The sequence below is a fragment of the Staphylococcus sp. EG-SA-10 genome, assembly GCF_017151945.1.
Taxonomy (GTDB): Bacteria; Bacillota; Bacilli; order Staphylococcales; family Staphylococcaceae; genus Staphylococcus; species Staphylococcus aureus.
In genome coordinates this window covers 57,672-115,342 of record NZ_JACVZJ010000005.1, presented here as the reverse complement: position 1 = coordinate 115,342, position 57,671 = coordinate 57,672, and the positions used below count along the sequence as shown (strand labels likewise).

Genomic DNA, 57,671 nt, shown 5'->3' with positions numbered 1-57,671 from the left:
TTATAACTTATATCATTTTTATTAAAATACAATTCAAAAAAAGTTATTGACATATTATTGTCTAAATAATGTATAACCTTTGAACAACAATAATGATTATTAAATAGTAACTAAATACAAAATTACATGGGGTGAATGATAATGAAACAATACTTAATTACTGGTGGAACTGGTATGGTTGGATCTCAATTAGTTAATGAAATCAAAAAATCAGATTCACATATCACGATATTAACGCGACACGACCAAATTTCAAATGATAAGAAAATTTCATATGTCAACTGGGCTAAATCTGGGTGGGAACACAAAGTTCCTCAAAATATCGATGTGGTCATCAACTTAGCAGGTGCTACATTGAATAAACGATGGACACCGGAATATAAACAAACGCTAATGCTAAGTAGAATTCAATCTACGCAAGCTTTATATGAATTGTTTAAGTCACGTAATAAAGCACCTAAAGTTTTATTTAATGCTAGTGCCACTGGTTACTATCCTCCTGATTTATTTATGAGTTACACAGAAGTTTATAAAACTTTACCATTTGATTTCTTATCAGATATTGTGTATCAATGGGAACGTTTCGCACAACAAATTGAACAATTAGGTACGCGAGTTGTCATCGGTCGTTTCGGTATAATTTTATCGAATGAAGGCGGTGCGTTACAAACAATGAAACTACCATACGAATATTACATTGGTGGTAAATTAGGTTCTGGTCAACAATGGTATTCATGGATCCATATCAATGATTTAATTCAAGCTATTTTATTTTTAATAAATAACGAGTCAGCTAGTGGTCCGTTTAATTTAACTGCACCTATACCTGAGCGTCAAAATTTATTTGGCTACACTTTAGCAAGAGCTATGCATAAGCCTCATGAAACTTGGGCACCAAGTCTTGCAATGCGTCTCATACTTGGTCAAATGTCAACAGTAGTATTGGATACTCAAAAAGTATTACCTAATAAAATTCAAGCATTGGGATTCCAATTTAAATATAGTAATTTAAAAATGGCACTTGAAGATTTAATTAGTAAGTGAGTGGGACATTGATCTCTCCTACTCCACTTCAAGCAAAAAGTCTAGGAGATAATTCGTTAAATCTCTCTAGACTTTTCTATTTGCTAATATTACATATAGATATAACTTTAAAGTCACTTATGAATATTGGTTGATTAATTTTAAAGTAAATACGAAAAGGCCACTTGAAATAAAATGTTCAAACGACCTTTTACTACTTTATAAAATTAAATATATGATTTGTATTCAGGATACCAAATTTCAGCTTCAATTGCTTTGTCAATATCATCAATAGTTTCAGCGTTTAATCCTTGATCAATGACACTTTGTGCAACCGCTTTGGCTATGGCACGAGAACATTGATGTATTTTCTCGACAGGTGGTAAGACTGCAGCACCTGGTTCATCTGGATTGACCATGCCACCAAGTGCATGACTCGCAGCTGATAGAATCTGTTGATTTACTTTCTTCGCTTTTGACGCAATAAGGCCCAAACCTAAACCAGGATACATCAATGCATTATTTGCTTGACCAATACTGTAATTCACACCATTGTATTCAATGTCATTATATGGGATACCAGTTCCAATTAATGCTTTTCCGTTAGTCCATTTTAATAAATCTTGTGCAGTTGCTTCTGCTAATTTTGTAGGATTAGACAATGGGAAAATCATTGGACGTTCTGTATGTTTTAACATCTCTTTTACTGCATCTTCTGTAAATGCACCTGTTTGAGTTGATGTACCGATTAAAACAGTAGGCTTAATATTTTCAATTACTTCTTTTAAATTTTTCCAGTTTACTGTATTTGAAAATTCATTCCTATTTTTAGCAAATACTTGTTGCGCTTCAGTTAAATCATCCATATCATCAAACAACAATCCTTGTTTATCCATAATATAGAAATGCTGATTTGCTTTTTCTTCTGAAACACCCTGTTTAATTAGTTCATCTTTTAAAATATTGGTAATACCCATACCAGCTGTACCACCACCATAAACTAAAAACGTCTGATTCGTATAATCTACTTTAGAAATATTTAATGCACCTAGTACGCCAGCTAATGTAACTATACCTGTACCTTGAATATCATCATTAAAAGTTGGTAACGTATCTTCATATTTATCTAAAATATTTTTGGCATGCCCTCTACCAAAATCTTCCCAATGTAATAGTGCATTAGGATATTCTTTACGCACTGCACTCACAAATTTATCTACAAATGCGTAATATGTCTCATCATCGACACGTTTATGACGATTTCCTAAATAAAGGTCATCCTTTAGTAATTGTTCATTATTAGTACCTACATCTAAAGATACAGGTAAGACTTGTGAAGGATTTATTCCAGCTGCTGCTGTATATACTATTAATTTTCCTATCGCAATATCTACACCATCAACACCCCAATCGCCGATACCTAATATACCTTCCGCATCTGTCACTACGATTAATCGAATATCTCTGCCATTTGCAACGTTGCGCAATTCTTGTTCAATTTGATCTTGTCTATCAACAGATAAAAATACTGCATCTTGGGGTCTGCTGAAATTCTCATTATATTGTTCAATCGATTGGGCAATAACAGGGTCATAAATAATTGGCATAAATTCAACTAAATGCTCTGAAGTCAATTTGTAAAACAATGTACGATTACGATTAAAAATTGCCATTAAAAATAAACGTTTCTCAAAATCGGTTTGTTTCGCCTTGAATTGTTCATAACATTGTTCTGCTTGTTGTTCTAAAGTTCGAACATTCACAGGTAATAAACCTTCAAGCCCTAACTGTTTTCTTTCTTCGTTAGTAAAAGCTGTACCTTTGTTTAAAAATGGATTGTTAAGTAATTCAATGCCTTTCATAAAATCATCCTTTATATTTGTTAGATTGTAGAACCGCAGACGCAACGTGTCTAATTAAATTCTCACAAATATTTTTACCCGTTATTTTTTGCTTTTACTCAAAATATTTCGAACAATTTATCTATACCTAGTTTTACTCATACAAAAAGAGCAGACTGCTTAGTCTACTCTTTACTTTGAATTATTTTGTTTCAGGTACCATCACTTCATCAATTAAGCCATATTCTTTAGCTTCTTCTGCAGTTAAGAAGTTATCACGATCTGTGTCTTTTTGTATTTTTTCAATACTTTGACCAGTACGCTCTGATAAAATGCGGTTTAATTTTTCACGTGTTTTTAAAATGTGATTTGCAGCAATTTCGATTTCAGTTGCTTGTCCTTGAGCACCACCTAATGGTTGGTGAATCATTACTTCTGCATTTGGTAACGCGAAGCGTTTACCTTTTGCACCAGCTGCTAATAAGAATGATCCCATTGATGCAGCCATACCGATACAAATTGTTTGAACATCAGGTTTAATGTGTTGAATTGTATCATAAATCGCAAAACCAGCTGTTACACTTCCACCTGGTGAATTAATGTATAAATAAATATCTTTCTCTGAGTCTTGTGCTTGTAAGAATAATAACTGTGATACGATTGAATTTGCTACGTTGTCATCAATTTGTGAACCTAACATAATAATACGGTCTTTTAATAAACGTGAGTATATATCGTATGCACGTTCACCACGATTTGTTGTTTCAATAACTGTAGGAATTAAATTCATCTATATTTCCTCCTTGTAATAACTGTTACTCATTATTTTACATATTAAGTCAAATTTGGTCAAACACTTTGACTTTATATAGCTACATTGTTTGACGCTTGTCTCTTTCCTTTGTAAACTGATAATATCTATTTTAGATTGTACTTATTTTACTTCTGATAGTACAGTGATTTGATTAACATATTTACTCCTTGTGGTGTAATGGATAACACGTAAGATTCCGGTTCTTAAGATAGGGGTTCGATTCCCTTCAAGGAGGCATTTAAATAAAATACAATACTTTTCAATACAGAGAATCCCGCAATGTCGGGATTCTTTTTATGCTGATTTTGTTTTGTCTATGATCAGGGACTTTCAGGGACTCAATTAATTATCACATTCACATTTTCTTATGACCAAATTGATATATATGATGCTACTTAATGAGAAAATTAGGTAACGCTTGGTTATTGAATTTCCTTCATTAAACTTTCCAGCTCAATTTAATAGTTAGTCGACTATTATTCATTACACACTTTTTAATCATAAAAAAGGTATTTTTGATAATTCAATACCAAAAACACCTTCTTACTTATAATTCTATTTGTTCACCATTTCTAATCTTGTCGGCTAAATCATTAAGTTTTCTTAATCGATGATTTACACCTGATTTTGAAATTGGACCAGTTGATACCATTTCTCCAAGCTCTTTCAACGAAATTTCTTGATGTTCTACTCGAATTCTAGCAATCTCTCTCAACCTGTCTGGTAAATTTTCAATACCAATTTCTTTATCAATCAATTTAATGCTCTCAACTTGTTTCATCGCAGCACTAACTGTTTTATTTAGATTTGCCGTTTCACAATTAACGAGTCGGTTAACAGAATTACGCATATCTCTTACAATACGTACGTCTTCAAATTTTAATAACGCTTGATAGCCACCTATCAAACTAAGAAAATCCGAAATCTTTTCCGCTTCTTTTAAATACGTAATACTTCCTTTTTTTCGCTCTAAATGTTTGGCATTCAACTCATAACTATTCATTAGTTTCGTTAAGCCTTCTGCATGACTCTCATTTTGAGAAAAAATTTCCAAATGGTACGAAGATGTTTCGGGGTTATTCACTGAGCCACCTGCCAGAAAAGCTCCTCTCAAGTAACTGCGTCTCATTTCGTCATCTTGAATCATTGAATGATCAATTTCATGCGTAAAAATGCCGTCTTTTAAAATTCCTAATTCATCAAGAATTTCTTTCGCTTTCATCTTTGTACGACAAATATAAATATTATTTTTTTTAAGTTTCATTTTTTTACGGACTAATATTTCAACTTCCACATTAAAGACACGTTTAATCAATGAATAAATACGTCTTGCCGTTGTTGCATTTTCCGTTTGAACATTTATAACAAATTGTTGATTTGAAAGACTAAGTGCACCATTCATTCGAATCAGTGCACTGAGCTCTGCTTTTGCATTCATTTCATCGACGTCTATTCTAGTTAATTCATTTTTCATTTCTGATGCAAAGCTCATCGTACAGTCATTCCTTTCTTATTTAAAACATGATTCACCTTAGAACCACTGTCTATTTTCATTTTTTTACACAGCTCTATTATCATATCATAATATGATTACGTTCTATATTATTTACGTTTATCACTTGGTACGAAAGGAATAGTACTAATTAATTCTAAAGCTATGTCATAAATCATTGTCGATAACACTTTAGTATTATGCCTTACTAAATGATTTTCAGAAATTTCAACTAAATTTGAAGATGTTTTTACATTTATGCTTTCTTTTTCAAGTTCAGCCTTATTAACTTCAACTGGTTTAGAATGTTTTTCTTCATATTTTTTCAAAACTTGAGCATTGAAAGTTTGAGTACTACAAATGACATAATCAATAAACGGTTGTCCAGCTTGTCTATGAATCGCGTCGATATGATCTTTCACGCTATAACCATCTGTTTCCCCAGGTTGCGTCATCACATTAGATACATATAGCTTAGGCGCATCAGAATGAATTAACGCATCTGAAATACCATTGACACATAAGTTAGAAATAACGCTCGTATATAATGACCCTGGTCCAAGAACGATTAAATCTGCTTCTCTTAAAGCATCGATTGCTTCTTCCATTGGTTGCACATCGTTAGGTTCTAAAAACACACGATCAATTTTTTTATGTTTTTTAGGAATATTTGTTTCTCCAAAAACAATTTCTCCATCTTCCATAACAGCATTTAATTGCACACTTGTATTTGTAGATGGAATGACTCTACCTTTAATATTTAAAATTTTACTTAATGCTTTAATGGCATGTCCGAAATCATTCGTAATATTAGTCATACCTGCGATTAATAAATTACCTAATGAGTGACCGCTAATTTGATTTTCTTCAAAACGATACTGAAAAAGTTGGCTTAAAACTGACTCAGAATCACTTAAAGCTGCAATCACATTTCTGATGTCTCCTGGTGCTGGTATATCCATTTCATCTCTGATTTTCCCTGTACTCCCACCATTATCAGCAACTGTTACAATCGCTGTAATATCAATTGGGAATTCTCTTAATCCCCTAGCCATGACTGATAAGCCAGTGCCACCACCGATAAGTACAACTTTTATTTGTCTCATTTTTTCTCGCCACTTTCAATATGTGCGTCCCTATGATGCACATAAACATTATATTCAAATACTTCATTTAGATAATTACCTAGTCGTTCTGCTAATGCTACAGATCTATGTTGTCCACCCGTACAACCGATGGCAATTACTAATTGAGATTTCCCTTCTTTTTTATACCCGGGTATCATAAAATCTAACAAATCAGTTAATTTTTCAAAGAAAATCTCTGTCTCTTTCCATTTCATAACATAATTATAAACGTCTTTATCTAATCCTGTTAAAGGTCTTAAATCTACTACATAATATGGATTTGGTAAAAATCGTACATCAAATACTAAATCTGCATCCATCTGAATCCCATGTTTAAAACCGAAACTTGTGACATTAATTGTAAAAGTTTCAAACTCTTCATCTTCATAGTATCGACGAATGCGTTCTTTTAATTCTTTAGGTGATAACTTTGTAGTATCTATAACAAAATTAGCTATACTTCTAATTTGAGACAAATGCTCTCGCTCTTCATTAATTGCATTGATTAACGATCTCTTACCTTGTTCCATCAAAGGATGTGCACGACGCGTTTCCTTATATCTTGAAATTAATTTTTCAGTACTAGCTTCTAAAAACATAACATCAATGATGACGTCACTTTCACTTTTGACTTTATCCACTACTGCAACTAATGAATTAAATAGTTCCTTACCTCTTAAATCAATTGCAATTGCCACTTTTCTTAAGGATGGATTTCCTTGTTCCATCAACTCTACAAATTTAGGCAATAACACTGGTGGTAGATTATCTACACAAAAATATCCCATGTCTTCTAAACATTGAATAACCAAAGATTTACCTGCACCAGATAAACCTGTGACAACTAATAGTTCACTTTTACTTTTTTCTTTTTCATTATTATCCATTATTTTTTCACCGCCAAAACGAATTTCATGATGTTAATTTAAATGTTCTATGACAAAATTAAGCAACGATGTTTTATATTTATTTTTAACTATGTCTAGATTAAATTTCTAAAAATATACATCATTTAAAAGGAGCTTAGGACATAAATCAATGTCCTAGGGTCTATAATATTATATTGCTAGTAGTTGACTGAATGAAAATGCGCTTGCAACAAGCTTTTTTCAACTCTAGTCAGGGGCCCCAACACAGAGAATTTCGAAAAGAAATTCTACAAGCAATGCGAGTTGGGGTGTGGGCCCCAACAAAGAGAAATTGGATTCCCAATTTCTACAGACAATGCAAGTTGGCGGGGCCCCAACACAGAAGCTGACGAAAAGTCAGCTTACGATAATGTGCAAGTTGGGGCGGGACAACGATAAAGAAATACTTTTTCTATAGAAATTAGTATTTCTTATGCATGAGTTTTACTCATGTATTCCTATTTTTAAGTACACATTAGCTGTGGCTAATGTGTAAGAACCACTACATAATAAATCATTAGTGGCTCTTTATCATTTCTGTCCCACTCCCATAAAGTTATAAGTTTAATATAACATATAAAAAAACTAGAACTCATTGAAACGCACAAATGATACGTGCTAAGTTCTAGTTTTCTATATAATTTGTTTTAATTTAAAAGAAAGACATTATTTTAACAATGTGATGACACTATTAAAATAAATATCCAAATAATTTACAACTCAACATCTTAATTCGACTTCGAATTAAGCTTAATCGTTTAAATGTTCAATATATTCCGCTGCACTTTGCGCTGCAATACTACCATCGCCAGTAGCAGTGACAATTTGGCGTAAACCTTTGTCGCGAACATCTCCTGCTGCAAAAATACCTGGTACTGATGTTGTCATATCATCTTTTGTCACAATATAACCAACATCATTTGTAATACCTAAGTCTTTAAATGGCGCTGTTAATGGTTTCATACCAATATAGATGAATACACCATCAGCCTCGTGTGTTTCTTCTGAACCATCTTTTGTAGACGTTAATGTCACAGAACCCACTTTGCCGTCTTTTTCATTAATTGATTTCAAAGTATGACTCCAAATAAAGTCGATTTTATCATTTTTGAATGCTCTATCTTGTAAAATACGCTGTGCACGTAACTCATCACGACGGTGAACGATTGTTACTTTGTCAGCAAATTTAGTTAAGAATGTTCCCTCTTCTACTGCTGAGTCACCACCACCGATAACGAATAGGCGTTTATTTTTAAAGAATGCACCATCACATACTGCACAATAACTTACACCGCGTCCACCAAGTTCTTGTTCACCCGGAACACCAATTTTCTTGTATTCTGCACCTGTAGCAATAATGACCGCTTTAGCTGTTAATTCTTTGTTACCAAAGTTAATCACTTTATATTCGCCTTTATCTTCTACAGATTTAATATCTCCATATTGATAAACTGCACCAAACTTTTTAGCGTGTTCAAACATTTTTGTAGATAAATCTGGACCTGTAATCATTTCGAAACCAGGGAAGTTCTCTACTTCTTCTGTATTAGCCATTTGACCGCCTGGAATACCTCTTTCAATCATAACTGTTTTTAAATTAGCACGTGATGCGTATACTGCAGCAGTCATACCAGCTGGACCTGCACCGATAATTGCTATATCAAAATCTATTTCAGTCATTTTATTAACGCCTCCTCATTATTAATCATTATGCGCATTATATAATAAATCTAACTTTTCATAAATCTATATGCTCAAGAGAAATTCAATCATTTTGTTCAGTTTATATTGTGTTATGCCTAACCATGTTGTAATTTGGTTCTTTGTAACGTTTCGAGGTTGATTTTTAAAATACAAATAAATAAACGCACCGATATATGGCTCAACATCAGTTAAATCTACTTTTTCAGCAATTATGAGTTCACCTTGATTAATCCATGCAACCATTAAATCATTTTCACTTACAAATAATTCATTATGGTAAAGGGTTAACAAGCCGCGATGAATGAAGTCTAATTTATTGAGCGTTAAACCTTGAACTAAATACGTTAAATACAATTTCTCATAATTATTTAGATTTTCCAGAACCTGCCAAATACTTTCCGTCATCACAATTTCTTTGCCATTTAATTGATCCAATAAAAAAATACCATATAAACGATAATGACTGTCATCACTTTGAAGTAATGGCAAAATATGTTGGTCAAAAACTTCTTTGCTATTTTCAATTACCCAAGGAGCATGTCCAATTTCCACTTTAGAAATTTGCTTCAATTTATCCCAGTAGTAATGACTTTCGTCTTCTTCACCTAAATAATAATAATTATATGCTAAAGCATTGTACATTTGAATTGATAAAAATTTCCCTTTTTTATATAAAGGGTACAACAATTGTTGTGATGCACGATACTGCTTTAAATAACTTAAAACAATGCCCAATTTAAAACTTTCATCATCATTCATAGGTACAACTTTATTTAATATTTTTAAATACTTTTGGTACTGTTCATTTTCCTTAGTGTTATAAAGTAGCAAAGTATAATGGCATAATGCATATATATCTGTACTATCCTCTTGTAATAGTGCTTCGTACAATGCTTTAGCCGTATCATATTCACCGAGATATAAATAACACATTGCCAGTAAATTACGTACGACACGATGATCTTGAACTTCTTGTGGTTGATGTAAGACATAATTCTTTGCATCTTTTAATCGACCTTGAGAAAAAAGATATTGGAATAGTATTTGAACTACAAACAATTGAGCTTCAAGTTCAATTTGTTCTTCACTTTGATATTTCACATCAAACATTTGATCTAATTCATCTCTATAATCTTGGTCGTCGCTAACAATAACATAATTAATACCAAACAAGAATGCCTTGTTTGGTTCGTTAACTTCAATGTTGAGCTGACTCAATTCATAAAAGCTATCTTCTAGATGCCTATTATAAATAATATTGTCATAAAATAAATGTTCTGCTTTTTTAGCAATACCAAGTTGCACTAGACATTGTGCATAATCAATTTGAATTTCCAGATCATCAGGTGACAATTCTAACACTTTTTCAAAGTATTCAGCAGCTCGTTTATATTCTCTTTGTTTAAACTTCTGATTAGCCATTTTACGATAAAATGCATCATCAAAAGTCATTGGAATTACATTATTATTCTTTTGCGCCATAAAATTGTCACCTCCTAATCATTTTTATATACATAGGGTTGCCATATGCAAATCCATTATCCGGTATATCTTTTGAAACAACCGTACCAGCTGCAACTTTTACATTGTCACCAATCGTTATACCGGGTAAAATGGTAGTATTTGCACCAATCAAAGTGTTAGATCCTATCGTCACTGGTCCATAACGAAATTCATCAACTAATGCTTCATGCGTCAAAATTGTTACATTGTAACCAATAACACTGTTACTACCAATCGTAATCAGTTCTGGATAAAAAATATCTAACATTACTTTATAAGCTATCGACGATTGATTACCGATATTAATATTTAAAAGTTGTTTATATATATGTCTTTTCAGTACCATACTTGGAATAAATTTCGAAAATTCAATGATGATTACATTCTTAAAAACTTTCGAAAATTTAACAAGACGGTATACATGCCATAAAGGGTTTGTATGATGATATGTTTTTGATAAAAATTTTCTCAAAATATCACTACTTCACTTTTTTTGTTGGCCATGGAAGCGCCCCAACTTTGCTAAACAACGGTGGATTATACTTAATCCTTCTATATACAATTAAACTTATACTTATTAAAATTAAAAGAATTGATACTAATTGTGCAACTCTAATATTACTTGTGAGCATTAAGCTATCTGTACGTAATCCTTCTATAAAGAATCGACCAATTGAATACCAAGTTAAATATAAAAAGAATGTTTCTCCTAATTTTAAATGTTTACGAATATTAACTAAGATAATAAATCCAGCGACATCCCAAATGGATTCATATAAGAATGTTGGATGATAATATTGGCCGTTAATATACATATTTTCTATTATAAAATTAGGCAAATGTAATTGTTCTAAAAAAGCGCGTGACACAGGTCCACCATGTGCCTCGTGATTCATAAAGTTACCCCAGCGACCAATTCCTTGCGCTAAAATTATACTTGGCGCAACGATATCACCAATTTGAAATGGGTTTAAATTTTTCACTTTACATACAATAACACCAGCAATAAAGCCACCTATTAAACCACCATGTATTGCTATACCACCATGCCATATTTTAATAATTTCACCTGGATTTTCCGCGTAATATGGCCATTGGAAAATCACGAAATAGATTCGTGCCGCGATAAATCCAAATAGTGCACTATAAAAAATAATATCTACTAAAGTATCTTTATGTAATCCTGCTTTAACTAGTGCACGTTGTGCAACAAAGTAACCAAGTAGTATTCCGACAGCAATGATAATTCCATACCATCGTACACTCAGTGGTCCTAAGTTAAATGCCACAGGATCTATATAGTTAAATACAATACCCATTCAACCTACTCCTCACTCTTATGACTGTTCTTGATAATTTCTTCATTTAATCTTTCACTAAATTCTTCGGCAGTGTTAATGCCCATGATATTTAATCGATAGTTCATTGCAGCGACCTCAATAATTACCGCAACATTTCTACCAGGTCTTACAGGTATTGTTTTTTTAGTGATTTCAGTATCTAAAATACTTAACGTCTCTTCGTTAAGACCTACGCGGTCATATAACTTTTGCTTGTTCCAGTTTTCCAAATTAATATTTAATCTAATTCGTTTTTCAGTTAATATTGAACCCGCGCCAAATAAAGTCATAACATTGATAATACCTAGTCCACGTATTTCTAATAGGTGTTCTATTAACTTTGGTGGTTTCCCTATTAGTTCATCTTTATTAATTTGACGTATTTCTACATTATCATCTGCTACTAATCTATGCCCACGTTTAACTAACTCCAACGCAGTCTCACTTTTACCTATTCCTGAATCACCGGTAATTAGTACACCAACACCGTAAACATCTACTAAAACACCATGTAAAGATGTCGTCTTTGCAAGTGCATGCTCTAAAAACGTTGTTAAGCGACTCATTAAACTTGTAGTCGCATCTTTAGCAACTATAAGTGGCGTATTTAATTCTTTTGCAGCTTCAACTAATTCTTCTGGTGGCTGCAATCCACGTGTTACAATAATTGCAGGCGTTTCTGGTCTGCATAGTTTACGCATACGACCTGCACGATCCTTATCTGGTAATAAATTGTAAAACGATAGTTCCGTTGTTCCTAATAGTTGTATTCTATCTGACGCATAATGTGAAAAATAACCTGCCATCTCTAAGCCCGGTCTTGATATATCAGCATTTTTAATTGGCTTCGATAATCCTTCTTCACCAGCGATTAAATCTAACTTTAATGTTTCAACTAGTTTTTCTGTCGTTAACATGGGTTCTCCTCAATTGTATTTATCCCTACTCTTACATCTCTTCTTATCATATCAAAAATATAACACCAATCTACATTGAAAAGCTAAAATAAATATTAATTGTTCATTATTGTTATTATTTTACAAGTCAATATCAATCATTAATTTATTGCTTGCTTAATTTACATGGTTCATATCGCCATAAAATTCCGAGCCATAAATCAATGACCTAAGCTCTACAATGATATATTGGAATTAATTGGCGGGGCCCCAACACAGAGAAATTGGATTCCCAATTTCTACAGACAATGCTAGTTGGGGTGGGACGACGAAATAAATTTTGCGAAAATATCATTTCTGTCCCACTCCCATTCCTACGATTAGTCAAGTCTTTATGTTTATCTACTCTAGATTGACCCTATCTTAACATAATTCTTTTTACGCATCTTTTCTTTCTACTATTCATTACTAAATTAATAAAAAGAAGTGAAGGATAAATTTACAACATCCTTCACTTCTTTTAATCTTATTTATCTTCAGTATTTTGTTTATCTCGTTCAAGTACTTCTTTTAAATACTTTCCTGTATATGATGACTTTGTCTGAGCAATATCTTCGGGTGTGCCAGTCGCAACAATAGTACCACCGCCACTACCACCTTCAGGACCTAAGTCTATAATATAGTCTGCTGTTTTGATAACATCTAGGTTATGTTCAATAATTACAACAGTGTCACCATTTTCAACTAATCGGTTTAATACTTTTAATAATCTGCTAATATCGTCAACATGTAACCCTGTTGTCGGTTCGTCTAGAATATAAATAGATTTACCAGTTGAACGTTTATGAAGTTCAGATGCAAGTTTCACACGTTGAGCCTCACCACCTGATAACGTTGTAGCTTGTTGACCTAATGTGACGTATCCAAGACCAACATCAACTAGTGTTTGTAACTTGCGATTAATCTTAGGAATATTTTCAAAAAATTGTGTTGCTTCTTCAACAGTCATTTCTAAAATGTCAGCAATATTTTTACCTTTGTAAGTAACCTCTAGTGTCTCACGATTATATCGTTTACCATCACACACTTCACAAGGAACATAAACATCAGGTAAAAAATGCATTTCAATTTTAATAATACCGTCACCTTTACAAGCTTCACAGCGTCCACCTTTTACATTAAAACTAAAACGGCCTTTTTGATATCCTCGAATTTTAGCTTCATTTGTTTGCGCAAACACATCACGTATATCATCAAACACACCAGTATACGTTGCTGGATTAGAGCGTGGCGTTCTACCTATCGGTGATTGATCAATATCAATAATTTTATCAAGTTGATCAATACCTTCAATCTTATCGTACAATCCTGTCTTTACTTTAGATTTATTGATTTTTTGAGCTAATGATTTGTATAATACTTCATTTACTAATGAGCTTTTACCTGAACCTGATACACCTGTAACGACCGTCATGATTGATAGTGGTATGTCCACATCAACCCCTTTAAGGTTGTTACTTCTAGCTCCACGTATAGAAATTTTACGATCTGAAGCCGGTCTGCGATATTCAGGTACTTCAATACGTTTCTTACCACTCAAGTATTGTCCTGTTAAAGATTTTTTATCTTTCATTACCTTTTGAGGTGTACCACTAGAAACAATCTGTCCTCCATGCTCACCAGCACCAGGCCCTATGTCCACTAAGTAATCAGCCGCACGCATTGTATCATCATCGTGTTCAACTACAATTAAAGTATTTCCTAAATCTCTCATTTCTTTAAGTGTATTAATTAATCGATCATTATCTCTTTGATGCAGTCCAATTGATGGCTCATCTAATACATATAAGACACCAGTCAAACGTGACCCAATTTGCGTTGCCAATCGAATACGTTGTGCTTCACCACCTGAAAGTGTACCTGAAGCTCTGTTTAGCGTTAAATATTCAAGTCCCACATTATTTAAAAAAGTGAGTCGGGAAATAATTTCTTTCAATATTTGATTTGCAATCGCTTGATCTTGTTCTGACAAATTAATGTTTTTATAATAGTTCAGCGCTTGACTGATTGAGTATTCGACTACTTCACCAATATTTAAACCACCTACATAAACAGATAACGCTTCACGACTCAATCGCTTTCCATGACAAGTTTCGCAAGGTAGTTCGGTCATATATTTACTCATCATTTCACGTGTATATTCTGAAGGAGATTCATGGAATCGTCTACTTATATTAGGAACTACACCCTCGAAAACCATTGTTCGTTTTCTAGTACCACCTTGACGTTGTGTAAATGTAAATTCAATTTCTTTGTCACCCGAACCATACAATAAAATATCACGTTGACGTTCTGTTAACTTTTTAAAAGGTTTATCCATATTGATTTTATAAACTTCACAAACACGTTTTAACAATGTTGGATAAAAATCAGAACTCGTCGGTATCCATGGTTCTATTGCACCTTCGTTTAGCGTCTTATCTTTGTCAGGAACAACCAAGTCTACATCGACTGTTAACTTTTGACCTAAGCCATCACATGTTGGACAAGCACCAAAAGGACTGTTAAAGCTAAACATTCTTGGTTCTAATTCTCCGATTGAAAATCCACATATAGGACAAGCGTGGCTTTCTGAAAACTTAAGGTCTTCTCCGTCAATGACATCGACTGTTAATTGTCCTTCTGAAAGCTCTAACGCAGTTTCTATAGAGTCAGCTAGTCGTGTTTCAATTCCATCTTTAACAACTAATCGGTCTACAACAACTTCTATTGTATGATTCTTGTTCTTATCTAATGTAGGTACATCATTTACATCAACAATTTCGCCATCGATTCTTAAACGTACATAACCTTTTTTACCAATATCTTCGATTAGCTTTTCATGACTACCTTTACGATGAGCGATGACAGGTGCTAATAATTGAATCTTTGTACGTGCCTCTAATTCCATAATCCGGTCAACCATTTGTTGTACTGTTTGCGATTCAATTTCTATATTGTGATTTGGACAGTAAGGTTTACCAACACGTGCATATAACAAACGTATATAATCATATATTTCTGTTACTGTTGCAACAGTTGACCTTGGATTTTTACTTGTTGTTTTTTGATCTATTGAAATTGCTGGCGATAATCCTTCAATAGTATCAACATCTGGTTTGTCCATTTGCCCTAAAAATTGACGCGCATAGGCACTTAATGATTCAACATAACGTCGTTGTCCTTCAGCATATATAGTATCGAATGCTAATGACGATTTACCTGACCCAGATAATCCTGTCATAACAATTAATTTATTTTTAGGTAGTTCGATATCAATATCTTTCAAGTTATGCGCACGAGCACCTTTTACTACTATGGATGGTTCTTTCATTTACTTGTCACCCTTCTGCTTTTAATTCAAATAACATATCTCTTAATTCTGTAGCTTTCTCGAAATCTAAATCTTTCGCTGCTTGTTTCATTGCTTTTTCTATATTGTCGATTGTCTTTTGACGTTCTTTTTTCGTCATCTTCTTAGGTATCACAGTTTGTGCTTTGTCATTATTTTCGTCATTTTCAACAGTAGCACTAATTAAATCATGTATTTTTTTATTAATTGTTTTAGGTGTAATACCATGTTTTTCATTATGTTTCATCTGTATTTCTCGACGACGTTGTGTCTCATCAATTGCATACTTCATCGAATCAGTCATTTTATCGGCATACATAATGACTTCACCTTTATCGTTACGCGCAGCTCTACCTATTGTTTGAATTAATGAGCGGTTAGAACGTAAAAATCCTTCTTTATCTGCATCTAATATGACAACTAGAGAAACTTCTGGTATATCAATACCCTCTCTTAATAAATTAATACCTACGATAACATCATATGTACCCATTCGTAAGTCTCTAATTATTTCGATTCGTTCTAATGTTTTAATTTCAGAATGTAGATAGTTAACTTTAATGCCTGCTTCTTTCATATATGTGGTTAAATCTTCACTCATCTTTTTAGTGAGCGTTGTAACAAGTACTCTTTCATTACGCTCAACCCTTGTTTGAATTTCACTTAATAAATCGTCAATTTGATTTTCAGTAGGTCTAACCTCAATCTTAGGGTCCAGTAAACCAGTAGGACGAATAATTTGTTCAACCATCTTATCCGTATGTTCAATTTCGTATGGACCAGGCGTTGCAGATACATACACAAGTTGTTTCGTCTTTTCTTCAAATTCTTCAAATTTAAGTGGGCGGTTATCTAACGCACTTGGTAATCTAAATCCATGATCAACTAAAACTTGTTTTCGTGCTCTGTCTCCGTTATACATGCCACGAACTTGCGGTAACGTCACATGTGATTCATCAATCATTATTAACCAATCATCGCCAAAGTAATCCAATAAAGTATATGGTGTCGAACCTAGTGGTCGCAACGTTAAATGTACTGAATAGTTTTCAATTCCTGAACAGAACCCCATTTCTCGCATCATTTCTAAATCATAGTTGGTACGCTGTTCTAACCTTTGCGCTTCTAGTAATTTATTCTCATCTCGTAATTCTTTCAATCGTTCTTCCAATTCTTTTTCAATACGTTCAATCGCAACTTTCAACTTTTCTTCACGTGTTACGAAGTGAGAAGCTGGGAATATCGCAAAATGTTCTCTTTCTTTCAACACTTCACCTGTTAGGTAGTTAACTTCTCGAATACGGTCAATCTCATCGCCGAAAAACTCAACCCTTATACAAAGTTCTTCTTTAGAGGCTGGGAATATTTCAACTACATCACCACGCACTCGAAACGTTCCTCGTTGGAAATCGATGTCATTACGTGTATATTGCACATCTACAAGTTTTCTAAGTAATTCGCTTCTATCCATTTCCATACCAACTCGAACACTTACTACTAAATCTTTATATTCTTCAGGATTACCTAAACCATATATACAACTTACACTAGCAATAATAATTACATCATCGCGTTCAAATAATGCACTTGTAGCAGAATGTCGAAGTTGATCAATTTCATCATTGATTGAAGCATCTTTTTCAATAAAAGTGTCAGTAGACGGTACGTATGCCTCAGGTTGATAATAATCATAGTAACTTACAAAGTATTCCACCCTGTTTTCAGGAAAAAATTCTTTAAACTCACTATATAATTGTCCTGCTAATGTTTTGTTATGCGCGATAATTAACGTTGGTTTCCCAACTTCTTTAATAACATTACTCATCGTAAATGTTTTCCCTGTGCCAGTTGCACCTAATAAAGTTTGATGTCTTTTCCCCGCTTTAATACCTTCCACGATTTCCTTAATTGCTTGCGGTTGGTCACCTTGAGGCTCAAAATCAGAATGTATTTTAAAAGGATAATGTTCAACCATTGTCACATATGCCTCCTCTTTCAACGTATTATTTATATTTCCGCTCAACTCTTCGCTTTCTCATTACATATTTTAGCAAAGTAGTCACACAAAAAGCAAACGTTTGTTCGCAAAAATGTCGAACAAAGAAAAACAAACATAGTTGTGCTAACTATGCTTGCCTTAAATCAAATCGTTTATCTTGTTATTTTTAGTATGTAAATACACATTATATTAATCATCGCTTTGTTTCAACAAATTTGTTTGAAACATTATTTTAAAGTTAATCTTAGCGATCTTCATCTTGATGTTTATGAAATTCGAGTTGATCTATAATTAAATAACCAGCTAATAATGACACTACATCAATAAAAATAATCCACTCGTTATGGAAATACTCTTTATAGATTGAGGCACCAATTAAAATTAATGTCAGAATAGTACCGACCCATTTACTTCTTGTTATTACACTAAACAATACTACCAGGACACATGGAAAGAATGCTGCGCTAAAATACCATATCATTCATTTTCCTCTTTTCTTTTATATAAAATGTTCATGGTTGTTTCTCTTAATTCTGTTCTAGGTATAAAGTTTTCAGTCAACATTTCTGGAATGATATTATTAATAAAATCTTGTACAGATGCTAAATGGTCAAATTGAATAATTGTTTCTAGACTCATTTCATAAATTTCGAAAAATAATTCTTCGGGATTACGTTTTTGTATTTCTCCAAATGTTTCATAAAGTAAATCAATTTTATCAGCAACTGAAAGTATTTGGCCTTCTAATGAATCATCTTTACCTTCTTGCAGTCGTTGCTTATAAACATCTCTATATTGTAATGGAATTTCTTCTTCAATAAAGGTCTCTACCATTTCTTCTTCAACTTGCGAAAATAATTTTTTTAATTCACTACTCGCATATTTAACAGGTGTTTTTATATCACCAGTAAACACTTCAGCGAAATCATGATTTAATGCTTTTTCATATAAGCTTTTCCAATTAATCTTTCGTCCATGATATTCTTCAACTGTTGCTAGATATTGAGCAATTTTAGTTACTTTAAAGGAGTGTGCTGCAACATTGTGTTCAAAATATTTAAATTTTCCAGGTAATCTTATAAGTCTTTCCATATCTGATAATCTTTTAAAATATTGATGTACACCCATTTCAATTACCTCCTCCATTAATTAATCATAAATTATACTTTCTTTTTACATATCATTCAATTAAATATCATTTAAATATCTTCTTTATATAACTCTGATTAAATGATACCAAAAAATCCTCTCAACCTGTTACTTAAACAGGCTAAGAGGATAGTCTTGTCTTGATATATTACTTAGTGGATGTAATTATATTTTCCTGGATTTAAAATTGTTCTTGAAGATTTAACATTAAATCCAGCATAGTTCATTTCCGAAACAGTAATTGTTCCATTAGGGTTTACAGATTCAACAACACCAACATGTCCATATGGACCAGCAGCTGTTTGGAAAATAGCGCCAACTTCTGGTGTTTTATCTACTTTAAATCCTGCAACTTTTGCTGCGTAATTCCAGTTATTTGCATTGCCCCATAAACTTCCTATACTTCTACCTAATTGTGCACGACGATCGAAAGCATAATATGTGCAGTTTCCATAAGCATATAAGTTTCCTCTGTTAGCAACTGATTTATTGTAGTTATGTGCAACAGGTACAGTTGGTACTGATTTTTGTACTTGAGCAGGTTTGTATGCTACATTAACTGCCTTAGCTACTGCTTGCTTAGGTGCTTGCTTAACTACTACTTTTTTAGACGCTTGTTGTACAGGTTGTTTTACTACCTTTTTAGCTTGGCTTGCTTTTCTTACTGGCGATTTAACCACTTTAGTTTGTTTCACTTTATTTTGAGGCACAAGTGAAATCACATCACCAGGAAAAATTAAAGGTGTTACACCAGGATTGTATGAATATAATTGATTCAACGTTAAGTGATGCTCTAAAGCAATTTTATATAATGAATCGCCAGCAACTACTGTATAAGTTGTCGGTGATTGCGTTTGTGCTTGAACATTTGATACATAATTATGTTGAACAGGTGTTTTTACTTGTGTGCCATGTTGTTGTGCATGTGCTGCATTATTTAAAGCTAAAAAAGCTAATACTGACGAAACTGTCACTGTAAGAGATTTTTTCATCTTGCTGTCATTCCTTTGCTGTTAGTATTTTAAGTATGCAAATACTATAGCACAATACATTTTGTCAAAAGCTATTGTTATAACGATGTAATCAAATGGTTAACAATATAAAAAGAATACAACCTTTTATCATAGTGTAAAATGTATTCATATCATGTAATTGAGAACGTTTTCAATAATTAATTCAATACCTTGAAAATCGCCATAGGTAATATTACTAAATGCACACTGCATATGTTGTTTTAACAAACACAACTTTTAAAAAATATATTCTAACCCTATCTACCGAATTGTACTTAAATATTCATAAACAAATCATATTTCAAAATCTAATTTACAATTTATTTCGCTACCTTTAAAAAAACCAAAAACCGATGCCCTTTTAGAGCCTCGGTTTTAAAATATATATTAATCGTGCGACATTGTCTGTCTTAAATATGATTCGATAAATGGTCCAATGTCTCCATCCATCACTGCATCAACCTTACCTGTTTCTTCGTTCGTACGATGATCTTTCACCATTGAGTATGGATGGAAAACATATGATCTAATTTGGCTTCCCCATCCGATTTCTTTTTGTTCGCCACGAATTTCAGCCATTTCACGTGCCTGCTCTTCCAATTTTAATTGATATAATTTAGACTTTAACATTTTCATAGCTGCTTCACGGTTTTTAATTTGAGAACGTTCATTTTGGTTATTAACAACTATACCTGAGGGGTGGTGGGTAATTCGTATTGCCGATTCAGTTTTGTTAATATGCTGACCACCTGCACCAGAAGCTCTGAATGTATCAACTGTAATATCATCCGGATTGATTTCAATCTCTATTTCATCATTATTAAAATCTGGAATTACGTCGCATGATGCAAATGATGTATGGCGACGTCCTGATGAATCAAATGGAGAAATTCGTACTAGTCGGTGTACACCTTTTTCAGCTTTTAAATAACCATAAGCATTATGCCCTTTGATGAGCAATGTTACACTTTTAATCCCCGCTTCATCCCCAGGTAAATAATCAACAGTTTCAACTTTAAAGCCTTTCTTCTCACAATAACGTTGATACATTCTAAATAGCATATTAGCCCAATCTTGAGACTCCGTGCCACCTGCACCAGGATGTAACTCTAGAATTGCGTTATTGGCATCGTGAGGCCCATCTAATAATAATTGCAATTCGTATTCATCCACTTTAGCCTTAAAATTAATGACCTCTTGCTCTAAGTCTTCTTTCATTTCTTCATCAAATTCTTCTTGTAATAAATCCCAAGTGGCATCCATGTCATCTACTTCTGCTTGTAGTGCTTTATAACCATTAACTATTGCTTTTAACGCATTATTTTTATCTATAATATCTTGCGCTTTCGTTTGGTTATCCCAAAAATTAGGTTCTGCCATCATTTCTTCATATTCTTGAATATTAGTTTCTTTGTTCTCTAAGTCAAAGAGACCCCCTAATTTGTGTTAAATCTTGATTATACTTATCTATATTTCGTTTGATTTCTGATAATTCCATAGCCTTCGCTCCTATTTATAATTCAAGTCATTGATTTGTATCTTTTATAATGCTAAATTTTAACATAATTTTGTTAAATAACAATGTTAAGAAATATAAGCACACTGACAATTAGTTTATGCTTTTATTGTTAAAAAACAGTATATTTATCATAGACATATGCCTAAACCTATTTTTTAAAACTAAGTACATAACAACGTTTAACAACTTCTTCACATTTTTTAAATTATTTAACGCTTGTAAAATAAAAAGACTCCTCCCATAACACAAACTATAGGTGTTTAATTGGAAGGAGTTATTTTATATCATTTATTTTCCATGGCAATTTTTGAATTTTTTACCACTACCACATGGACAATCATCGTTACGACCAACTTGATCGCCTTTAACGATTGGTTTGGGTTTCACTTTTTCTTTACCATCTTCAGCTGAAACGTGCTTCGCTTCACCAAACTCTGTTGTTTTTTCACGTTCAATATTATCTTCAACTTGTACTACAGATTTTAAAATGAATTTACAAGTATCTTCTTCGATATTTTGCATCATGATATCAAATAATTCATGACCTTCATTTTGATAGTCACGTAATGGATTTTGTTGTGCATAAGAACGTAAGTGAATACCTTGACGTAATTGATCCATTGTGTCGATATGATCAGTCCAATGGCTATCAATAGAACGAAGTAAAATCATACGCTCAAACTCATTCATTTGTTCTTCTAAGATATCTTTTTGACTTTGATATGCTGCTTCAATCTTAGCCCAAACGACTTCGAAAATATCTTCAGCATCTTTACCTTTGATATCATCCTCTGTAATGTCACCTTCTTGTAAGAAAATGTCATTAATGTAGTCGATGAATGGTTGATATTCAGGCTCGTCATCTGCTGTATTAATATAGTAATTGATACTACGTTGTAACGTTGAACGTAGCATTGCATCTACAACTTGAGAGCTATCTTCTTCATCAATAATACTATTTCTTTCATTATAGATAATTTCACGTTGTTTACGTAATACTTCATCGTATTCTAAGATACGTTTACGCGCGTCGAAGTTATTACCTTCTACACGTTTTTGTGCTGATTCTACAGCTCTTGATACCATTTTAGATTCAATTGGTGTAGAGTCATCTAAACCTAGTCGGCTCATCATTTTCTGTAAACGTTCAGAACCAAAACGAATCATTAATTCATCTTGTAATGATAAATAGAAGCGACTATCCCCTTTATCACCTTGACGTCCAGAACGACCACGTAACTGGTCATCAATACGACGAGATTCATGTCGTTCTGTACCTATTACTGCTAAACCGCCTAATTCCTCTACGCCCTCACCTAATTTGATATCTGTACCACGACCAGCCATGTTAGTGGCAATAGTAACGGCACCTTTTTGTCCAGCGCCTGCAACAATTTCAGCTTCACGTTCATGATTTTTCGCATTTAACACATCATGACGGATACCACGTTTTTTAAGTAAATTTGAAATATATTCAGAAGTCTCAACTGCAACAGTACCTAATAGCACTGGTTGCCCTGCCTTGTGTTTTTCAACAACATCTTCTACTACTGCATCAAATTTACCTTTTTGGCTAATGTAAATTAAATCAGACTTATCGTTACGTTGCACAGGTTTATTTGTCGGAATTTGAGTTACTGTCATGTTATAAATATTTCTAAATTCTTCTTCTTCAGTTTTAGCTGTACCTGTCATACCCGCAAGTTTATTGTACATTCTGAAATAGTTTTGGAATGTAATAGACGCCATAGTTTTAGATTCATTTTGAATTTGAACGCCTTCTTTCGCTTCAATAGCTTGGTGTAAACCTTCCGAGAAACGACGGCCTGGCATTGTACGTCCTGTAAATTGATCGACAATTAATACTTCGCCATCAACAACCATATAGTCTACGTCACGTTGTAATGTAACGTGCGCACGTAAAGCTGTGTTGATATGACTAATAACATCAACATTTTGTACATCATATAAGTTTTCAACTTTGAACATACGTTCTGCTTTATCCGCACCTTGTTCTGTTAAATGTACGGCTTTCGTTTTTTCATCGTATTTATAATCTTCGTCCTGTTTTAACATTTTCGCAAAAACATTTGCTTGTGTATAAAGTGACGTTGACTTTTCAGCTTCACCAGAAATAATTAATGGCGTACGTGCCTCGTCAATTAAAATTGAGTCAACCTCATCAATGATTGCAAAATGTAATGGACGCATTACTCTATCTTCAGAATAATTCACCATGTTATCACGTAAGTAATCAAAACCTAGCTCATTATTAGTACTGTAAGTAATGTCTTGTGCGTATGCTTCACGTTTTTCTTCTGTCGTCTTACTGTTTAAGTTTAATCCGACAGTCAAACCTAAGAAGTTATATAACTCAGCCATTTCTTCACTTTGAACACTTGATAAGTATTCATTGACTGTAATAACGTGAACACCTCTACCAGCTAATGCATTTAAGTATGTTGGCATTGTCGCTGTTAATGTTTTACCTTCACCTGTTCTCATCTCAGCGATATCACCTTTATGAATTGCAATACCACCCATAATTTGAACTTTATATGGTGTCATATTGAATACACGTTTAGAGCCTTCTCTAACAAGTGCATATGCTTCTGGTAAAATTTTATCTAAATAATCATTTTGCTTTTTGACATTATCAATGTCAGCTAATTCTGTTTGGAATTGTTTCGTTTTATTACGAATTTCTTCATCAGTTAAAATTGCCGTTTTTTCTTCTAAAGCGATTACTTTATCAGCAAGTTTACCTAACTGTTTAATTTCTTTATTATTGCCATCAAGAATTTTTGATAAAAATCCCATTTCGTTCGCTCCTTTAGCTAAAAAACTGTTTGGCCTACAACAATATATCTTATCATTTATAGTTAGAAAATTATACTTATTTACTCATTTGTAGAATCAATATAAATATATTTATGACATACTTCATTCACATTCTGTTGTCAACAAGTTTATCACTAATAAATATATTCTCAATACGCAATTATACTTCCTAATAAATTATATTATAAATATTTTACGATTTTCGACTCGGACTATACAATAGACTGACATACTATTATTAACTTAACATTCAAATATATACATCCATTAACATTAGCATAGTCACTATGTTTCATTCAACAAATTACATTATCGAACTATGAAATAGTTAGAAATTGCTTTTGGAGTATAAAAAAGCACTTGTGCAAAAACACAAGTGCTTTAAACTTAATTTATTGCTCACTAGTTTGAATCAAGCCATATTTACCGTCTTTACGGCGGTAAACGATACTTGTTCCATCAGTTTCTCTGTCTGTGAATACAAAGAAGTCATGACCTAATAGATTCATTTGTAATACCGCTTCTTCTGAATCCATTGGTTTTAAGCTGAATTCTTTTGAACGAATAATTTCTATCTCGTTATCATCGTAAGCGTCATTATCAACTTGTGTTTCTTGCATTTCTTGTAATTCGGCAACAAACACTTCTTGATCTCCTCGATCACGGCTCTTACGATTAATACGTGTTTTATATTTTCGAACTTGTCTTTCAAGTTTATTATTAATTAAATCAATACCTGCGTATAAATCATCGTTTCGCTCTTCAGCTCTTAACGTAACATTTTTCAATGGAATTGTTACTTCAATTTTAGTAGCTGAATTTGAATAAGTTTTAACTTTAACATGCGCCACTGCATTTGGTACGTCATTAAAATAACGTTCCAACTTACCAATTTTTTCCTCAATATAGTTGCGAATAGCATCTGTGATAGTGAGGTTATCTCCATGAATTTCAAATCTAATCATAGTAATCTCTCCTTAAACCTCTTTATTGGTAACTCTTTATTATATTTTAACATTTTTACGCTATCGTGCAAACGCAAACACTTTGAATTTTCTGATATTTTTAGCATATAATTTACACCCTGCACGATGAATTGTTAATCCAGTTGTATAAATATCGTCAACGAGTAATATTTCCTTGCCGTTTAAATCTAATTCCGTATCAATAATAAATGGATTTTCATCTGCCAGACGCTCTTTCTTAGTTAAATGAGACTGTTTTGGTCTATTTGACATCTTTAAAATCTTATCAAAGCGAATCCCTTTAGCTTTTAGTACTGCTTCTACCGGGTTAAATGTTCTAGATAAATCATGTGCCGGCGAAGAAGGAATTGGCACAATATAGTCATAAGATGTTTGTGGTATTTCAATCAAATGTGCCAATAATTCACATAAATAATAGTCTTTCAAAAATTTATACTGATGTATCATCTCTTTCATTAAACCGTCATATTGAAATTGACAATATAATTGTTCCATTAAATTAAAGTGTGCCGATAGAAACTTGCAGTCTAAACAATACGCTTCATCTTGATTTAAGTGTTTTAAGCACCTTGAACATCGCCTTGCTTTAATATCAAGTTTAATATTGTCCCAATTCTCTTTGCATCTGTCACATAATCTATTAGGTTTCTTGAACAAATTATAAATGGTTATATTTTCATATAACTTAGCACCACAACTCAAACAATTATTCATCAATACAACCTCTTTTTAATGCTAATTTGTTCATCTTTTGAATCTCTTTTTTTGCTTGAATCATATTCATACTTACTCCTTCATGAAAAAACAATACTTTTCCAGTAGGACATTCTAATTTTCGACCAACACGTCCAGCAATTTGTATTAAAGCCTCTTGAGTATATTGATGTGCATCGATAACAACAACATCCAAATTTGCCATTGTAAATCCACGTTCTAATATTGTCGTAGTAAAAATGACATCGAAATGTCCATTCCTTAATTGTTCAACTTTTTCAAAGCGAAAAACATCCTCGCTATGGATATATGTTAATTTAGTAATTTTCTGCTTATAAACCGAAAATGTTTTAATCATTGTTTCTATATTGTTAAAAAACACCAATGTATAACGTTGATTATTAATTTGATCTTGTAAAATTCGATATAACATTTTCTGAATCTTATTATTATTAAGTTTGAAATAGCGATATTTAGGAACTGGAAGTGATTTTTTATGAAAGCGAGCTGGCAATTTAATTATATTTTCGTTGGGAATCTCTGACAGAAGTTGTTTCGGTGGTGTTGCTGTCATATAAATCGTTGCATGTTCAACTTTAGAAGATGACTTCAATGCTTGTTGTAAACTTTTATCCATTGATAAAGGAAAGGCATCGACTTCATCAATAAAAATAGTATCAAAGTGCTGTTTGAATCGGTAAAGTTGATGCACTGTGCATACAACAAAATGCCCTTCAAATTGTTGACTTGATTGCTGGTGTAGTATGTCTATATCTTCATTAAGAAATGCGTCTTTAATACGTTTACTAATTTCTACAACAACATCTACACGTGGTGACACAATAGCTATATTATCTCCCTGTCGCCTTGCATATTGAATGCCTTGAAACATCATTTCTGTCTTACCTGCACCTGTTACTGCATATAACAAAATCGTTTGTCTCATTCTAATGGCTCGAACAATATGTTCTGAGGCATAAGACTGCTGTTCCGACAATTCAAATGAGAGATGATAATATGCTTGTGATGCACTTTGCGAACTCTCTGTTATTTTATATCTTGTTACATTATCCATTCGCCCCAGTGATATACAATTTCTGCAATATACAATTTTCTTGGAATGTACTGAGGAATCATACTGATAAAAATGCTTTGGATTTGTACTTTCACATTGAACACAATAATAGTTTGAATTTTGTTTGATGACACCTGTTACTTCTTTTTTAATTTTTTCATTAGTAAGTGAAGTATGAGGATGAATTAATTTCCCGTAATGTTTAATGCTTAAAACCTCATTTCAACGTAAAAAAGAGCCTAATATTATAATGATTTTCTTATATCTTTAGCATTTTGACTTTCAAATGATGAACATTTAAAGTCATGTATACGAGAGATAATTTCCAAATACAATATAGACTCTTTTATTAAAATTTTATAATTATGTTAATCTTATTTTTCTGCCAACATAGCCTAAACCTAATCCACCAGAACCTAAGTGTGCTGCAACAACTGGACCAAACTCAGAGTATGCTACTTGATAAGCTGAAGGACAATCATCTTGTAACTTTTTGTATAACGCTTGACCATCTTCGAAATGATCTCCATTTATGACAAATAAAGTTACTTCTTCAAAGTCTTTTACAATATCTAATACTTTCTTTTCTAATGTTTGAATGGCACGCTTTTTAGTACGAACTTTTTCTTCTGGTATAATCTTGCCATCTTCAAACTTAAGAACTGGCTTCATTTTCAATAATGTTCCAACCCATGCTTGAGCACCAGTAATTCGACCACTTTTTTGTAAATTCTTTAAGTCATCAACAATTAAATACGCACCTGTGTGTTCACGCATATTAGTTAAATCATCAATAATTTGCTGTGGTTCGTATCCTTCTTCAACCATTTCAATAGCACGTAATACATAACATCCTTCAATCATTGCTGCAAGCTTACTATCAAATGCATGTACATTAACACCTTCAACCATTTCCCCTGCTTGATAACTAGATTGATAACTTCCACTAATTCCACTTGATAAGCAAATGACAATGATATCTGTGTAACCTTGATCTCTTAACATTTCATATTTAGTAATCCATTCGCCAATTGCTGGTTGGCTTGTTGTTGGAATCGTTTGAGACGATGCCATTTTATTATAAAATTCTTCAATTGCTATTTCATTACTTTCTGTAAAGTTCTTCCCATCATCAAAAGTCACACTTAATGGCGCTATTTGAATATTATATTTATCGATTAAGTCCTGCGACAGATAACTTGTAGAATCGGTCATCACAGCAATTTTCATAGTCGTCCTCCTAAAATATACTCATAGCAATGATACAATATTTCAGTTAAAAAGAAAATGGCAATCAAACGATTTATAGTCATGTCATTTTCAGTGTATAATGAAGATTGAATAATCTTAAGCTTATGAATTAAGGAGTTATTATGACACAAAATATCATTACTGTTAAAAAAGAACACATTATTGAAAATGTGATTAGTAAATCAAGATTCATTGCTCATATCAAACCTGTTCAAAATGAAGATGAAGCTAAAGCATTTATTGCTGCAATAAAAAAAGAACATAAAGATGCCACTCATAATTGTTCTGCATATACTATTGGACCTGAAATGAATATTCAAAAAGCGAATGATGATGGTGAACCGACAGGAACTGCCGGTGTCCCAATGTTAGACATATTAAAAAAGCTCGATGTTCATAATGCGTGTGTCGTAGTAACAAGATATTTTGGTGGTATTAAATTAGGTGGTGGCGGTTTAATTCGCGCCTATAGCGGTGCTGTTAGAGACGTCATTTATGATATCGGACGTGTCGAACTACGAGAAGCAGTACCATGTATAGTAACACTGAATTATGATCAAACTGGTAAATTTGAATATGAATTAGCTTCAACTCATTTTATGTTAAGAAACCAAACTTACACTGATAAGGTAAGCTACTATATCGATGTCGTTAAAAGTGACTATGAAGCGTTTATTAACTTTTTAAATCAAATGACTGCTGGAAATTTCGATTTGACTGAAGAAACTCCAAAGCAGTTGCCTTTCGATATACCAACTGAATAAAAATAAAAAGCACTATCATAAAACGGTAAATATCAATTGCGTATTATTAAACGACAATTGAAGTACACGTTTATGGCAGTGCTTTTTTATATTTGAAATTTAATACATAAAAAATTGTAAAGAGTAAAGCCATATAATACAAATTATCCCATACAGCTATGCTTTCATTCCCTATTCCTCTTTATGAGATGACTTACGACTAATTAAATTTAATATTGGTCGGTAGTTGTTATCTATTAATCCTGTAAATTCAACAATTAATTCAATACTAAATATGATTAATACAAACATTAATACAACACCTAATGGTGGCGATACATACAAGATAATGCTCGAAAGACTAAATAAAATAGAGATTGAATAGATTAATAATACTGTTTGTCTATGTGTGTAGCCTAAAGCTAATAGTTTATGATGCAAATGCGATTTATCAGCTTGCATTATATGCTGTCCTTTTTTCACACGTCGAATCATTGCGAACAAAGTATCAATGAATGGAACTGCTAAGATAACAATTGGGAAGAACAATGCAATAATTGTAATATTTTTGAATCCGAGTAAAGAAAGGAATCCGATGATAAATCCAATCATTAAAGCCCCACTATCACCTAAAAATATTTTGGCTGGATGGAAATTGTAAAATAAAAATCCAATTAAAGAGCCTAATAAAACACAACAAATCATCGTTATGAAAATATTAGCTTGTAAAATTGCAATGAATCCTATTGTAATGAGTCCGATTGCAGAAACACCCGACGCCAAACCATCGAGTCCATCAATTAAGTTAATTGCATTTGTAATAGCAACAATCCAAATCACAGTAATTGGAATACTAAGAAATCCAAAATGAATCGTTGTACCCATTGGCAACGAAATAAAATCAATAGTCACACCATAAAAAGCAACTACTAAGGCAGCGGCAATTTGACCAGCCAATTTTATATACGGTTTCAAATCGTAGATATCATCTACAAGCCCAAGTACGTACATAATAATCGCACCAATAATAAGTGGTTTGATTTCTGTTTCAATAGGATGACCAATCCAAATTCCTATTAAAAATGAAAAGAGAATCACTGTACCACCCATAACTGAAATAGGTTTAGTGTGTACTTTTCTAAAATTTGGTTTATCAACTAAATTTAATCTTTTCGATATTGCAATAACAATTGGTGTTATCGTCAAACTGACAATCATTGTTACTGCAACTAGTAATAATGTAACCATTTATTCACCTTCATCGATATTAATTGTTTTTAACGTTATATTTATTTAATATTGTCTTTATAGAATGATATATCTATTTTCTACGTATATCTTATAGCATTATTATAAATTAATTCGCTCAATCAATGATATCATATTTACAACTATACGATTCATTTCTTATATATCGCCTATTATTCATTTTTTCATCATATCATTTAAGGCAACATTTTAACATCAAAGTCTATATCATACATTAATTTTATATGTAAACTAATGACAAATTGTAAGTTTTCACTTACAATAGCTAGTGGTCAATTAAAGGAGTCGATTCAGACATGTTCGAAGCATTTATATACAATATATCTGTTATAGTCGCTGGAATCTATTTATTCCATCGCTTACAGTATTCAGAAAACAAACGTATGGTTTTTTCTAAGGCTTATGTCACTGTTTTAATGACAATCGTATCATTATTATTATCTGTCTACCCTATCCCTTATCGTGAAGATTATTTAATTCACTTAACATTCGTTCCTTTATTGTTTTTAGGTAGATTTACAAATATGGTCTATACATTATCTGCCACAGTAATTGTAGCAATTGTTGAAATTGTAGTATTTAACAACTCGATTATGTACGGTGTTACGTTGATTGTTATTGCCGCAGTAACAAGTGCTATTGGACCATTTTTAAAACAAAATGATGTGCTATCATTATTAATACTTAATGTTGTTACAATAATCATTTTATTTGGCGTCGCATTAGTGAGTCCTATTTACACACTATCGGAAGTTATCATTTTAATACCAATTTCATTAATTATCACTTTAGCTTCAGCGATAACATTTGTCGATATTTGGCATTTCTTCTCACTCGTAAATCGTTATGAAAACGAAGATAAATATGATTACTTAACAGGCTTAGGTAATGTAAAAGAATTTGATAGACATTTAAATGAAATTTCACGAAAAGCTGAAAAAGAACATCAAAGTATCGCATTATTATTAATCGATATCGATGGATTTAAAGATGTCAATGATACCTACTCACACAAATCAGGTGATGCTGTATTAAAACAAATGTCTCAATTACTTAAAAACTATGTGCCGAATCAATTTAAAATTTTTAGAAATGGTGGCGAAGAGTTCTCAGTCGTCATTCACAACTATTCACTTGATCAAAGTGTTAAATTAGCTGAAAATATTCGTTCAGGTGTTGAAAAATCATCATTCCATTTACCAAACAAAGAAGTTATTAAATTGTCAGTGTCTATCGGTGTTGGTTATCTAACAGATGACGATCCAAAATCACAGCGTAAAGTGTTTAAAGATGCAGACGATATGGTGCATGTAGCCAAAAATCAAGGGCGAAACAAAGTAATGTTTAACCCTATTATCAATTTATAACAACGACAAAACTGTTAATCCTTTGCTATTATTAAATCATAGTATATTAGCAAAGATTAACAGTTTTTCTTATTTAAATTTGAACCATACAAGTTCATCATACTAACACAAAGTCTCACTATTGAAAGTTGCAACAACAAGTTGTAAACTTCAATTGTTCAAATAAATAACACATATCATTGGAGGTGAATTGATATGCCAGATTCAATCACAATTATAGATGAAAACAAAGTGATTGATGTTGTATTAATTGCAGGTAGAATTTTACTTGAATCAGGTGCTGAAACATATCGAGTTGAAGATACAATGAACCGTATCGCACATAGTTATGGTCTTCATAATACATATAGTTTTGTCAGTTCAACTGCAATTATTTTTTCATTAAATGATCGTACAAGTACAAGATTAATTCGTGTACAAGAGCGTACAACAGATTTAGAGAAAATCGCTTTAACGAATAGTCTTTCACGTAAAATATCAAATAAAGAACTCACAATTGATGAAGCTAAATCTGAATTTATTCATTTACAGCATGCATCATTACAATATTCTTTTTTAACGAATTTCTTTGCAGCTGCCATTGCATGTGGCTTCTTCCTATTTATGTTTGGTGGTGTCGCATCAGATTGTTGGATTGCAGTCATTGCTGGTGGATTCGCATTTTTAACATTCAGCTTTGTACAACGCTATATACAAATTAAATTTTTCTCAGAGTTTGTTGCAGCCGCTGTAGTCATATCCATTGCAGCCACATTTACTAAATTAGGTATTGCAACCAATCAAGATATCATTACTATAGCCAGTGTCATGCCACTTGTCCCTGGTATATTAATTACCAATGCCATTCGAGATTTATTAGCGGGTGAATTACTTGCAGGTATGTCTCGAGGTGTTGAAGCTGCATTAACAGCATTCGCAATCGGTGCTGGTGTCGCAATCGTTTTATTAATCATTTAAGGAAGGACTGTTAAAGCATGCTATTTTATTTATTTCATTTTACAATCAGCTTTATATCAACAGTACTTTTCTCTATCATTTTCAATGCACCCAAACGTCTCTTAGTAGCATGTGGATTTGTAGGTGCCATTGCATGGACGATTTACCAATTAACGGTAGATTTAGAGTTTGGAAAAGTTGGCGCTTCATTTTTGGGAAGCTTAATTTTAGGCTTAATGAGTCATACTATGAGTCGCAGATATAAACGACCGGTAATTATATTCATAGTGCCAGGCATTATACCATTAGTACCTGGTGGTGCAGCTTATCAAGCGACTCGTTTTTTAGTATCGAATGATTATACAAGTGCTGTAAATACATTTTTAGAAGTTACACTGATTTCAGGTGCGATTGCTTTCGGTATATTAGTTTCTGAAATTCTATATTACCTGTACACACGTATCAAACAGCTATATGGTAAAATCAAAGGTAAGACATATAAAAAATCTTACAACATGAATAATAGAGTTTAAGGGGTCGAATATAATGAAGAACCAATTGATAGATAGATTAACAAGATATACGACAATTGATACGCAATCTGATCCAAAATCTACAACAACACCTTCAACTGAAAAGCAATGGGATTTGTTACATTTATTAGAAAAAGAATTACAACAATTAGGATTGCCAACTGATTTAGATGAAAATGGCTACTTATTTGCTACATTAGAAAGTAACATCGATGCAGACGTCCCAACAGTTGGATTTTTGGCGCATGTTGATACAACACCTGATTTCAATGCTTCAAATGTTAAACCGCAAATTATTGAAAACTATGATGGTAAGCCATACAAACTAGGCAATACTAAACGTGTCTTAGATCCTAAAGTATTTCCAGAACTTAACAGTTTAGTTGGTCATACATTAATGGTAACTGATGGTACATCGTTACTAGGTGCAGACGATAAAGCGGGTATTGTGGAAATTATGGAAGCTATTTGTTATTTAAAAGAACATCCAGAAATTAAACATGGTACCATTCGCATTGGATTTACACCAGACGAAGAAATCGGTCGTGGTCCACATAAATTTGATGTTGACCGCTTCAATGCTGATTTTGCTTATACTATGGATGGTAGTCAATATGGAGAATTACAATATGAAAGCTTTAACGCTGCTGAAGCGGTTATTACATGCCACGGTGTGAATGTTCATCCTGGTTCAGCTAAAAATGCAATGGTAAACGCAATACGTTTAGGTGAACAATTCGATAGTTTGCTACCTGATAGTGAAGTTCCGGAGCGAACAGAAGGATACGAAGGCTTTTATCACTTAATGAACTTTGAAGGAACTGTTGAAAAAGCAACTTTGCAATACATTATTCGTGATCATGATAAAAAACAATTCGAATTGCGTAAGAAACGTATTTTAGAAATACGTGACGATATCAATGCCCATTTTGAAAATTATCCAGTTAAAGTTGATATATCGGATCAATATTTCAATATGGCAGAAAAAATATTACCATTGCCTCATATTATTGATATACCTAAACGTGTCTTTGCTAAATTAGATATTCCAGCAAACACTGAACCTATTCGTGGTGGTACAGATGGTTCACAATTGTCATTTATGGGGTTACCAACTCCAAACATCTTTACAGGTTGCGGTAACTTCCACGGCCCATATGAATATGCATCCATTGATGTCATGGAAAAGGCAGTACAAGTAATCATTGGAATTGTAGAAGATATCGCTGAAAATAATTAAAAACAAACGATTATATACTAGTTCAACTCAGGCTTAATTAATATAAAAAAATCACGCTAACATTCAGTGCAATGATAGCGTGATTTTTCATATTTTTTACGTATACTTTCGATCTTCTAATTTGTTTTGCTAACCATCATAAATGTTATTAACCATCATGACAGCATCACCAATTTAGTCCTTCTTTACTAAACCTCAACATTAAAATGTGTTTTCAACAGTTTTAAAGACTGAACAGTATAATGCCTAATTTGTAATCCCATTTTAAAGTCAGTATAAGTTTCCGGCATATCGATAAATGCATTAAACATTGCTGTAACCCCTTGTGATTCAAATAAATCAAACTTTTCAGCAGTTGCACAAATTGCAATGGCAACCTTTTGATGTTTATGACAAAGTTCTGCAATACGCAATGTTGTCGTTTCTAGCAACTGATCATTTTCATTTAATCCTTCTCCAAAAATAATTAAATCCGCTTGTTCAACTAAATTTTCTAAATGTGTTAGTTGGTCTACTAATGCATGACTGGTTAATATTTCAGCTTGATACAGTCCATTCAAGACTGCTGCAATTCCACCACCAGCACCACCACGTTCAACTGGACCAATTGCAATTTTCAATTCACTTTTAAATAACTCACTAAAATACCAAATTAAATTATCGATTTCTGCTGCTTGATTATGATTCAACTGATGCGCATCATAAGTTTGCATGATTTCACTTTGCTTACCATATAATCGACTTGAAAAATCCGACATTACTTGAATTCTTGCTGTTTCCATTTTAGGGTGTAAGTTCGACATATCCATACGACGAATATATTTAATTACACCAGCACCTTGTCTCATATCTACGACACGTCCTTCGTCATCATAGAATTGAGCACCTAATGCTTGTAACATACCTGCACCAGCATCAAAACTATCAATCCCACCTAATGAAATTACAACATGTTTTGCGTCGTTATCTAATGCATGGTTAATCATTTCTCCTAAACCATAACTTGTTCGTTCAACAATTGGTTTTTTACCTTTTAAAAATAAATTCCCCTCGATAACGGTCATCCCTGTATCAGTTTGTCCGTAAACACCTTCAACTTCATTCATATCTGCGTCATGTACTGGTATACGATACTTTTGTCCAGATTGCCATAAAAATACAGAATCTAATAATTCATGTCTTCCATTAAACAATGGTACTTGAACTACATCTGCAGTTTCAATTTGGCTTGCAACTGCCTCTTCAACATATCTATTAGCTTGATAACTCGAAATAATTCCATGAAACTCATCCATGGCTACTAATACTTTCATAACCTTGACCACCTTACTTTATTATTTGTTGTGATACGTTTTTTATTCATAAAAGATTAATCTTAAATTTCAGATTTTATCTCGTGATTATATGCGAACATTTAACATGACATGATTATTAATTATCCCAGTAAATAACAATATGCTTCTTCTGGTTTAGCATATATTTCCTATTAAACTAACTTACAAATCATGTTTAAATTTTTTTATCGGATTCGTCGTTTTCCAAAATATTTTCAATAAAAATACTCGAATACATTATACATATGTTTGTAAAAAAGTACTAACTTAACTGCTTCTAAAGGTTACATAAAATAAAAGGTCAGAACATCATTATAGCCAAACTACTCTGATTCACACGAATTTAAGTTGTGCTATTCACGTCTAGTAGTGTAAGGCAAAATGTTCCAACCCTATAGTTTCATTATTCTTCTGCTTGTGCTAATGACGACACATTAATATCACCGTGGTCTCGATTCCAAACCATTTCACCATTTACAAAATAAAATGCTTGAGGTGATTCATGTTTAACGTTCGTTTTTTTAGCAATATAATCTGACAAATCGCGTTCTTGTTGGACAATCAAATAATAACCGTCCATATCGCGTTCATATAAAAATTTATTAAATTGATCGTACGCATTTGCCGATATTGGACAAGTTTCACTATGTTTTAATACAAAAACATATTTATTTTCCTCAATAACCTGTTCAAATTGGTCAATTGAACTTAGCTTTATAGCCACTCTATTCACCTCTAAAAATATTTATCACATTTAAATAGCATCTGCGTGACATTTTTATACATATAGTTAATATCAATGTTTACCATTATACACATAGTAAGTTGACATGTTAACCATAAATTCAAAATTTTTAACTTTGAAAAATGATTATAGTTATTTTTCTTCTAATTTTTCAAGCTTTTTTTCAAAGGCTTTATCGCCGTGAGTTATATCTATACCCTTTTTCGGCAACTTATCTACATCGACTTTTGATAACTTCTCACTAACCTTTATTGTTTCAATACGTGTATTATAATAGTTCTGCAGACTGTAATACATTTCTATTGCGTTTTTCCTTGCATTATTAACATGCTTATCACTAATATTAGTTTGGTTAATATCGGTAATTTGTTTTTCAATCATTGGCATAATGTGATTTTTAATCGCGCCTTTTACTTCATTTTCTTTACTATCATCTAGGTTCTTTTTCGCAGTATCTCTTAAAGCTTTATTATTATGTTCTAATTTTGTCGTAAGATTAGCTGCTTCACTTTTATTATCAGCTAATTTAATTTCTGATTCAACTTTGTATCTATTTTTTTCAAATTGTTTCGTATAATCTAAAATGTCTTCGTTATACTTGATAGATTGATTACATAAACCTATGAATTTTTTTAATTGATATATCGCATCCTTCTTCTCATTTGCAAGCGCCATATATTCTTTTTTTAATTGCTTAACTTTCATTGTATCATCAGGCAAATTTTTTGCTGACTTATAATATGCTTCAAATTTAGGTATGAGATGGTTTTTAACATCTTCTTGTAGTGCCTTAAATTCTTTACTATTTTTATCAGTTGTATCAGTTTTACTTAGATGATCAATTTCTTTCAAATGTATATTATCCATGACATGCTGTAATTCTTTTTGTTTTTGCTCAACATCTTTAAATTGCTTAGTAAATTGATGTTGTGCCTCTTTTTCTTTATTTCCACAAGCACTTATTACTACAAATAAAATCGCTAAAACAGCGATAATAACAATTTTTTTCATGATTGCACTCCTTAACAGATTCATTATACAAAAACATGTTTATTATGAAAATGAATTATGTTATAGTATTCCAGACTTTATCGTGATTAAATTAATTTTCAATATCAAAGGAGTTTATCATGTATTCAAATGTTCAACCATTCATTAATAGTGATTTAACTAATTGTTTTCAATCACAATACACTGAAATTGAATCATTATTATTCAACCTCTTAGACAGCCCAGTAAAATATACAAAACATATTGGCGGTACGCATCATTTTAAATATTCAACAGAGCCAATTTTAGATATTTTAGTAGGTGTAGAAAATTTGCATGATATTACATCCTTAGATGAAAAACGCTTAAATTATGTAGGGTTTTATCGTTTACATCATAAATATAATAAAAAGGTTATGATGGCGAAGTTTAACAATTTTCATGAACTAAAACAACAGGTGCGTCTACATATCATTCAAATGAATACCCAAACATTTGAATCTTATCTTGCACTTGATTATCTCTTATCAACTAATGATGATATTGCTTTGCAATTCAATACAAAAAAGCACCAAATATTTCAACATAGCTTAACAATTAGACAATATGAGATGCAAAAGCAACAATACTTTGAAAAACTATGTAAAAAATACTTATAACAACAATAATGCCGTATTTTATAATTATACTAATTCTAATACTTTCTTTTCAATTTTCGCAAATGAATTTTAAAATTGGTATAATACTATATGATATTAAAGACATGAGAAAGGATGTACTGAGAAGTGATAAATAAAGACATCTATCAAGCTTTACAACAACTTATCCCAAATGAAAAAATTAAAGTTGATGAACCTTTAAAACGATACACTTATACTAAAACAGGTGGTAATGCCGACTTTTATATTACCCCTACTAAAAATGAAGAAGTACAAGCAGTTGTTAAATATGCCTATCAAAATGAGATTCCTGTTACATATTTAGGAAATGGCTCAAATATTATTATCCGTGAAGGTGGTATTCGTGGCATTGTAATTAGTTTATTATCACTAGATCATATCGAAGTATCTGATGATGCGATAATAGCCGGTAGCGGTGCTGCAATTATTGATGTCTCACGTGTTGCTCGTGATTACGCACTTACTGGCCTTGAATTTGCATGTGGTATTCCAGGTTCAATTGGTGGTGCTGTGTATATGAATGCTGGCGCTTATGGTGGCGAAGTTAAAGATTGTATAGACTATGCGCTTTGCGTAAACGAACAAGGCTCGTTAATTAAACTTACAACAAAAGAATTAGAATTAGATTATCGTAATAGCATTATTCAAAAAGAACACTTAGTTGTATTAGAAGCTGCATTTACTTTAGCTCCTGGTAAAATGACTGAAATACAAGCTAAAATGGATGATTTAACAGAACGTAGAGAATCTAAACAACCTTTAGAGTATCCTTCATGTGGTAGTGTATTCCAAAGACCGCCTGGTCATTTTGCAGGTAAATTGATACAAGATTCTAATATGCAAGGTCACCGTATTGGAGGCGTTGAAGTTTCAACTAAACACGCTGGTTTTATGGTAAATGTAGACAATGGAACTGCTACAGATTATGAAAACCTTATTCATTATGTACAAAAGACCGTCAAAGAAAAATTTGGCATTGAATTAAATCGTGAAGTTCGCATTATTGGTGAACATCCAAAGGAATCATAAGTTAAGGAGCTTTGTCTATGCCTAAAGTTTATGGTTCATTAATCGATACTGAAACACGCTGTCGCCATTATTTTACCGAAGAAGATATTATTGCTATTAAATTTAAATGTTGTAATAAATACTATCCATGCTATAAGTGCCATAATGAGTTTGAAAAGCACGCCATTAAGCGTTGGTCTGAGCCTTCATTTAACGAAAAAGCAATCTTATGCGGTGTATGCAAACACGAATTAACAATCAATGAATATATGATGGTAGAGCGTTGTCCAAATTGCCAATCTCGGTTTAACAATCGCTGCAAATATCACTATCATATTTATTTTGAAATATAAACAACATAGTCAAAACATTATAGGAAGTGGGACAGACACGATAAAGCACCACTTCTGTATAATTCCTTTTTGAAATTCTCTATGTTTGAAGCCCACCGGTATTGAAATGAACTTGTTACAAGTACATGTTCATTCAACCAACGACTGACAACAGAACATTTTAGAGTCTAGGACATTGATTAACGTCCCAGATTTCCTTTTTTAAAGAAAAGAGGGAAACAATGATTAAGACCTTTAACCATTGTTCCCCTCTTTTAAAATTATTTTACAACTTTATCAAGTTCCTCAATTTGTTTAATTGTAGTTGTAGTTGATCCAGCTGCAAAGTACCATAATTTAGGATCTAAATTATATACTTTGTCTTCTTTAATTGCTTTAACATTTTTTAATACAGGATTATTTAATGCTTGTTTCGCAGTTGATTTACCACTTACCGCTTGACCTCTATCCATCGCTAAAATAACATCTGGATTTTCTTTATTTACATATTCGTTAGAAACATTTTGTCCATGATTGCTATTACTTACTTTTTTATCAACTGCATTGAATCCTAATGTATCGTAAACTAATCCACCAAAACGACCTTTAGGTCCAAATGTTGATAATTCACCTTCGTTAACTAGTAAATACATAACAGTTTTATTAAAGTTTTTCGTTTTATCTTTCATTGAAGCAATTTTATTATCTAAATCTTTATTTAACTCTTTAGCTTTGACTTCTTTGTCGTAGATTTTACCGATATTTTCAGTGTTTTGTTTCATTGAACCAATTAAGTTCTTTTCATCTGCACCAACATAAACAATTTTCGCTTTAGGTGCAGCTTTTTTGAATTCATCTAAATTCTTTTGATTAGCTGTACGTCCAGAGATAAAGATTACTTCGGGTTTCGTCGCAGCAATTTTATCAAAATTCACTTCTTTTAAATTACCAACGTTTGTATATTTATCATCTTTAAATGATTCTAAGAAATTCGGTAATGACTTACCGCCTTCCCCTTTAGGTAATGCTTTTACTTTGTCTGATAAGCCCATTTCTTTCATTACATCTAGTGCGCCATAGTCTAACACAACTGCATTTTTAGGATTCTTTGGTACTTCAACAGTTTCTTTAACTTTTTTAGCGTCACTACCATCTTTTTTCTCGCCACGCATTTTATAGTTATTTTCAATTTTCACTGTATCTTTAGAACCTTTAGTTTCTGATTTTGATTGTTCTTTATCAGAATTGTTACCGCATGCCGCTAATAAAAACATTACTGCTAATACTAAATATAAGACTGTTTTCTTCATAATATATTATTCTCCTCTTTTGGCTTAATCTATGTGCTTGATGTGAAATATAAATAAATGTTTTACGTTTAACCCTTCTTTAATTGGCGCATCACCCCTTTAAAGTGTCTCCAAATTATCAATCCTTAAAATATAAACAAATCCTTTGATTTCTTATATGTTCAATTTGAATATCCATGTCATATAAATCACTTAAAACACTACTTTGAATGACATTATCTTTCAAATCTGATTTAACTAGTTGTCCGTTTTTCAATGCTACAATCTGATCTGAATAACAGGACGCAAAGTTAATATCATGTAATACAATGACAATCGCTTTATTCATTTTATGCGCTAACATTTTTAACGTTTGCATAATTTGAACAGCATGCTTCATATCTAAATTATTTAATGGTTCATCTAGCAAAATATATTCAGTATCTTGTGCTATTGTCATTGCAATATATGCACGCTGACGTTGTCCACCAGATAATGACTTAATATTACGATTTCTGATATCTTGTAGTTGCAACAAATCTAGCGCATCATTGACAATATCATGATCCTCTTTCGTTAAACGACCTTTAGAATAAGGGAATCGTCCAAAGTTTACCAACTGCTCTACCGTAATATTCATTTCAGTATGGTTTGTTTGTTTTAATATAGATATTTTTTTCGATAAGTCATTATTTTTATAATCAGACATGAGCTGTCCATCTATTTTCACTTCACCGTTATCAAAACGAATTAACCTACATATCGCTGAAAGTAAAGTACTCTTACCCGCACCATTAGGTCCAATTAAAGAAGTCAATTTACCTTTTTCGATATCTATGCTAATATCTTCCAATATCATTTGATTATTTATAGTTTTAGTTAAATTTCCAACTTGAATCATTGCGCATTTCTCCTTCTAACTAATAGATAAATGAAATAACTTCCACCAATCAAATCAATAAGTATACTCATTTCTGTCGTAGCTTCAAACACATTTTCAACTACCCATTGCGCACTAAATAAACTAATCCAACTCAAACAAATTGTCGCAATTAAAATATACTTATGTTCATACGTCTTCATTAGTTCATGCGCTAGATTTACAGTTAATAAACCTAAAAATGTAATTGGTCCTACTAATGCAGTTGACACAGAAACTAAAACTGAGACTATTACAAGTAGAATTCGCGTTAATTTTTCATACGATATCCCCAGATTAATTGCTTCAGCACGACCTAAAAGCAATACATCTAAATAAGGCAATAGTAAAATTGTAATGACTAATAATATTACTAATAGCACTGCTGAGAAAGTAACTAAATTCGAATTAGAAGCATTAAAATTAGCAAACATACTACTTTGTATTGCTAAAAATGACTCAGGATCCATAATCAATTGAATAAAACCTGTAATACTTCTAAAAAATGTTCCTAAAAGGACACCAATAAGTAAGATGAAATAAATTGAAAAATGTCCAATTTTAAAGATACCTTGGAATAGGATTAGTGCGAATAACACCATCGTTATAAGTGTTAATATAAAGTTCAAATATACATTAGTAACCCATACCGATTGAATTCCAAATAAAAAGACTGGCAATACTTTGATAAATAAATAAACTGCATCTAAGCCCATTATTGATGGTGTCAATAGACGGTTATTTGTAATCGCTTGGAAAATCACCACTGAAGTTGCAATGGCAGCACCTACTAAAATAATTAATATGAACTTTCTTAAACGACTTGAAAATTGATATTCAAATATTTCAAAATCAATACCTACAAATAAGTACAGCATACTAATTAATAACGTTACTGCAATTAAAAGCATTATTTTTTTATTATTATTGCGCATAATTTTTCCTACCTTTCATAAGCAAGATAAGGAAAATGATTGTTCCAAATACACCTATTGTTAAACCAATATTTATTTCATATGGATAAACAACAATTCTGCCAACTATATCAGAAAATAATACAAAGATGGCACCTAACATCATCGTATGAGGGATAGCATTTTTCAAATGATCACCTCTATAAATCGAAATAATATTTGGTATTACTAGTCCTAAGAACGGTAATGTTCCAACAGTCACCACTACCAATGCTGTAATAGTTGCAGTAATAAACAATGCGATGTTAATTAATTTTTCGTAACTCAAACCTAAATTATTAGTAAAGTCTTTACCCATTCCTACAATCGTGAAATGATTAGCAAAAAGATATGTCAATGCTAAAAGAGGAATACTTAAATATAAAATTTCATAGCGTCCACTTGTGATAATGGCAAAGTTCCCGTTAAGCCAGTTACCAATGCTTTGAACAGCATTCGTGCGCAATGAGATGAAGGTCGTGAAACTTGCAACAATCCCACCCATCATAATTCCTAGAAGCGGTACAAAAATGACATCTTTCACTTTTATAAAATCAATGATTTTAACAAATAAAAACGTACCGCAAATACTGCAAATAACAGCAAATACTAGTTTTAATAAAATATGACCGGTTGGAAAGAACAATAAAGCAATTAAAATACCTAGTTTAGCCCATTCCATCGTTCCAGCTGTAGTCGGACTAACAAACTTATTTTGCATCATTTGTTGCATTATCAAGCCTGCTAAAGCCAACGAACTTCCAGCAATTAAAATACTCATCGTCCTTGGTATTCGGCTTGAGAATAAAATATTCCGCTGTGACTCAGTTAAATGTAGTAAATCTTTAATTGATAGTTCACTCACACCTATGAACAACGAAATAATTGTCAACAATATTAGTAATAGAAGCAAAATATTTCCCTTTAATAAATACTTCATTACAAATTTTTCTCCCTTTAAATTAATGATAATCATTATCATTGATAATATTTCTCATTAATAGTATCGTTTTTTGACCCTAATTTCAATAGCCTTTCAAATAATTTAGTGTCAATTTTATTGATATTTGCAATTAAACTGAAATTTAATTTTTCAGAATGTGTATTTTGTTTACTTAAAGTAAAATAGAACACCCTTTTGTAATGCAATATCTTGTATACTTTCTAGCCTCATTGACATCATTAAATGCCATTTTTACTTTTTCAAAATGTGCATACGTTTTTAAGCATAGAGAAAAGACCTTCAACATGTCGGAAGCGAATGTCATCGCTTTGCCCTTTCATGTGAAGGTCTTTTTAATTTTTATTATTATTTGTTGTCAAATACAAAGTCATCATCTTGTAATGCTTCTACGTTTAATGCTAATACATAACCATCACCTTTTACTGAGAAGAAGTCATGGTTTTTAGTTGTTGTATCTAAGGCATTCTCAATGATTGGGTTAAATTCACGTTCCTCAAAATAAGGTTCAAAGCCTAAGTTTGAAAGTGCTTTGTTTCCATTATATTTAACATAGTTTAGCACATCTTCAGTGATTCCAAGATCATCGTATAACATTTTTGTGTATGACTCTTCATTTAAATACAAGTCATTTAGCAATTTATACATTTCTTGGTCTGCTTTTTGTTTCTCACTTTCAGATAGTTCATTTCGTAAATGCTGTGCATCTAAACCGGTAAATACACCATGAATAGATTCATCTAAAAGAATTTTACGAATGATTTCACCTGATGTCGTCATTTTTCCTTGACCAGCTAGATATAGTGGATAATAGAAACCTGAGAAGAATAAGAATGTTTCTAAAAATACACTCGTAACTCTGGCCATATATTGGTCGTATATCGAAGCTTCTTTACCCCAAAGTTTGTGATAATTAGCAACAATTTTATCAGATTTATATTTTAAATGAGGTTCCTCTAAAACCCATTCATCTAATAAGTAGTTTGTTTCACTAGATGGTAATAGTGTTGTGAAAATATGTGAATAGCTTTTCGCGTGTATTTGCTCCATCATCGCCATAAATGAATAAACGGCTTTTTTCCTTAAGTCAGTCGTATGTAGCATAACTAAAGGCATGCCATCATCTGCTTGATGTGTATCTAAGCCTGTTAAACCAGCTAATGCTTTTTTAAATGTGTCTTGTTCAGCTTCAGATAAAGTCTTCCAACTTGCAATGTCTTTTGATACTTTAAATTCTGTTTCAACCCACATTTGAGATATATTTTGTCTCCAAAACATATTCGTCATATCTTCTTGTGTGTTCCAATTAACAGCTATCATGAATATAATTTCCTCCTGTAATGTTACTCAATAATTGACAAATACAGACATAGCAGTCTAATCATCTGCTAATTCAGACCAGATGATTAGCTGTTTGTCATTTTCAACATTTAATTGTTAGATAGAACAACTTGTACATTCTTCTACACTTAATAATTTATTTCTAGTATAGTAAAGTGATTTTAATCCTTTATAGTGCGCATATACATATAATCTTGCTAACTCACGTGTAGAAATTTCAGAATTAACATAAAGTATCGTTGAGATACCTTGGTCAATATGCGTTTGAATTGTCGCTATTAAATCGATTAATTTCATCTGATCAGTATTGAATGCTGATTTGTAGTACCACATTGTTTGTGGTGATAAGAATGGCATAGGGTAAAATGTTTCCGCATTACCATAAGTACGACGTTCAATTTGGTCAACGATTGGCATTACAGAACTTGTAGCATTTTGAACATAAGAAATACTTTGTGTTGGAGCAATTGCTAATCTATATGCATGATATAAACCATATTGTTCAACATCTTGTTGTAGTTTCTTCCAATCCTCAGAAGTAGGAATAGCCATACCGTCGAATAATTCACGTACTTTTTCGAATTGAGGTTCAAATTCTTGAGTTGTATAGAACTCGAAATATTTACCATTAGCATAATCAGACTTTTCAAAGTCTTGATATTTGATACCACGCTCTTTAGCGATTTCCATTGAACGTTCGATTGAGTAGAAATTCATCATCATAAAGAAGATATTTGCAAAATCTTTTGCTTCTTCTGACTCATAACCAATTTTATTTTTTGCTAGGTAACCGTGTAAATTCATGACACCAAGACCAACTGAATGTAATTCACTGTTAGCTTTTCTAACTCCTGGTGCATTTTGAATATTCGCTACATCACTCACAACAGTTAATGCGTCCATACCAGAGTGAACTGAATCTCTGAATTTTCCGCTTTCCATCACATTAACAATATTTAATGAGCCCAAGTTACAAGAAATATCACGTTTAATTTCGTCTTCAATACCATAGTCATTAATAATTGAAGTTTCTTGTAGTTGGAAAATTTCCGTACATAAGTTACTCATTTTAATTTGTCCAATGTTTGAATTCGGATGCACTCTGTTAGCATTATCTTTAAACATTAAATATGGATAACCTGATTGTAATTGTGTTTGCGCAATTAAATTCAACATTTCACGAGCATTCTTTTTCTTTTTCTCAACATTTGGGTTTGCAACCATGTCATCATAATATTTTTCTAAATCGATATCGTCTAATGTCACACCATATTCTTCTTTAACTGTATGAGGTGCAAACATATAAAAGTCCTTACCTTCTTTAGCTAAATCGAAGAATTTAGATGGAACAATTAAACCAGTTGATATTGTAGATAAACGTAAATCTTCATCCGCATTTACTTTTTTAGTATCTAAAAATTCTTCTACATCATAATGGAAGATATTTAAGTACACTGCACCAGCACCAGGGCGTTGACCAAGTTGATCTGCATAGCTAAAGCCACCTTCAAGTGACTTAGCAATAGGTAAAACGCCTTTCGCTACGCCTTTAATTCCTTTAATTGCTTCACCACGTGCACGCAATTTAGATAAGTTAATTGCAACGCCGCCCCCAATTTTACTTAATTGTTTTGCAGTTGAATCAATAAAGTTAATTGAATTTAAGCTGTCATCCACTTCTAATAAGAAACATGACACTAGCTCACCACGACGCGCACGGCCTGCGTTTAAAAATGTTGGTGTCGCTGGTTGATATCTTTGTTCAACCATAGCAGAAATAAATTGTTTAGCTTGTGCTTTATTACCATTTGCTAGGTATAAAGCAACAATGGCAACGTGTTGATTATAGTCTTCTAAGTATTGACTTTTATCATTTGTTTTCAAAGCGTAATCTTTGAAAAATTTACTAGCTGACATATAACTTGCAAAATTAAACGGGATTGATTTTGCATAATCAGTGATTTCAATTAGATCCGCTTCACTATAAATATCAAACACATTGAAATAAAAATCGTTGTCTACTAAATAACGTAAACGTTCGATTTCAGTATCGAAGAAGATTGTTTTGTCTTTTACTTCTTCTAAATAAGCTACTAAAGCTTCTTGGTCTTTTTCTAAACTAAAGAATCCATCTTCTCTTCGTTTAGTGACCTCATTATTTAATTCAATATGATTGTACTTTTTCTCTTCCATGGTTTTCATTAAAATTACCCACCTTGTTCTTAAATTCAATAACGTCTTTGTTTTTTCCATGTAACTCAAACTTCATTAATAAAGGGACATTATACTCTTCTGATATCGTGCGACCCGCTTTTGCGAAATTTAGTCCCCAATTTCGATTACCGCTAGCTGCCACACCTCTGATGTATTGATGATTAACTTCTAAAAAAGATTGAACGGGTTCTGGTACTTCTCCAAATCCAATAGTGCCAGTAACGATAATAAACGGTTCATTAACTGGTTCCATACAATTTTCTGCTGTAATCTCAAGTGTATTTTCAAGTTCTGTTCTCTTAATAAAACGACGGACATTTCCAGTAAATGAAAAATATATTATTTTCATTGGATCACCTTCTTTCTTCAACCCTTTTAAATAAAGTAGTCATTACAATTAAAAAATGCTTTAACAACATGGTTACTATGGTTATCTCAGCATTGTATTAACTATAATGAAGCTACTTATTTTCTCAAATGTAAACCAATTGCATAGATTTATATTTGAGAAAATAGTAGCTTATATGGGTTGAATGTATAAAAATCACTATATGTAGTGTTTACATCATTGGATATCTTCCATTTGCTCAGTACATTTTCTAAAAATATGACTATTAATTGATAATAACTATTAAATTTCTGTGTTAAATTACTTTTAAATGTAATTTCTTCATAAATAAAGCATTTGCATACAAAACACAAGATATTGTGTCTTTTTCGTTTCACCAACACTATATTATGTGTTTCATTATACATAAGACACACTATGATTTAAAGTGCCATTTTCTAATCGAATGTTCGTAAAACGTTCCAACTAGGCACCAATACTAAATTAGAAAAACTTGAACAAATTTAAAAAATTTTTTTAGTAGATATCACTTGATTTTTTTAAATCTGTGTCAATCTCAATTGTATCAACAGAAATCAAGAAAAAGCTTATTAGCTTGATACTGAATTGATATTTGTTTTATGTAATAACACAAACATTCATAAAAGTGTAATGCCCTATTATTCCGACAAATAAACACAGAACGCTTGTTCGGTACAGTCTATTATAGTCTTTTTATAGTAAATTTCAACTATTTATGCACAACATGTTGTTTTATGCTAATATAAATACGTTAATTTTATATAAAAGAGGCGATAAAATTGAATCCTAAAGTAAAAGGTATCATTGCCATTTTAATTTCGGCTATTGGTTTCAGTTTTATGTCAGTGTTTTTCAGACTTGCAGGTGACCTTCCTGTTTTTCAAAAATCATTAGCACGAAACTTAGTAGCAATGTTTATTCCATTATTTTTTATATATAAATACCATCAGCCAATGTTTGGCAGACTTTCAAGTCAACCCTTATTAATAACACGATCAACACTTGGACTTATTGGTGTATTGTTAAATATTTATGCCATTGATCATATGGTACTTAGTGATGCCGATTCATTAATGAAACTCAATCCTTTCTGGACGATTTTATTAAGCATTGTTTTCTTACATGAAAAGGTAAGGAAGTATCAAATAACAGCAATGATAATTGCTATTTTAGGTATGCTTTTAATAGTGAAACCTGAATTTTCATCATCTATGATTCCATCATTAGCTGGCTTATTCTCAGGTATTTTTGCAGCATCAGCATATACATGTGTTCGAGCACTTAGTACAAGAGAAGCACCGTATACTATAGTATTTTACTTCTCCTTATTTTCTGTCATCGTTTTAATACCTTTCACTGCATATACCTATGAACCAATGAGTCAAATGCAAATACTTTACCTATTAGGGGCTGGCTTAGCTGCCGCTGTGGGTCAAATTGGTGTTACATTAGCATATAGTTTTGCAGCAGCAAAAGATATTTCTATTTTCACGTATGCATCTATAATTTTCACAGCAATACTTGGATTTATTCTATTCGGAGAATCTCCAGATTTCTATGCAACATTAGGTTACGTCGTTATTATCGGTGCAAGTTATTACATGTTTGAAAAAGCACGCCGAGACGCCAAAATAATAAAAAAATAAATTTAAAGGAGCGCTTTATATGGCACATGGCCGTCAACAAGATGAATTACAAGATATAACTTTATTAGGAAATCAAAACAATACTTACAATTTTGACTACCGTCCTGATGTATTAGAATCATTTGATAATAAGCATCAAGGTCGTGACTATTTCGTAAAATTCAACTGTCCAGAATTCACATCATTATGTCCGATTACTGGGCAACCAGATTTTGCAACTATCTATATTTCATATATTCCAAATGTTAAAATGGTTGAATCAAAATCTTTGAAATTATACTTATTTAGTTTTAGAAATCACGGTGATTTCCACGAAGATTGTATGAATATTATTATGAATGATTTGATAGAGCTTATGGACCCACATTATATTGAAGTCTGGGGCAAGTTCACACCACGTGGTGGAATTTCTATTGATCCTTATACAAACTATGGACGTCCAAATTCTAAATATGAAAAAATGGCTGAGCATCGTTTAATGAATCATGATTTATATCCCGAAAAAATAGATAATCGTTAAATGTATCATTTAATAAACACACCAATAAGTTGATTTTCCTAACTTATTGGTGTGTTTTTCATTTAGCATACATAATAGGTTACATTAAAATAACATTTTATACCAAAGTACACCAAAAGAATATTAGTACACGAATTAAACAACATTTTTATAGAAACCTATTGCACTTTAACGTCAATAAGTATATTTTTATATTATCTCTAATTAATTGTGCGCGCTTAATAACAGAATATTCTCAATATTTTTATTTTTTTGTGATTTGTGGAATATTTAGTTGATAAGGCACAATCAAATTTACTTAAACTATTGTATTAGGGGAAGAAAGGATGGGATGTATAAATGACACAACAAAACTCCCATGGAAATCAAATTCAAGACATACCTCAAACAGGATTTTTCGGGCATCCTCGAGGACTAGGCGTACTCTTCTTTGTAGAGTTCTGGGAAAGGTTTAGTTATTATGGCATGCGTGCCCTACTCATTTTCTACATGTACTTTGCCGTAACAGATAATGGCCTTGGAATTGATAAAACAACAGCTATGTCAATTATGTCAGTTTATGGTTCATTAATCTATATGACATCAATACCAGGCGGATGGATTGCTGACAGAATTACGGGCACTAGAGGCGCTACTTTATTAGGTGCCGTATTTATTATTATCGGACATATTTGTTTAAGCTTACCATTTGCATTAATCGGCTTATTCACATCAATGTTCTTCATCATTATTGGTTCAGGTTTAATGAAGCCAAACATTTCAAATATCGTTGGCCGTTTATATCCTGAAAATGATAGACGTATGGATGCAGGTTTTGTTATTTTCTATATGTCAGTTAATATGGGTGCATTATTATCACCTATTATTTTGCAACACTTTGTTAATGTTAAAAACTTCCACGGTGGATTCTTGATTGCAGCAGTTGGTATGGCATTAGGTTTAGTATGGTATGTACTTTTCAACCGCAAAAACTTAGGTAGCGTTGGTATGAAACCTACTAACCCATTGACACCAGCTGAAAAGAAAAAGTATGGTCTTATTATCGGAAGTGTTGTTTTAGCAATTGTATTAATTATCGTTATTGGTGCATTAACTAACTCATTATCATTTAACTTAGTTAGTAATACTGTTTTAGTATTAGGTATTGCATTACCAATCATTTACTTCACTTTAATTATTAGAAGTAAAGATGTCACTGATACTGAACGTTCTCGTGTTAAAGCATTTATTCCATTATTTATTCTTGGAATGGTGTTCTGGGCTATTCAAGAACAAGGGTCTAATGTATTAAATATTTATGGTATTGAACATTCAGATATGAAATTAAACTTATTTGGTTGGAAAACAAACTTTGGTGAAGCGATCTTCCAATCAATTAACCCATTATTTATTTTATTATTAGCTCCAATTATTTCACTTTTATGGCAAAAGCTTGGAACTAAACAACCTAGCCTGCCAGTAAAATTTGCAATTGGTACGTTCTTAGCAGGTGCGTCATACATACTAATTGGTATTGTAGGTTATGCATCAGGTTCATCAAACTTCTCAGTTAACTGGGTTATTTTATCGTACATTATTTGTGTTATCGGTGAGCTTTGCTTATCACCAACGGGTAATAGTGCTGCTGTTAAGTTAGCACCTAAAGCATTTAATGCCCAAATGATGAGTATTTGGTACTTAACTAACGCTTCTGCACAAGCAATCAATGGTACTTTAGTTAAGTTAATAGAACCACTAGGTCAAACAAATTACTTTATTTTCCTAGGTGTTGTTGCAATTATTGTTACAACAATTGTATTAGCATTCTCACCTTTAATCATCAAAGCGATGAAAGGTATACGTTAATATTGTTGGCCTAATTCAAAAAACAGTAAGTCATTTAAATGGCTTACTGTTTTTTTATAGGTTTCTATTAATTAAATTCAAAATATCAGTATAAATGAAAACTTAATATGCTCGTTATAGACAACTAAACAATATAATTAGTAATTATATTTTCACATTTCACTATAGACATTAATGTCAGTTATTACCATTTTCTCTATTTAAAAACATATTTTTGGTATTAACAATTAAAAGTGGGTATATATATTTAATGAACCAATTTTTAGAAAGTAGGCTAAACTATGGAAAATAAATATACACATGGTGTCCTCTTTTACCATGAACACAGTGGATTAAAAAATATTAATCAAGGTATTGGGGAAGTTACAACAGCATTAAGTTCAATCTGTAAACATCTTTCTATTCAATTGAGTGAAAACGAAGGTGACATTATTAAATATTGCCAAGAAATCAAAACTAAAAACTATGCAAAAGATGTAGATATATTATTTATTCTTGGCGGTGATGGCACGGTTAACGAACTTATAAATGGTGTTATGACACATGACCTTCAACTCCCTATTGGAATTTTACCAGGCGGTACTTTTAATGATTTTACAAAGACGCTAAATATAGCACCTAATCATAAACAAGCTAGTGAACAAATGATTTCTGCACAAGTTGGTACATACGATGTAATTAAAATAAATAATCAATATGCACTCAACTTTGTTGGCTTAGGTCTAATTGTTCAAAACGCTGAAAACGTACAAGATGGTTCAAAAGATATATTTGGTAAATTGAGTTATATTGGATCAACTGTCAAAACACTGCTAAATCCAACACAATTTAATTATCAATTAACAATTGATGATAAGACATATTCTGGCGAAACGACCATGATACTATCAGCAAATGGTCCATTCATTGGTGGTAGTCGTATACCATTGACTGATTTGTCTCCTCAAGATGGTGAACTGAACACTTTCATTTTTAATGAACAAAGTTTCAGTATTTTAAATGATATTTTTAAAAAGCGTGATAGCATGAATTGGAATGAAATTACTCAAGGTATTGAGCATATACCTGGTAAAAAGATTTCACTTACAACAGATCCAGCAATGAAAGTTGATATTGATGGCGAAATTTCATTAGAAACACCTATTGATATTGAGGTTATACCAAATGCCATTCAGTTACTTACTGTCAATGATCTGTAAGCATCCGGAATGATCTTAACGGGATATTATATTAGGTTTAAAGTGTAATCATAAGATTCAACGTACATTATATTCGTTGTTATTAGCTTTAAGCTATTACTCTGTTTCAAAAACAGACATATAATTTTGGCGCATGCCACTAAAATGATTGATATTATACTTTTAATCATAGTGGTTTATGTGCCTTTTTCAAATTCTATAAAAAATCGGATGACGTGTAATCTGCCATAGATTAACACATTCATCCGATTTATAATAATGAGATAGACTAACATTTACTGAGAGTGGGACAGAAATGATAAAGAACGACTAATGGTTGATTATGTAGCGATTCTTTATCATTAGTCACAGCTAATGTGTACTTAAAAATAGGATTGCATGAGTTACACTCATGCATAAGAAATACTAATTTCTAAAGAAAAAGTATTTCTTTATGTTGGGGCCCGCCCCAACTCGCATTGTTTGTAGAATTTCTTTTCGTCAGCTTCTTTGTTGGGGCCCCGCCAACTTGCATTGTTTGTAGAATTTCTTTTCGAAATTCTCTTTGTTGGGGCCCCAGTATATGCATTTTATTTGCTACATGAAATGCTTCAAGTGATTTATTTTTATTTCTCAATATTATCTAAAAAATACTGTTCTACATCTTTCCAGCTATTTACGCGTTCAAATCGATCATCATTAATATTATGCACTGCTGTAAACATAATCGGTGTACCAGTAAAAATTTCAAGCTGTCTAGGATTGTCATCTATTAAATAATCAGCTTTAACGATGTTTTTTCTACCACAAAAAACAAAATGCTGAGGATCTAAAAATGGAAAGAACTCTAGTAACCATTCATATTTATCACTAAATGATGTTGGTACATCCATTGCTGCTGTAGCAATATATACATCATAATGTTCAGTTAATTTTTTCACAACTTCTTGTGCATGCGGCATCACTTTAAGATGTCTGAAGAAGCCTGGTTCTCTCAATACTTCTGTAATTAATCCATCATGTTCAGGAATAACATGTTTAAGTTTTTGACCATTCAAAGCTTCCATTTTAATACCTAAATCCGCTCTAAAATTGACAGCATCAATGATTTCTCCTAATGTATCTGCCAATACTTCATCCATATCAATCGCGATTGATTTACGGGTCATTTTAATCTTCTCCTCAAAATATCAGTATTGATTCAGTATAGCAAAAAAGCAATTGATACAAAACAATATCATCTATTGTTGCTTTTTACACTGAATACTCTCACCTCATAATTCACACTGCATTTTGGCACATTTTTATACAATGTGACAACACTTACTATTCGTATTTAAAGTTTGATAAAACTTCTAACATTTTATCATTTTGTTCTTTAAAACCAATTGTAATTCTAACACCAGTTGGAAATGGTCGCGTAATACACCCTACATTTAAAAGTGCTTCATAAAGTTCATTTACCCGCTTTGTTTTTACAAATATAAAATTCGTTTGACTTGGTAAGAAATGCTTACTTTGAGGTAATTGATAAAATCTTTCGCGTTCAACACTATTTTTATGTGTTACCTCTTTTAAATATTGTTGATCTTCAAGTGCTGCAACTGCTGCGTATTCAGATATACGTGTCACATTAAATGGTGGTCTAATGATGTTCCATTTTTCAATCGCATGTTCGCTTGCTACCACATATCCTACACGTAAACCCGCTAATCCATACGCCTTTGAAAATGTACGTAATAAGAATGCATTGTCATATTTTTGTTGCAAAGCAAGTGTATCCGGGTAGTCCTCTGCTGTCACAAATTCAAAATAAGCTTCCTCTATAATTACTGGTACATGTGGAGGTACTTGAGATAAAAACGAATCTAAGCTCTCATGATTAAAATATGTACCTGTAGGATTATTTGGATTACATAACCATACCAATGACGTATCTTCATTAACTTCTTTTAAAATGCCTTCTAAATCGAAGCCACCATCTTTTAAAGGTACTTGTATCACATTAGCTGATTCAACAATCGCATTGTGATAATATTGACCGAATGTCGCTTCACTTGTAACAATAGTATCCCCTGGCGTTAATACTGCTCTAGAAATCATTAATATAACTTCATCTAATCCCGCACCAAATAAAATGCGTGATTGATCTACATTTAAATGTTTACTAATCGCCGCTTTTAATGTCGGTGATCCTGTTTCAGGATAATAATATAACTCATCTAAGTGTGCTGATATCGCTTCTTTAACTTTAGGCGATGGTCCATACAAATTTTCATTTGATGCAAGTTTATATAAATCTCCTTCAATGCCATACTTTTCTTTCAATGCCCTTGGAGATAAACCAGGCTGATATGCTGATAGTTGATTAAGTTGTTCTTTCATAATAAAAACAACCTCCTTAGAATTAACTGAAATTTTAAAAAACTTATATTCATTATATCGCTCTATGTTTCTAAAATGCAATGCTACTATTTTCACATCATAATAACTTACATTGTGTTTAACATGTCATATTTTTTAATCATTATTGCATGTTTAAATTGAACATAATTATAGATTTAAATATAACAACGCCACATAAGATATAATGGCGTGCCCCTCATCTTATGTGGCGTTGGTCGTTATTTGATTAACCCTTTTGCTTTTAAATAATCTTTCGCAACTGTATATGGGTCTTCATTTTTAACTGTTACTTTATAGTTCATCATTTGCATATCTTCATCAGATATTTTGTTTTCTAGTTTGTTTAACGGTTTCTTAATTTCTGGATGTTTCTTTAAAAAGCTTTCTTTAAATAATGGTGCTCCTTGATATGGTGGAAATACGTGCTTATCATCTTTTAACACAACCATATCATATTGTTTTAATTCAGCGTCAGTTGAATATGCATCTATTAAATTAATATTACCTTTATTGATCGCTTGATATCTCAACTTAGGTTCCATTGTACGTATGTTATCTAAATTTAAATTATAAGCCTTTTGAACAGCTTTGTAACCATCTGGACGATCATTAAATTCCAATGTAAATCCTGGTTTAAGTTGATCTTTAACCTTATTTAAATCACCAATTGTACGTATATTATGTTGTTTAGCAAAATCACGTTTTACAGCTAAAGCATACGTATTGTTATACTTCATTGGTTTTAACATAGTCATTTGATATTTCTTTTCAAGACTTTGCTTAGCTTGTTCATAAACTTTTTTCTCTTCTTTTGACTTCAATGGTTCTTTTGTTAATTCACCTAAAACTGTTCCAGTAAACTCTAAATACCCATCTATATCGTCAGATTTTAAAGCATTAAATAAAAATGCTGTTTTGCCCATACCATCTTTCACTTCTACAGTATTTTTGGTCTCTTCTTCTATTAAAATTTTATACATATTTGTAATAATCGAAGGCTCGGAGCCAAGCTTTCCAGCTAACGTAATTTTATCACCTTTTTGTGCAAACATAGGAATAGCGATGGCCAGTATAATAATCATCACTATAACACCTAACGTCATCAATAACTTTTTATAAGATAATTTAGCCATAAATCTTAAAATTAAATCAAATATAATTGCCAATAAGGCTGCTGGAATTGCACCTAATAATATCAATGATGCATTGTTACGGTCTATACCTAATAAAATTAAATCTCCTAGTCCGCCTGCACCAATTAATGCTGCTAGTGTTGCTGTACCTATAATTAATACCATAGCCGTTCTTACACCAGCCATTATAACAGGCATTGCAATTGGAAGTTCAACTTTAGTTAAACGTCTAAATGGCTTCATTCCTATACCTTTAGCCGCTTCAATGAGTGATGGATCAACTTCTTTAATTCCAGTATACGTATTCCTTAAAATTGGTAACAACGCATACACTACAAGTGCGATAATTGCTGGCACACGACCGATACCAAATAAAGGAATCATTAAACCTAATAATGCCAACGATGGTATGGTTTGAAGAATTGCCGCAATATTCATTACGATTTCAGATATCGTTTTAGTCTTCGTCAATAAAATACCTAATGGTACCGCAATAGCAGTTGCAATCAATAATGCGATAAATGATATTTGAATATGTTCTATCATTGTCGAAAATAGTTGCCCCTTACGTTCACTCAATATGTCGAAAAAGTTAGTCATGTTGAGCTACCTCCTTTTTCTGGGACAAATATTTGAAGATATCTTTCCTATCAATAACATATTGACCTACGCTATCTTCTTGCATGACAATGACACGCTCGCTCTCTGATAAATGTTGATACAATACTTCAATTTGTTGATTGTCATAAACAATTGGATAAGCGCTCATAGATGTAACCTCATCGATTGGTTTCATAATATCCAAGTCACGGATAATTGCGTTCTCTTCAACACATGGCGCATCATCTTCTAAATGACTACCCATAAATTGTTTAACAAATTCACTTTGAGGATTATTTTTAAATCCTTCTGGTGTGTCAATTTGTTCAATATGACCTTCATTCAAAAGACAAATCTTATCACCAAGTTTCATCGCCTCTTGAATATCATGTGTAACAAATATGATTGTCTTCTTAATTTTAGTTTGTAATTCAATTAAATCATCTTGAAGTTTTTCTCGGCTGATTGGGTCTAATGCACTAAACGGTTCATCCATTAAAATAACTGGTGGATCAGCTGCTAACGCACGTATA

At 32.2% G+C, this 57,671-nt stretch carries 52 protein-coding genes and 1 pseudogene (1 of these 53 only partly in view); 14 read left to right on the top strand and 39 right to left on the bottom strand.

The window, feature by feature from the left end; genetic code table 11:
- Positions 1-141: 141 nt before the first annotated feature.
- Positions 142-1,044, top strand: coding sequence for a TIGR01777 family oxidoreductase (locus tag IDG45_RS06170; protein WP_000816306.1), 903 nt, complete (start codon positions 142-144; stop codon positions 1,042-1,044).
- A 206-nt stretch (positions 1,045-1,250) separates the two neighbouring features.
- Here IDG45_RS06170 and IDG45_RS06165 read toward each other — a convergent pair whose 3' ends face one another.
- From IDG45_RS06165 to fakB1, 23 genes and pseudogenes are all read right to left on the bottom strand, one after another.
- Complete coding sequence (locus tag IDG45_RS06165) at positions 1,251-2,885, bottom strand: malolactic enzyme (RefSeq protein WP_000675921.1); 1,635 nt, start codon at positions 2,883-2,885, stop codon at positions 1,251-1,253.
- A gap of 181 nt (positions 2,886-3,066) precedes the next feature.
- Positions 3,067-3,654 carry an ATP-dependent Clp endopeptidase proteolytic subunit ClpP gene (gene clpP, locus IDG45_RS06160; protein WP_001049165.1) on the bottom strand — a complete coding sequence of 196 codons (588 nt, stop codon included), beginning with the start codon at positions 3,652-3,654 and terminating at the stop codon, positions 3,067-3,069.
- Positions 3,655-4,225: 571 nt separating this feature from the next.
- The gene (gene whiA / locus IDG45_RS06155; RefSeq protein ID WP_000006551.1) at positions 4,226-5,170 is read right to left on the bottom strand and encodes a DNA-binding protein WhiA; all 945 of its coding nucleotides are present in this window, start codon (positions 5,168-5,170) and stop codon (positions 4,226-4,228) included.
- 110 nt (positions 5,171-5,280) lie between these two features.
- A complete protein-coding gene (locus tag IDG45_RS06150; protein ID WP_001248939.1) occupies positions 5,281-6,276 on the bottom strand; it encodes a YvcK family protein in 996 nt (331 codons plus the stop codon).
- Positions 6,273-7,184 (bottom strand): RNase adapter RapZ, encoded by a 912-nt coding sequence (gene rapZ, locus IDG45_RS06145; protein WP_000369723.1) that lies wholly within the window; start codon positions 7,182-7,184, stop codon positions 6,273-6,275. Before rapZ ends, IDG45_RS06150 begins: the two co-directional genes overlap by 4 nt.
- A gap of 771 nt (positions 7,185-7,955) precedes the next feature.
- A complete protein-coding gene (gene trxB, locus IDG45_RS06140; protein ID WP_000134962.1) occupies positions 7,956-8,885 on the bottom strand; it encodes a thioredoxin-disulfide reductase in 930 nt (309 codons plus the stop codon).
- Positions 8,886-8,951: 66 nt separating this feature from the next.
- Entirely contained in the window at positions 8,952-10,391 is a 1,440-nt protein-coding gene (locus IDG45_RS06135; protein WP_000057563.1) for a tetratricopeptide repeat protein, read from the bottom strand.
- Between the two features lie 7 nt (positions 10,392-10,398).
- Entirely contained in the window at positions 10,399-10,884 is a 486-nt protein-coding gene (locus tag IDG45_RS06130) for an acyltransferase (RefSeq protein ID WP_001224802.1), read from the bottom strand.
- Between the two features lie 7 nt (positions 10,885-10,891).
- The gene (gene lgt, locus IDG45_RS06125; RefSeq protein ID WP_000513300.1) at positions 10,892-11,731 is read right to left on the bottom strand and encodes a prolipoprotein diacylglyceryl transferase; all 840 of its coding nucleotides are present in this window, start codon (positions 11,729-11,731) and stop codon (positions 10,892-10,894) included.
- A 5-nt stretch (positions 11,732-11,736) separates the two neighbouring features.
- Positions 11,737-12,669, bottom strand: coding sequence for an HPr(Ser) kinase/phosphatase (gene hprK / locus IDG45_RS06120; protein ID WP_000958224.1), 933 nt, complete (start codon positions 12,667-12,669; stop codon positions 11,737-11,739).
- A gap of 505 nt (positions 12,670-13,174) precedes the next feature.
- Complete coding sequence (gene uvrA / locus IDG45_RS06115) at positions 13,175-16,021, bottom strand: excinuclease ABC subunit UvrA (RefSeq protein ID WP_000662690.1); 2,847 nt, start codon at positions 16,019-16,021, stop codon at positions 13,175-13,177.
- A gap of 7 nt (positions 16,022-16,028) precedes the next feature.
- Positions 16,029-18,014: an excinuclease ABC subunit UvrB gene (gene uvrB, locus IDG45_RS06110; protein ID WP_168779965.1), complete on the bottom strand. Its 1,986-nt coding sequence runs from the start codon at positions 18,012-18,014 to the stop codon at positions 16,029-16,031.
- 268 nt (positions 18,015-18,282) lie between these two features.
- Positions 18,283-18,519, bottom strand: a complete 237-nt coding sequence (locus IDG45_RS06105; protein ID WP_000638419.1) for a CsbA family protein — start codon at positions 18,517-18,519, stop codon at positions 18,283-18,285.
- Positions 18,516-19,166, bottom strand: a complete 651-nt coding sequence (locus IDG45_RS06100; protein ID WP_000538143.1) for a YfbR-like 5'-deoxynucleotidase — start codon at positions 19,164-19,166, stop codon at positions 18,516-18,518. The genes IDG45_RS06105 and IDG45_RS06100 overlap by 4 nt, the downstream gene beginning before the upstream one ends.
- Positions 19,167-19,339: 173 nt before the next feature.
- Positions 19,340-20,179: a murein hydrolase LDP gene (locus IDG45_RS06095; RefSeq protein ID WP_000749388.1), complete on the bottom strand. Its 840-nt coding sequence runs from the start codon at positions 20,177-20,179 to the stop codon at positions 19,340-19,342.
- 147 nt (positions 20,180-20,326) lie between these two features.
- The gene (locus tag IDG45_RS06090; RefSeq protein ID WP_072358033.1) at positions 20,327-20,434 is read right to left on the bottom strand and encodes a hypothetical protein; all 108 of its coding nucleotides are present in this window, start codon (positions 20,432-20,434) and stop codon (positions 20,327-20,329) included.
- Positions 20,435-20,587: 153 nt separating this feature from the next.
- A protein-coding gene (gene prfB / locus IDG45_RS06085; RefSeq protein ID WP_014533095.1) for a peptide chain release factor 2 occupies positions 20,588-21,698 on the bottom strand; the annotation gives its coding sequence in 2 pieces (ribosomal slippage) (positions 20,588-21,625 and positions 21,627-21,698; 1,110 coding nt in all).
- Between the two features lie 169 nt (positions 21,699-21,867).
- Positions 21,868-21,966, bottom strand: a pseudogene (locus IDG45_RS06080) (hypothetical protein).
- Between the two features lie 41 nt (positions 21,967-22,007).
- Complete coding sequence (secA, locus tag IDG45_RS06075; protein WP_000506531.1) at positions 22,008-24,539, bottom strand: preprotein translocase subunit SecA; 2,532 nt, start codon at positions 24,537-24,539, stop codon at positions 22,008-22,010.
- Between the two features lie 413 nt (positions 24,540-24,952).
- Positions 24,953-25,525 (bottom strand): ribosome hibernation-promoting factor, HPF/YfiA family, encoded by a 573-nt coding sequence (gene hpf, locus IDG45_RS06070; RefSeq protein WP_000617735.1) that lies wholly within the window; start codon positions 25,523-25,525, stop codon positions 24,953-24,955.
- Positions 25,526-25,585: 60 nt separating this feature from the next.
- Positions 25,586-26,260 (bottom strand): ComF family protein, encoded by a 675-nt coding sequence (locus IDG45_RS06065; protein WP_001057965.1) that lies wholly within the window; start codon positions 26,258-26,260, stop codon positions 25,586-25,588.
- A complete protein-coding gene (locus IDG45_RS06060) occupies positions 26,253-27,542 on the bottom strand; it encodes a DEAD/DEAH box helicase family protein (RefSeq protein ID WP_487809834.1) in 1,290 nt (429 codons plus the stop codon). Before IDG45_RS06060 ends, IDG45_RS06065 begins: the two co-directional genes overlap by 8 nt.
- A 156-nt stretch (positions 27,543-27,698) precedes the next feature.
- Positions 27,699-28,565 carry a fatty acid kinase binding subunit FakB1 gene (fakB1, locus tag IDG45_RS06055; protein ID WP_000686342.1) on the bottom strand — a complete coding sequence of 289 codons (867 nt, stop codon included), beginning with the start codon at positions 28,563-28,565 and terminating at the stop codon, positions 27,699-27,701.
- Between the two features lie 143 nt (positions 28,566-28,708).
- On the opposite strand from fakB1, the gene IDG45_RS06050 reads away from it, so the two are divergent.
- On the top strand, positions 28,709-29,350 hold the full coding sequence (locus tag IDG45_RS06050) for a YigZ family protein (protein ID WP_000192947.1): 642 nt from the start codon (positions 28,709-28,711) through the stop codon (positions 29,348-29,350).
- Positions 29,351-29,521: 171 nt separating this feature from the next.
- On the opposite strand, the gene IDG45_RS06045 is transcribed toward IDG45_RS06050, so the two are convergent.
- Positions 29,522-30,577 (bottom strand): glycosyltransferase family 4 protein, encoded by a 1,056-nt coding sequence (locus IDG45_RS06045; RefSeq protein WP_000258151.1) that lies wholly within the window; start codon positions 30,575-30,577, stop codon positions 29,522-29,524.
- Between the two features lie 317 nt (positions 30,578-30,894).
- Between IDG45_RS06045 and gdpS the strand changes: the two genes are divergently transcribed.
- From gdpS to pepT, 4 genes are all read left to right on the top strand, one after another.
- Positions 30,895-31,965 carry a GGDEF domain-containing protein GdpS gene (gene gdpS / locus IDG45_RS06040; RefSeq protein ID WP_000460983.1) on the top strand — a complete coding sequence of 357 codons (1,071 nt, stop codon included), beginning with the start codon at positions 30,895-30,897 and terminating at the stop codon, positions 31,963-31,965.
- Positions 31,966-32,160: 195 nt separating this feature from the next.
- Complete coding sequence (locus tag IDG45_RS06035; RefSeq protein ID WP_111063800.1) at positions 32,161-32,922, top strand: threonine/serine exporter family protein; 762 nt, start codon at positions 32,161-32,163, stop codon at positions 32,920-32,922.
- Positions 32,923-32,939: 17 nt separating this feature from the next.
- Complete coding sequence (locus tag IDG45_RS06030) at positions 32,940-33,434, top strand: threonine/serine exporter family protein (protein WP_000899890.1); 495 nt, start codon at positions 32,940-32,942, stop codon at positions 33,432-33,434.
- Between the two features lie 13 nt (positions 33,435-33,447).
- A complete protein-coding gene (gene pepT / locus IDG45_RS06025) occupies positions 33,448-34,674 on the top strand; it encodes a peptidase T (RefSeq protein WP_031927545.1) in 1,227 nt (408 codons plus the stop codon).
- Between the two features lie 188 nt (positions 34,675-34,862).
- Here the strand turns inward: pepT and IDG45_RS06020 are convergent, their stop codons facing one another.
- From IDG45_RS06020 to IDG45_RS06010, 3 genes are all read right to left on the bottom strand, one after another.
- Positions 34,863-35,987, bottom strand: coding sequence for a glycerate kinase (locus IDG45_RS06020; protein WP_031927546.1), 1,125 nt, complete (start codon positions 35,985-35,987; stop codon positions 34,863-34,865).
- A 424-nt stretch (positions 35,988-36,411) separates the two neighbouring features.
- A complete protein-coding gene (gene ytxJ / locus IDG45_RS06015; protein ID WP_000985617.1) occupies positions 36,412-36,732 on the bottom strand; it encodes a bacillithiol system redox-active protein YtxJ in 321 nt (106 codons plus the stop codon).
- A gap of 153 nt (positions 36,733-36,885) precedes the next feature.
- Positions 36,886-37,764, bottom strand: coding sequence for an EMYY motif lipoprotein (locus IDG45_RS06010; RefSeq protein WP_000724895.1), 879 nt, complete (start codon positions 37,762-37,764; stop codon positions 36,886-36,888).
- 119 nt (positions 37,765-37,883) lie between these two features.
- On the opposite strand from IDG45_RS06010, the gene IDG45_RS06005 reads away from it, so the two are divergent.
- The 3 genes from IDG45_RS06005 (at position 37,884) to IDG45_RS05995 (ending at position 39,784) form a co-directional block, all read left to right on the top strand.
- Positions 37,884-38,402: a GrpB family protein gene (locus tag IDG45_RS06005; RefSeq protein WP_000287201.1), complete on the top strand. Its 519-nt coding sequence runs from the start codon at positions 37,884-37,886 to the stop codon at positions 38,400-38,402.
- A gap of 126 nt (positions 38,403-38,528) precedes the next feature.
- Positions 38,529-39,452 carry a UDP-N-acetylmuramate dehydrogenase gene (gene murB, locus IDG45_RS06000; protein ID WP_000608442.1) on the top strand — a complete coding sequence of 308 codons (924 nt, stop codon included), beginning with the start codon at positions 38,529-38,531 and terminating at the stop codon, positions 39,450-39,452.
- Between the two features lie 17 nt (positions 39,453-39,469).
- On the top strand, positions 39,470-39,784 hold the full coding sequence (locus IDG45_RS05995; protein WP_001127269.1) for a CHY zinc finger protein: 315 nt from the start codon (positions 39,470-39,472) through the stop codon (positions 39,782-39,784).
- Positions 39,785-40,044: 260 nt separating this feature from the next.
- On the opposite strand, the gene IDG45_RS05990 is transcribed toward IDG45_RS05995, so the two are convergent.
- The 8 genes from IDG45_RS05990 to nrdI all read right to left on the bottom strand — a co-directional run bounded on the left by IDG45_RS05990 (position 40,045) and on the right by nrdI (position 47,789).
- Entirely contained in the window at positions 40,045-41,073 is a 1,029-nt protein-coding gene (locus tag IDG45_RS05990) for a ferrated catecholamine ABC transporter substrate-binding lipoprotein SstD (protein WP_000754446.1), read from the bottom strand.
- A gap of 118 nt (positions 41,074-41,191) precedes the next feature.
- Entirely contained in the window at positions 41,192-41,953 is a 762-nt protein-coding gene (locus IDG45_RS05985; RefSeq protein WP_000616870.1) for an iron ABC transporter ATP-binding protein, read from the bottom strand.
- Positions 41,950-42,906, bottom strand: coding sequence for an iron chelate uptake ABC transporter family permease subunit (locus tag IDG45_RS05980; RefSeq protein WP_001245577.1), 957 nt, complete (start codon positions 42,904-42,906; stop codon positions 41,950-41,952). The genes IDG45_RS05985 and IDG45_RS05980 overlap by 4 nt, the downstream gene beginning before the upstream one ends.
- Positions 42,896-43,864: an ABC transporter permease gene (locus IDG45_RS05975; RefSeq protein ID WP_001807234.1), complete on the bottom strand. Its 969-nt coding sequence runs from the start codon at positions 43,862-43,864 to the stop codon at positions 42,896-42,898. The genes IDG45_RS05980 and IDG45_RS05975 overlap by 11 nt, the downstream gene beginning before the upstream one ends.
- A 38-nt stretch (positions 43,865-43,902) precedes the next feature.
- The gene (locus tag IDG45_RS05970) at positions 43,903-44,058 is read right to left on the bottom strand and encodes a hypothetical protein (RefSeq protein WP_000499194.1); all 156 of its coding nucleotides are present in this window, start codon (positions 44,056-44,058) and stop codon (positions 43,903-43,905) included.
- 175 nt (positions 44,059-44,233) lie between these two features.
- A complete protein-coding gene (gene nrdF / locus IDG45_RS05965) occupies positions 44,234-45,205 on the bottom strand; it encodes a class 1b ribonucleoside-diphosphate reductase subunit beta (protein ID WP_000562498.1) in 972 nt (323 codons plus the stop codon).
- A gap of 117 nt (positions 45,206-45,322) precedes the next feature.
- On the bottom strand, positions 45,323-47,428 hold the full coding sequence (gene nrdE / locus IDG45_RS05960) for a class 1b ribonucleoside-diphosphate reductase subunit alpha (protein ID WP_000855505.1): 2,106 nt from the start codon (positions 47,426-47,428) through the stop codon (positions 45,323-45,325).
- On the bottom strand, positions 47,391-47,789 hold the full coding sequence (gene nrdI, locus IDG45_RS05955) for a class Ib ribonucleoside-diphosphate reductase assembly flavoprotein NrdI (protein WP_000692523.1): 399 nt from the start codon (positions 47,787-47,789) through the stop codon (positions 47,391-47,393). The genes nrdE and nrdI overlap by 38 nt, the downstream gene beginning before the upstream one ends.
- Positions 47,790-48,589: 800 nt before the next feature.
- Between nrdI and IDG45_RS05950 the strand changes: the two genes are divergently transcribed.
- The 5 genes from IDG45_RS05950 (at position 48,590) to IDG45_RS05935 (ending at position 53,020) form a co-directional block, all read left to right on the top strand.
- Complete coding sequence (locus tag IDG45_RS05950; protein WP_001068497.1) at positions 48,590-49,456, top strand: DMT family transporter; 867 nt, start codon at positions 48,590-48,592, stop codon at positions 49,454-49,456.
- Between the two features lie 19 nt (positions 49,457-49,475).
- Positions 49,476-49,976, top strand: a complete 501-nt coding sequence (gene queF / locus IDG45_RS05945; protein ID WP_000930020.1) for a preQ(1) synthase — start codon at positions 49,476-49,478, stop codon at positions 49,974-49,976.
- 29 nt (positions 49,977-50,005) lie between these two features.
- A complete protein-coding gene (locus IDG45_RS14070; protein WP_072358030.1) occupies positions 50,006-50,254 on the top strand; it encodes a hypothetical protein in 249 nt (82 codons plus the stop codon).
- Between the two features lie 61 nt (positions 50,255-50,315).
- The gene (locus tag IDG45_RS05940) at positions 50,316-51,821 is read left to right on the top strand and encodes a peptide MFS transporter (RefSeq protein ID WP_000193751.1); all 1,506 of its coding nucleotides are present in this window, start codon (positions 50,316-50,318) and stop codon (positions 51,819-51,821) included.
- A 281-nt stretch (positions 51,822-52,102) separates the two neighbouring features.
- The gene (locus IDG45_RS05935; protein ID WP_000429016.1) at positions 52,103-53,020 is read left to right on the top strand and encodes a diacylglycerol/lipid kinase family protein; all 918 of its coding nucleotides are present in this window, start codon (positions 52,103-52,105) and stop codon (positions 53,018-53,020) included.
- Between the two features lie 605 nt (positions 53,021-53,625).
- On the opposite strand, the gene IDG45_RS05930 is transcribed toward IDG45_RS05935, so the two are convergent.
- From IDG45_RS05930 to IDG45_RS05915, 4 genes are all read right to left on the bottom strand, one after another.
- Positions 53,626-54,168, bottom strand: coding sequence for a 5' nucleotidase, NT5C type (locus tag IDG45_RS05930; RefSeq protein WP_000197262.1), 543 nt, complete (start codon positions 54,166-54,168; stop codon positions 53,626-53,628).
- Positions 54,169-54,325: 157 nt separating this feature from the next.
- Complete coding sequence (gene hisC / locus IDG45_RS05925) at positions 54,326-55,384, bottom strand: histidinol-phosphate transaminase (protein WP_206171570.1); 1,059 nt, start codon at positions 55,382-55,384, stop codon at positions 54,326-54,328.
- A 239-nt stretch (positions 55,385-55,623) separates the two neighbouring features.
- Positions 55,624-57,138: an ABC transporter permease/substrate-binding protein gene (locus IDG45_RS05920; protein ID WP_000180991.1), complete on the bottom strand. Its 1,515-nt coding sequence runs from the start codon at positions 57,136-57,138 to the stop codon at positions 55,624-55,626.
- On the bottom strand, positions 57,131-57,671 hold the 3' portion of the coding sequence (locus IDG45_RS05915; protein ID WP_000589246.1) for an ABC transporter ATP-binding protein. 437 nt of this gene lie beyond the right edge of the window; 541 of the gene's 978 nt are visible here — the last part of the coding sequence; the start codon falls outside the window, past its right edge — the gene reads right to left on this strand; the stop codon is at positions 57,131-57,133. Before IDG45_RS05915 ends, IDG45_RS05920 begins: the two co-directional genes overlap by 8 nt.

Excerpts from the sequence above, each read along its gene's own strand:
- IDG45_RS06045 (WP_000258151.1), bottom strand. The coding sequence starts at position 30,577 with ATGGTTACATTATTACTAGTTGCAGTAACAATGATTGTCAGTTTGACG.
- IDG45_RS06020 (WP_031927546.1), bottom strand. The coding sequence starts at position 35,987 with ATGAAAGTATTAGTAGCCATGGATGAGTTTCATGGAATTATTTCGAGT.
- IDG45_RS05930 (WP_000197262.1), bottom strand. The coding sequence starts at position 54,168 with ATGACCCGTAAATCAATCGCGATTGATATGGATGAAGTATTGGCAGAT.
- IDG45_RS06095 (WP_000749388.1), bottom strand. The coding sequence starts at position 20,179 with ATGAAAAAATCTCTTACAGTGACAGTTTCGTCAGTATTAGCTTTTTTA.
- IDG45_RS06065 (WP_001057965.1), bottom strand. The coding sequence starts at position 26,260 with ATGAATAATTGTTTGAGTTGTGGTGCTAAGTTATATGAAAATATAACC.
- trxB (WP_000134962.1), bottom strand. The coding sequence starts at position 8,885 with ATGACTGAAATAGATTTTGATATAGCAATTATCGGTGCAGGTCCAGCT.
- IDG45_RS06100 (WP_000538143.1), bottom strand. The coding sequence starts at position 19,166 with ATGGGTGTACATCAATATTTTAAAAGATTATCAGATATGGAAAGACTT.
- rapZ (WP_000369723.1), bottom strand. The coding sequence starts at position 7,184 with ATGGATAATAATGAAAAAGAAAAAAGTAAAAGTGAACTATTAGTTGTC.
- whiA (WP_000006551.1), bottom strand. The coding sequence starts at position 5,170 with ATGAGCTTTGCATCAGAAATGAAAAATGAATTAACTAGAATAGACGTC.
- IDG45_RS05990 (WP_000754446.1), bottom strand. The coding sequence starts at position 41,073 with ATGAAGAAAACAGTCTTATATTTAGTATTAGCAGTAATGTTTTTATTA.
- IDG45_RS06005 (WP_000287201.1), top strand. The coding sequence starts at position 37,884 with ATGTATTCAAATGTTCAACCATTCATTAATAGTGATTTAACTAATTGT.
- IDG45_RS05920 (WP_000180991.1), bottom strand. The coding sequence starts at position 57,138 with ATGACTAACTTTTTCGACATATTGAGTGAACGTAAGGGGCAACTATTT.
- hisC (WP_206171570.1), bottom strand. The coding sequence starts at position 55,384 with ATGAAAGAACAACTTAATCAACTATCAGCATATCAGCCTGGTTTATCT.
- IDG45_RS05995 (WP_001127269.1), top strand. The coding sequence starts at position 39,470 with ATGCCTAAAGTTTATGGTTCATTAATCGATACTGAAACACGCTGTCGC.
- uvrA (WP_000662690.1), bottom strand. The coding sequence starts at position 16,021 with ATGAAAGAACCATCCATAGTAGTAAAAGGTGCTCGTGCGCATAACTTG.
- lgt (WP_000513300.1), bottom strand. The coding sequence starts at position 11,731 with ATGGGTATTGTATTTAACTATATAGATCCTGTGGCATTTAACTTAGGA.
- hpf (WP_000617735.1), bottom strand. The coding sequence starts at position 25,525 with ATGATTAGATTTGAAATTCATGGAGATAACCTCACTATCACAGATGCT.
- IDG45_RS06105 (WP_000638419.1), bottom strand. The coding sequence starts at position 18,519 with ATGATATGGTATTTTAGCGCAGCATTCTTTCCATGTGTCCTGGTAGTA.
- IDG45_RS06135 (WP_000057563.1), bottom strand. The coding sequence starts at position 10,391 with ATGGCGCAAAAGAATAATAATGTAATTCCAATGACTTTTGATGATGCA.
- gdpS (WP_000460983.1), top strand. The coding sequence starts at position 30,895 with ATGTTCGAAGCATTTATATACAATATATCTGTTATAGTCGCTGGAATC.
- IDG45_RS06165 (WP_000675921.1), bottom strand. The coding sequence starts at position 2,885 with ATGAAAGGCATTGAATTACTTAACAATCCATTTTTAAACAAAGGTACA.
- IDG45_RS05940 (WP_000193751.1), top strand. The coding sequence starts at position 50,316 with ATGACACAACAAAACTCCCATGGAAATCAAATTCAAGACATACCTCAA.
- IDG45_RS06170 (WP_000816306.1), top strand. The coding sequence starts at position 142 with ATGAAACAATACTTAATTACTGGTGGAACTGGTATGGTTGGATCTCAA.
- IDG45_RS06010 (WP_000724895.1), bottom strand. The coding sequence starts at position 37,764 with ATGAAAAAAATTGTTATTATCGCTGTTTTAGCGATTTTATTTGTAGTA.
- pepT (WP_031927545.1), top strand. The coding sequence starts at position 33,448 with ATGAAGAACCAATTGATAGATAGATTAACAAGATATACGACAATTGAT.
- IDG45_RS06035 (WP_111063800.1), top strand. The coding sequence starts at position 32,161 with ATGCCAGATTCAATCACAATTATAGATGAAAACAAAGTGATTGATGTT.
- queF (WP_000930020.1), top strand. The coding sequence starts at position 49,476 with ATGGCACATGGCCGTCAACAAGATGAATTACAAGATATAACTTTATTA.
- IDG45_RS05980 (WP_001245577.1), bottom strand. The coding sequence starts at position 42,906 with ATGCGCAATAATAATAAAAAAATAATGCTTTTAATTGCAGTAACGTTA.
- nrdE (WP_000855505.1), bottom strand. The coding sequence starts at position 47,428 with ATGAAAACCATGGAAGAGAAAAAGTACAATCATATTGAATTAAATAAT.
- nrdF (WP_000562498.1), bottom strand. The coding sequence starts at position 45,205 with ATGATAGCTGTTAATTGGAACACACAAGAAGATATGACGAATATGTTT.
- fakB1 (WP_000686342.1), bottom strand. The coding sequence starts at position 28,565 with ATGAAAATTGCTGTGATGACCGATTCTACAAGTTATCTGTCGCAGGAC.
- IDG45_RS05975 (WP_001807234.1), bottom strand. The coding sequence starts at position 43,864 with ATGAAGTATTTATTAAAGGGAAATATTTTGCTTCTATTACTAATATTG.
- IDG45_RS06030 (WP_000899890.1), top strand. The coding sequence starts at position 32,940 with ATGCTATTTTATTTATTTCATTTTACAATCAGCTTTATATCAACAGTA.
- IDG45_RS06150 (WP_001248939.1), bottom strand. The coding sequence starts at position 6,276 with ATGAGACAAATAAAAGTTGTACTTATCGGTGGTGGCACTGGCTTATCA.
- nrdI (WP_000692523.1), bottom strand. The coding sequence starts at position 47,789 with ATGAAAATAATATATTTTTCATTTACTGGAAATGTCCGTCGTTTTATT.
- hprK (WP_000958224.1), bottom strand. The coding sequence starts at position 12,669 with ATGTTAACGACAGAAAAACTAGTTGAAACATTAAAGTTAGATTTAATC.
- IDG45_RS06050 (WP_000192947.1), top strand. The coding sequence starts at position 28,709 with ATGACACAAAATATCATTACTGTTAAAAAAGAACACATTATTGAAAAT.
- uvrB (WP_168779965.1), bottom strand. The coding sequence starts at position 18,014 with ATGGTTGAACATTATCCTTTTAAAATACATTCTGATTTTGAGCCTCAA.
- secA (WP_000506531.1), bottom strand. The coding sequence starts at position 24,539 with ATGGGATTTTTATCAAAAATTCTTGATGGCAATAATAAAGAAATTAAA.
- IDG45_RS05935 (WP_000429016.1), top strand. The coding sequence starts at position 52,103 with ATGGAAAATAAATATACACATGGTGTCCTCTTTTACCATGAACACAGT.
- clpP (WP_001049165.1), bottom strand. The coding sequence starts at position 3,654 with ATGAATTTAATTCCTACAGTTATTGAAACAACAAATCGTGGTGAACGT.
- IDG45_RS05985 (WP_000616870.1), bottom strand. The coding sequence starts at position 41,953 with ATGATTCAAGTTGGAAATTTAACTAAAACTATAAATAATCAAATGATA.